The organism is Vibrio sp. CB1-5 (genome assembly GCF_059412285.1).
In genome coordinates this window covers 57,672-113,659 of record NZ_JBJHPB010000014.1, presented here as the reverse complement: position 1 = coordinate 113,659, position 55,988 = coordinate 57,672, and the positions used below count along the sequence as shown (strand labels likewise).

57 protein-coding genes (1 of these 57 only partly in view) are annotated in these 55,988 nt (G+C 44.8%); 22 read left to right on the top strand and 35 right to left on the bottom strand.

Going from position 1 to position 55,988, the window contains the following annotated elements:
• Positions 1-166: 166 nt before the first annotated feature.
• The 3 genes from ACJB0T_RS12085 to ACJB0T_RS12075 all read right to left on the bottom strand — a co-directional run bounded on the left by ACJB0T_RS12085 (position 167) and on the right by ACJB0T_RS12075 (position 1,418).
• The gene (locus ACJB0T_RS12085) at positions 167-610 is read right to left on the bottom strand and encodes a DUF6691 family protein (protein ID WP_479293448.1); all 444 of its coding nucleotides are present in this window, start codon (positions 608-610) and stop codon (positions 167-169) included.
• A gap of 9 nt (positions 611-619) precedes the next feature.
• Positions 620-1,036, bottom strand: a complete 417-nt coding sequence (locus ACJB0T_RS12080) for a YeeE/YedE family protein (RefSeq protein ID WP_479293450.1) — start codon at positions 1,034-1,036, stop codon at positions 620-622.
• 103 nt (positions 1,037-1,139) lie between these two features.
• Positions 1,140-1,418, bottom strand: a complete 279-nt coding sequence (locus tag ACJB0T_RS12075) for an ArsR/SmtB family transcription factor (RefSeq protein ID WP_042496094.1) — start codon at positions 1,416-1,418, stop codon at positions 1,140-1,142.
• 207 nt (positions 1,419-1,625) lie between these two features.
• On the opposite strand from ACJB0T_RS12075, the gene ACJB0T_RS12070 reads away from it, so the two are divergent.
• Positions 1,626-3,287: an FAD-dependent oxidoreductase gene (locus ACJB0T_RS12070; RefSeq protein WP_479293452.1), complete on the top strand. Its 1,662-nt coding sequence runs from the start codon at positions 1,626-1,628 to the stop codon at positions 3,285-3,287.
• A gap of 81 nt (positions 3,288-3,368) precedes the next feature.
• Here ACJB0T_RS12070 and ACJB0T_RS12065 read toward each other — a convergent pair whose 3' ends face one another.
• From ACJB0T_RS12065 to ACJB0T_RS12045, 5 genes are all read right to left on the bottom strand, one after another.
• A complete protein-coding gene (locus ACJB0T_RS12065) occupies positions 3,369-3,740 on the bottom strand; it encodes a cytochrome b562 (protein WP_479294534.1) in 372 nt (123 codons plus the stop codon).
• Between the two features lie 189 nt (positions 3,741-3,929).
• The gene (locus ACJB0T_RS12060; RefSeq protein ID WP_479293454.1) at positions 3,930-4,673 is read right to left on the bottom strand and encodes a phosphatase; all 744 of its coding nucleotides are present in this window, start codon (positions 4,671-4,673) and stop codon (positions 3,930-3,932) included.
• Between the two features lie 109 nt (positions 4,674-4,782).
• On the bottom strand, positions 4,783-5,298 hold the full coding sequence (locus ACJB0T_RS12055; RefSeq protein WP_479294536.1) for an RNA-binding S4 domain-containing protein: 516 nt from the start codon (positions 5,296-5,298) through the stop codon (positions 4,783-4,785).
• 123 nt (positions 5,299-5,421) lie between these two features.
• Positions 5,422-5,916 carry a hypothetical protein gene (locus tag ACJB0T_RS12050; RefSeq protein ID WP_479293456.1) on the bottom strand — a complete coding sequence of 165 codons (495 nt, stop codon included), beginning with the start codon at positions 5,914-5,916 and terminating at the stop codon, positions 5,422-5,424.
• 10 nt (positions 5,917-5,926) lie between these two features.
• Complete coding sequence (locus ACJB0T_RS12045) at positions 5,927-8,071, bottom strand: LruC domain-containing protein (RefSeq protein WP_479293458.1); 2,145 nt, start codon at positions 8,069-8,071, stop codon at positions 5,927-5,929.
• A 108-nt stretch (positions 8,072-8,179) separates the two neighbouring features.
• Here ACJB0T_RS12045 and ACJB0T_RS12040 point away from each other — a divergent pair, with 108 nt between their 5' ends.
• On the top strand, positions 8,180-8,350 hold the full coding sequence (locus tag ACJB0T_RS12040; protein ID WP_479293459.1) for a hypothetical protein: 171 nt from the start codon (positions 8,180-8,182) through the stop codon (positions 8,348-8,350).
• Positions 8,351-8,455: 105 nt separating this feature from the next.
• On the opposite strand, the gene ACJB0T_RS12035 is transcribed toward ACJB0T_RS12040, so the two are convergent.
• The 3 genes from ACJB0T_RS12035 to ACJB0T_RS12025 are packed head-to-tail and all read right to left on the bottom strand — an operon-like array spanning position 8,456 to position 13,040.
• A complete protein-coding gene (locus ACJB0T_RS12035) occupies positions 8,456-10,363 on the bottom strand; it encodes a diguanylate cyclase domain-containing protein (protein WP_479293460.1) in 1,908 nt (635 codons plus the stop codon).
• Between the two features lie 2 nt (positions 10,364-10,365).
• Positions 10,366-10,893, bottom strand: coding sequence for a YfiR family protein (locus ACJB0T_RS12030; RefSeq protein ID WP_479293462.1), 528 nt, complete (start codon positions 10,891-10,893; stop codon positions 10,366-10,368).
• Complete coding sequence (locus tag ACJB0T_RS12025; protein WP_479293463.1) at positions 10,893-13,040, bottom strand: TonB-dependent receptor plug domain-containing protein; 2,148 nt, start codon at positions 13,038-13,040, stop codon at positions 10,893-10,895. The genes ACJB0T_RS12030 and ACJB0T_RS12025 overlap by 1 nt, the downstream gene beginning before the upstream one ends.
• Positions 13,041-13,313: 273 nt before the next feature.
• Between ACJB0T_RS12025 and ylqF the strand changes: the two genes are divergently transcribed.
• On the top strand, positions 13,314-14,252 hold the full coding sequence (gene ylqF, locus ACJB0T_RS12020; protein ID WP_479293464.1) for a ribosome biogenesis GTPase YlqF: 939 nt from the start codon (positions 13,314-13,316) through the stop codon (positions 14,250-14,252).
• A 136-nt stretch (positions 14,253-14,388) separates the two neighbouring features.
• On the opposite strand, the gene ACJB0T_RS12015 is transcribed toward ylqF, so the two are convergent.
• On the bottom strand, positions 14,389-15,300 hold the full coding sequence (locus ACJB0T_RS12015) for a sensor domain-containing diguanylate cyclase (protein ID WP_479293466.1): 912 nt from the start codon (positions 15,298-15,300) through the stop codon (positions 14,389-14,391).
• Positions 15,301-15,631: 331 nt separating this feature from the next.
• On the opposite strand from ACJB0T_RS12015, the gene yccS reads away from it, so the two are divergent.
• The 3 genes from yccS to ACJB0T_RS12000 all read left to right on the top strand — a co-directional run bounded on the left by yccS (position 15,632) and on the right by ACJB0T_RS12000 (position 19,636).
• Positions 15,632-17,806, top strand: a complete 2,175-nt coding sequence (yccS, locus tag ACJB0T_RS12010) for a YccS family putative transporter (protein ID WP_479293468.1) — start codon at positions 15,632-15,634, stop codon at positions 17,804-17,806.
• Between the two features lie 217 nt (positions 17,807-18,023).
• A complete protein-coding gene (locus ACJB0T_RS12005) occupies positions 18,024-18,185 on the top strand; it encodes a hypothetical protein (protein WP_479293470.1) in 162 nt (53 codons plus the stop codon).
• A 191-nt stretch (positions 18,186-18,376) separates the two neighbouring features.
• The gene (locus ACJB0T_RS12000) at positions 18,377-19,636 is read left to right on the top strand and encodes a hydroxymethylglutaryl-CoA reductase (RefSeq protein WP_479293472.1); all 1,260 of its coding nucleotides are present in this window, start codon (positions 18,377-18,379) and stop codon (positions 19,634-19,636) included.
• Positions 19,637-19,700: 64 nt separating this feature from the next.
• Here the strand turns inward: ACJB0T_RS12000 and luxQ are convergent, their stop codons facing one another.
• From luxQ to ACJB0T_RS11975, 5 genes are all read right to left on the bottom strand, one after another.
• On the bottom strand, positions 19,701-22,274 hold the full coding sequence (gene luxQ, locus ACJB0T_RS11995; protein WP_479293475.1) for a quorum-sensing autoinducer 2 sensor kinase/phosphatase LuxQ: 2,574 nt from the start codon (positions 22,272-22,274) through the stop codon (positions 19,701-19,703).
• A 17-nt stretch (positions 22,275-22,291) separates the two neighbouring features.
• Positions 22,292-23,395: a substrate-binding domain-containing protein gene (locus ACJB0T_RS11990; protein ID WP_479293476.1), complete on the bottom strand. Its 1,104-nt coding sequence runs from the start codon at positions 23,393-23,395 to the stop codon at positions 22,292-22,294.
• A gap of 69 nt (positions 23,396-23,464) precedes the next feature.
• The gene (locus ACJB0T_RS11985) at positions 23,465-23,758 is read right to left on the bottom strand and encodes a GIY-YIG nuclease family protein (RefSeq protein WP_479293478.1); all 294 of its coding nucleotides are present in this window, start codon (positions 23,756-23,758) and stop codon (positions 23,465-23,467) included.
• Positions 23,759-23,804: 46 nt separating this feature from the next.
• Positions 23,805-24,470, bottom strand: coding sequence for a YceH family protein (locus ACJB0T_RS11980; protein ID WP_479293480.1), 666 nt, complete (start codon positions 24,468-24,470; stop codon positions 23,805-23,807).
• A 43-nt stretch (positions 24,471-24,513) separates the two neighbouring features.
• Entirely contained in the window at positions 24,514-24,723 is a 210-nt protein-coding gene (locus ACJB0T_RS11975; protein ID WP_479293481.1) for a hypothetical protein, read from the bottom strand.
• Positions 24,724-24,913: 190 nt separating this feature from the next.
• Between ACJB0T_RS11975 and ACJB0T_RS11970 the strand changes: the two genes are divergently transcribed.
• Positions 24,914-25,231: a DUF496 family protein gene (locus ACJB0T_RS11970; protein ID WP_479293483.1), complete on the top strand. Its 318-nt coding sequence runs from the start codon at positions 24,914-24,916 to the stop codon at positions 25,229-25,231.
• Positions 25,232-25,522: 291 nt separating this feature from the next.
• Positions 25,523-25,771 carry a YgjV family protein gene (locus ACJB0T_RS11965; protein WP_479293485.1) on the top strand — a complete coding sequence of 83 codons (249 nt, stop codon included), beginning with the start codon at positions 25,523-25,525 and terminating at the stop codon, positions 25,769-25,771.
• Between the two features lie 189 nt (positions 25,772-25,960).
• On the opposite strand, the gene ACJB0T_RS11960 is transcribed toward ACJB0T_RS11965, so the two are convergent.
• Both ACJB0T_RS11960 and ACJB0T_RS11955 read right to left on the bottom strand, forming a co-directional pair.
• Positions 25,961-26,410, bottom strand: coding sequence for an SOS response-associated peptidase family protein (locus ACJB0T_RS11960; RefSeq protein ID WP_479293487.1), 450 nt, complete (start codon positions 26,408-26,410; stop codon positions 25,961-25,963).
• Positions 26,411-26,758: 348 nt separating this feature from the next.
• The gene (locus ACJB0T_RS11955) at positions 26,759-28,465 is read right to left on the bottom strand and encodes a bifunctional metallophosphatase/5'-nucleotidase (protein WP_479293488.1); all 1,707 of its coding nucleotides are present in this window, start codon (positions 28,463-28,465) and stop codon (positions 26,759-26,761) included.
• A 250-nt stretch (positions 28,466-28,715) separates the two neighbouring features.
• On the opposite strand from ACJB0T_RS11955, the gene ACJB0T_RS11950 reads away from it, so the two are divergent.
• Positions 28,716-30,395, top strand: coding sequence for a DUF2813 domain-containing protein (locus ACJB0T_RS11950; protein WP_479293490.1), 1,680 nt, complete (start codon positions 28,716-28,718; stop codon positions 30,393-30,395).
• Between the two features lie 79 nt (positions 30,396-30,474).
• On the opposite strand, the gene ACJB0T_RS11945 is transcribed toward ACJB0T_RS11950, so the two are convergent.
• On the bottom strand, positions 30,475-30,987 hold the full coding sequence (locus ACJB0T_RS11945; protein WP_479293492.1) for a DUF1097 domain-containing protein: 513 nt from the start codon (positions 30,985-30,987) through the stop codon (positions 30,475-30,477).
• 126 nt (positions 30,988-31,113) lie between these two features.
• Positions 31,114-32,019, bottom strand: coding sequence for a LysR substrate-binding domain-containing protein (locus ACJB0T_RS11940; RefSeq protein ID WP_042495780.1), 906 nt, complete (start codon positions 32,017-32,019; stop codon positions 31,114-31,116).
• A gap of 396 nt (positions 32,020-32,415) precedes the next feature.
• On the opposite strand from ACJB0T_RS11940, the gene focA reads away from it, so the two are divergent.
• A complete protein-coding gene (focA, locus tag ACJB0T_RS11935; RefSeq protein ID WP_479293494.1) occupies positions 32,416-33,864 on the top strand; it encodes a formate transporter FocA in 1,449 nt (482 codons plus the stop codon).
• A 93-nt stretch (positions 33,865-33,957) separates the two neighbouring features.
• On the opposite strand, the gene ACJB0T_RS11930 is transcribed toward focA, so the two are convergent.
• From ACJB0T_RS11930 to ACJB0T_RS11920, 3 genes are all read right to left on the bottom strand, one after another.
• Positions 33,958-34,527, bottom strand: coding sequence for a YceI family protein (locus tag ACJB0T_RS11930; protein WP_479293496.1), 570 nt, complete (start codon positions 34,525-34,527; stop codon positions 33,958-33,960).
• Entirely contained in the window at positions 34,524-35,066 is a 543-nt protein-coding gene (locus ACJB0T_RS11925) for a cytochrome b (RefSeq protein ID WP_479293498.1), read from the bottom strand. The genes ACJB0T_RS11930 and ACJB0T_RS11925 overlap by 4 nt, the downstream gene beginning before the upstream one ends.
• Positions 35,067-35,235: 169 nt before the next feature.
• Positions 35,236-35,445: a DUF2164 domain-containing protein gene (locus tag ACJB0T_RS11920; RefSeq protein WP_479294538.1), complete on the bottom strand. Its 210-nt coding sequence runs from the start codon at positions 35,443-35,445 to the stop codon at positions 35,236-35,238.
• A gap of 224 nt (positions 35,446-35,669) precedes the next feature.
• Here ACJB0T_RS11920 and ACJB0T_RS11915 point away from each other — a divergent pair, with 224 nt between their 5' ends.
• From ACJB0T_RS11915 to ACJB0T_RS11900, 4 genes are all read left to right on the top strand, one after another.
• Positions 35,670-36,314, top strand: a complete 645-nt coding sequence (locus ACJB0T_RS11915) for a helix-turn-helix domain-containing protein (RefSeq protein ID WP_479293500.1) — start codon at positions 35,670-35,672, stop codon at positions 36,312-36,314.
• 58 nt (positions 36,315-36,372) lie between these two features.
• Positions 36,373-37,005: a hypothetical protein gene (locus tag ACJB0T_RS11910; RefSeq protein WP_479293502.1), complete on the top strand. Its 633-nt coding sequence runs from the start codon at positions 36,373-36,375 to the stop codon at positions 37,003-37,005.
• Between the two features lie 103 nt (positions 37,006-37,108).
• Complete coding sequence (locus ACJB0T_RS11905; protein WP_479293503.1) at positions 37,109-37,897, top strand: lipase family protein; 789 nt, start codon at positions 37,109-37,111, stop codon at positions 37,895-37,897.
• A 301-nt stretch (positions 37,898-38,198) separates the two neighbouring features.
• A complete protein-coding gene (locus ACJB0T_RS11900; protein ID WP_479293505.1) occupies positions 38,199-38,990 on the top strand; it encodes an EAL domain-containing protein in 792 nt (263 codons plus the stop codon).
• Here ACJB0T_RS11900 and ACJB0T_RS11895 read toward each other — a convergent pair.
• On the bottom strand, positions 38,987-39,811 hold the full coding sequence (locus ACJB0T_RS11895) for a hypothetical protein (RefSeq protein WP_479293508.1): 825 nt from the start codon (positions 39,809-39,811) through the stop codon (positions 38,987-38,989). The two genes, ACJB0T_RS11900 and ACJB0T_RS11895, sit on opposite strands and share 4 nt — an antisense overlap.
• 136 nt (positions 39,812-39,947) lie before the next feature.
• Between ACJB0T_RS11895 and ACJB0T_RS11890 the strand changes: the two genes are divergently transcribed.
• Genes ACJB0T_RS11890 through ACJB0T_RS11880 form a run of 3 tightly spaced genes read left to right on the top strand, consistent with a single transcriptional unit; the run spans position 39,948 to position 41,321 of the window.
• Positions 39,948-40,640, top strand: coding sequence for an AzlC family ABC transporter permease (locus ACJB0T_RS11890; protein ID WP_479293510.1), 693 nt, complete (start codon positions 39,948-39,950; stop codon positions 40,638-40,640).
• Positions 40,637-40,957 carry an AzlD domain-containing protein gene (locus ACJB0T_RS11885; RefSeq protein ID WP_479293512.1) on the top strand — a complete coding sequence of 107 codons (321 nt, stop codon included), beginning with the start codon at positions 40,637-40,639 and terminating at the stop codon, positions 40,955-40,957. Before ACJB0T_RS11890 ends, ACJB0T_RS11885 begins: the two co-directional genes overlap by 4 nt.
• Positions 40,958-40,997: 40 nt before the next feature.
• Entirely contained in the window at positions 40,998-41,321 is a 324-nt protein-coding gene (locus ACJB0T_RS11880) for a hypothetical protein (protein WP_479293514.1), read from the top strand.
• Positions 41,322-41,349: 28 nt separating this feature from the next.
• Here the strand turns inward: ACJB0T_RS11880 and ACJB0T_RS11875 are convergent, their stop codons facing one another.
• Positions 41,350-41,748, bottom strand: a complete 399-nt coding sequence (locus ACJB0T_RS11875; protein ID WP_479293516.1) for a nitrous oxide-stimulated promoter family protein — start codon at positions 41,746-41,748, stop codon at positions 41,350-41,352.
• A 29-nt stretch (positions 41,749-41,777) separates the two neighbouring features.
• On the bottom strand, positions 41,778-42,260 hold the full coding sequence (locus ACJB0T_RS11870; protein WP_479293518.1) for a LabA-like NYN domain-containing protein: 483 nt from the start codon (positions 42,258-42,260) through the stop codon (positions 41,778-41,780).
• 128 nt (positions 42,261-42,388) lie between these two features.
• Between ACJB0T_RS11870 and ACJB0T_RS11865 the strand changes: the two genes are divergently transcribed.
• The gene (locus ACJB0T_RS11865; RefSeq protein ID WP_479294540.1) at positions 42,389-42,910 is read left to right on the top strand and encodes a DUF4174 domain-containing protein; all 522 of its coding nucleotides are present in this window, start codon (positions 42,389-42,391) and stop codon (positions 42,908-42,910) included.
• A 9-nt stretch (positions 42,911-42,919) separates the two neighbouring features.
• Here ACJB0T_RS11865 and ACJB0T_RS11860 read toward each other — a convergent pair whose 3' ends face one another.
• Together ACJB0T_RS11860 and ACJB0T_RS11855 are read right to left on the bottom strand one after the other, a co-directional pair.
• Positions 42,920-43,576 carry a potassium channel family protein gene (locus tag ACJB0T_RS11860; protein WP_479293520.1) on the bottom strand — a complete coding sequence of 219 codons (657 nt, stop codon included), beginning with the start codon at positions 43,574-43,576 and terminating at the stop codon, positions 42,920-42,922.
• Between the two features lie 20 nt (positions 43,577-43,596).
• A complete protein-coding gene (locus ACJB0T_RS11855) occupies positions 43,597-44,115 on the bottom strand; it encodes an NUDIX hydrolase (protein WP_479293522.1) in 519 nt (172 codons plus the stop codon).
• 184 nt (positions 44,116-44,299) lie between these two features.
• On the opposite strand from ACJB0T_RS11855, the gene ACJB0T_RS11850 reads away from it, so the two are divergent.
• Both ACJB0T_RS11850 and ACJB0T_RS11845 read left to right on the top strand, forming a co-directional pair.
• On the top strand, positions 44,300-45,757 hold the full coding sequence (locus ACJB0T_RS11850; protein WP_479293524.1) for a DUF3943 domain-containing protein: 1,458 nt from the start codon (positions 44,300-44,302) through the stop codon (positions 45,755-45,757).
• Between the two features lie 156 nt (positions 45,758-45,913).
• The gene (locus tag ACJB0T_RS11845) at positions 45,914-46,168 is read left to right on the top strand and encodes a putative hemolysin (protein WP_479293527.1); all 255 of its coding nucleotides are present in this window, start codon (positions 45,914-45,916) and stop codon (positions 46,166-46,168) included.
• Between the two features lie 116 nt (positions 46,169-46,284).
• Here ACJB0T_RS11845 and ACJB0T_RS11840 read toward each other — a convergent pair whose 3' ends face one another.
• Positions 46,285-47,373 carry a ketoacyl-ACP synthase III gene (locus ACJB0T_RS11840; protein ID WP_479293529.1) on the bottom strand — a complete coding sequence of 363 codons (1,089 nt, stop codon included), beginning with the start codon at positions 47,371-47,373 and terminating at the stop codon, positions 46,285-46,287.
• A 214-nt stretch (positions 47,374-47,587) separates the two neighbouring features.
• On the opposite strand from ACJB0T_RS11840, the gene trxC reads away from it, so the two are divergent.
• Positions 47,588-48,025, top strand: coding sequence for a thioredoxin TrxC (trxC, locus tag ACJB0T_RS11835; protein ID WP_112478008.1), 438 nt, complete (start codon positions 47,588-47,590; stop codon positions 48,023-48,025).
• 44 nt (positions 48,026-48,069) lie between these two features.
• Here trxC and ACJB0T_RS11830 read toward each other — a convergent pair whose 3' ends face one another.
• Entirely contained in the window at positions 48,070-48,975 is a 906-nt protein-coding gene (locus ACJB0T_RS11830; protein WP_479293531.1) for a helix-turn-helix transcriptional regulator, read from the bottom strand.
• A gap of 96 nt (positions 48,976-49,071) precedes the next feature.
• On the opposite strand from ACJB0T_RS11830, the gene ACJB0T_RS11825 reads away from it, so the two are divergent.
• Positions 49,072-50,454, top strand: coding sequence for an MATE family efflux transporter (locus ACJB0T_RS11825; RefSeq protein ID WP_479293533.1), 1,383 nt, complete (start codon positions 49,072-49,074; stop codon positions 50,452-50,454).
• 60 nt (positions 50,455-50,514) lie between these two features.
• Here ACJB0T_RS11825 and ACJB0T_RS11820 read toward each other — a convergent pair whose 3' ends face one another.
• The 4 genes from ACJB0T_RS11820 to ACJB0T_RS11805 form a co-directional block, all read right to left on the bottom strand.
• Entirely contained in the window at positions 50,515-51,432 is a 918-nt protein-coding gene (locus ACJB0T_RS11820; protein ID WP_479293535.1) for an alpha/beta fold hydrolase, read from the bottom strand.
• A gap of 178 nt (positions 51,433-51,610) precedes the next feature.
• Positions 51,611-54,838, bottom strand: coding sequence for a response regulator (locus ACJB0T_RS11815; protein ID WP_479293537.1), 3,228 nt, complete (start codon positions 54,836-54,838; stop codon positions 51,611-51,613).
• 141 nt (positions 54,839-54,979) lie between these two features.
• A complete protein-coding gene (locus ACJB0T_RS11810) occupies positions 54,980-55,840 on the bottom strand; it encodes a YdcF family protein (RefSeq protein ID WP_479293539.1) in 861 nt (286 codons plus the stop codon).
• A gap of 6 nt (positions 55,841-55,846) precedes the next feature.
• Positions 55,847-55,988, bottom strand: the end of a protein-coding gene (locus ACJB0T_RS11805; RefSeq protein WP_479293541.1) for an OsmC family protein. Its footprint extends 257 nt past the window's final position; the window shows 142 of its 399 coding nt (coding positions 258-399); the start codon falls outside the window, past its right edge; it ends in the stop codon at positions 55,847-55,849.

The following is a 55,988-nucleotide window of genomic DNA, read 5'->3' as shown; positions in this document are numbered from 1 at the left end:
GCCCTTGCGATTCGGATTATCTTCCCCTCAGTCGGGGCGATTCAGGTTTCTTTCAGCCTGACGGGTTTGCCAGCTTCGCTGGGCAAACAAAAAAGCCCGGTTTTTTAACCGGGCTTTCAAATTCTAATTTTAATATCAGAAAGTTAACGGGACGCTCTATGAAAGGCTATGACTGTTTAGCTATACTGACTTGTTTGTTTTTACCTAGCAAAACATCGCCAATGAACATTCCTACCAACATGGCAAACACAAAGCCAACAATCCCTATGTTGCCATTGGCAATAGAAGAAATAGCAGGTCCTGGGCAAATACCCGCAATCCCCCAACCCAATCCAAATAGTGCTGCGCCACTTAGCAGTTGAACATCGACTTTTTTGTTCTCAGTCAGACAAAACTGATCGGTACAAACTGGTTCTGCTTTACGACGAATGACAAGCCAGTAGCTAGGTGCAAACACCAATAGTGCACCACCCATAACAAAAGCGAGATCAGGCGACCATTGACCAAAAATATCTAGAAATGCCATCACATTGGCAGGGTCGCTCATACCAGAAACGACCATACCCGCGCCAAACAAAAAACCACTAATCAGTGCAATTAATCGAAACATGGTCATCTCCTACAATACGTGCAGCATAATGGTGGTGGTTGCCATCGCGACCGCCATGAAAGTCACAGTTGCAGCGATTGAGCGCTTAGACACACGTCCCATACCACATATGCCATGTCCACTTGTACAACCATTACCTAGCTTCGTGCCAATACCGACAAGCAAGCCTGCTATAAGTACTAGTGGCGTAGACACTACCATAGCAGAAGGGACAATGTTTAAAGCTTTAGCTGAAACTACGCCACCTAAGATCATGCCGAGTACAAATAATATGCGCCAGCTTGTATCACCCTTACGCCCTTTATAGATACGACCAACAATACCGCTGATACCCGCAATCTTACCATTGAACAACAGCAATAACGTGGCTGACACGCCTAAAAGCATGCCACCGAGCAAGGATGCCCAAGGAAATGTAAACTCCATACTTACCTCTTGAATTTCAAACTTAAAATTGATTTAAGTTGCAAAATTCATCCGAAAATTTTGCAAGTTAAACCAGCTACAGGTAGAAAATTAAGTACGAGGCTTAATGACAGTACAGGTTGTGAAGCTGCTGAATCAGTCCCACCACGCGCTCATCTTTTAGCGCATAATAGACGTGTTGCGATTCTTTGCGAGATGACACCAAATCGGCCTTCTTTAACACCGATAAATGCTGCGAGAATGCAGATTGGCTTAAATTGGAATTAGCTTGTAGTTGCCCAGCTCCCTGTTCACCTTCAACTAGTTGGCACAACACAAACAAGCGATCTGGATGAGCGAGCGTCTTCAGCACTTCCGCTACGTCCACTGCGCGTTCTTTCATTTGCAGTAAGTCCACTTTGTTACCTCTGTGTGTTGATTTGATACCGCCATTATCCACACACCCATTGATTTAGTCAATGCTTAATTAGTAATTCTATATTTAGATTAAAATACATTAGACATGACTAATTAAAGTGGTTATAGTGGCTGTCATTCATGATTAACATGCATTTTGGATGAGCATCCAAGACAAGTAATGAGGTAAGGTATGACTAAGATCGTAATTGTAGGTGGTGTTGCGGGTGGTGCTTCTGCCGCTGCTCGAGCTCGACGTTTGAGTGAAGACGCTGAAATTATCATGTTAGAACGCGGACCTTTTGTGTCGTTCGCGAACTGTGGTCTTCCTTACCACATTGGCGGTGATATTAAAGACCGCTCTAAGCTACTTTTGCAAACTCCTGAAAGCTTTTTAGCGCGTTTTAATGTTGATGTGCGCGTGATGAATGAAGTCGTATCAATCAACCGTGCCGACAAGACAGTCACCATTAAAAACCTAATTGATGGTAGTGAATACACGGAATCTTATGACTTTTTGCTGTTAAGCCCAGGCGCAGCGCCGTTCATTCCAGCTATTGCCGGTATTAATAACCCTCTCACCCATTCGCTGCGTAATATCCCAGATATGGATCGCATCATTCAAACCATTCAAACCAACAAACCAAAGCACGCAACGGTTGTGGGCGGTGGATTTATCGGTTTAGAAATGATGGAGGCGTTCCACCAGCTTGGTATAGAAACCACGCTTATTGAAATGGCCGATCAAGTGATGACGCCTGTAGACAAAGAAATGGCGGGATTTGCACACGCAGAGATCAAACAGCGCGGTATCGACCTCCGTTTGGGTGTTGCTTTGGAATCTGTCGAGTTTACTCAGGATGGCGATAATACAGGCAAGCTTTCGCTTGCCCTCAATAATGGCGATATGCTGAATACTGAACTACTCATCATGTCAATCGGTGTTCGTCCAGAAACGACGCTAGCACAAGAAGCTGGCCTACAATTAGGCGAACTTGGCGGTATCTACACTAACAGCAGCATGCAAACCAGCGACCCTTCTATCTTTGCCGTTGGTGATGCTATCGAAGATACCGACTTTGTCACAGGTAAATCTGGCTTTGTTCCACTAGCAGGGCCTGCCAACCGCCAAGGCCGCATGGCTGCGGATAACATGCTTGGACGCTCTGAAACTTATCAAGGTACTCAAGGTACGTCGATCGTTAAGATCTTCGATCTTGCAGTGGCTTCTGTAGGTAAAAATGAGAAAGTTCTGAAACGTGAAGGGATTGCCTACGAAAAAGTCTACGTGCACACAGCCAGTCACGCCGGTTACTATCCAGGCGCGGAGATTGTGTCTTTAAAAATGTTGTTTAGCCCTGAAACAGGTAAAATCCTAGGGGCGCAAGCAGCGGGTAAAGATGGTGTCGATAAGCGCATTGACGTTCTGGCAGTCGCGCAGCGTGCTGGCATGACGGTTGAACAGCTTCAACACCTAGAACTTACTTATGCGCCACCTTACGGAAGTGCGAAAGATGTGATTAACCAGGCGGCATTTGTAGCTAATAACATTCTTAAGAGTGATGCAACGCCAATCCACTTCGACGAGATTGATAACCTAACGGAAGATCAGCTCCTCCTAGACGTTCGTAACCCAGGCGAACTTGAAAACGTGGGCTTTATTGAAGGCGCTATTAACATCCCTGTTGACCAACTACGTGGTCGCATGAATGAACTACCGAAAGACAAAGAGATTGTGATCTACTGTCAAGTAGGCTTACGCGGTAACGTAGCGTATCGCCAACTTGTCAATAATGGTTTCAAGGCTCGTAACTTGATTGGTGGCTACCGCACCTACAAGTTTGCACAAGCTTAATCGTCAATCGAACATTATTTAACTAGATGTAAAAAAGGAGCACCTGGGTGCTCCTTTTTAATTTGTGTAAGTCCGACTCAATTAACCAAACAGCTTCTTCCAAATACTCGGATTGCGCTTGTCATGATATTCAAGACGAAGGCTATCGACTTCACGCAAAGACTCCTTCGCCGCTTCTAGATCGCCCTTTTTAAGATCCGCATCGACATTGTCAATTGCTAACGAAAGCTTTTTGAAGCCTTCTAAGTAAAGATCCGCTTTTTCGGGTGGGTAGTCGCCTTGTTTTGAATCGGCAATCAATTGATCAAGCTCGGCAATCGGTGTTTGCATCGCTTCTACAGTTTGTGCTTCTGCTGCCTGCTTGAAGGCGAGCTTCATCGCTTGCATGTTCTTCTTAAGATCAACACCACCTGACGCCATTACTGATGTAGAGATAGCAAAGCAAAGAGTCATTAGACTAAGAAGTTGAACTGGTTTGGCGAGCGTTTTGGTTTTTATAAGCGCTGTCGTTGTCATTCTATATCCTTTTGAGAGCAAAAGACCCCAGCTTCCTGAGGTCTTGGCTATTGTACTCGAAGTTCCTGCAACAACGGGACAAAAAATTGCATCAAAACATGTAACGTTTACGCTACACCGCTTTAATTATAAATCGCTGAACTCAGCGATAGGCTCACGACCTCTAAGAGCTAAGAAATCGAGAAATTGGCATGCAGACGCGGTAATGATTTTCTCAACTGGCATTTCTACTTCAGCGAGGAGTTTGTGCGTCAGTTCGAACTCACCGATTGTGTCATAGAAGTGAGAGTCACTCCCGGTCGTAATATAACCGCCTGCTGCTTTTACTGCTCTGGCAATCCCATAACAACGGTCAACACTCCCGACTCGACTATGTCCCTTAAGTGTTGAATTATTAATTTCAATGGCAACATGATGCTCCGCAGCGCACTTTGCTACTGCCTCAAAATCAAAGTCAAAGTTTGGGTTACCTAAGTGACCTAACGCATCGATATTGCCGCTTTGAATCACATTGATAAGTGCTTCGGTATGTTCTTCTTTATTAGCTGGTTTAAACACGGGTTCATGAAAACTGCCAATGATCCAGTCGAGCGCTTTGTATGACGTAGGATTGACGTCAATCTCGCCGCGAGTATTCAAAATGTTGGCTTCAATCCCACGAATGATAGCCACGCCAGAAAGAAACCTAGGAATCACTCGTTGGTTTGAGAAAAACCAAAAGTGGGGAGCACCTGGCATGGTCTCTGCGTGATCCGTGGTACATAGAATTTCCAACCCATTGGCCTTTGCTGCCTGAGCATTCTCGGTAATGGTGCTGTAAGCATGACCGCTGGCGTAGGTATGCGTGTGTGTATCAACCACAAACTTCATTCTTCTCTCCTCGATAAACCGATACTCTCATTGAGTATCGGTCATTGATATTGCAGTTTTGTTCTAGATCCTTTTTAAACTCAGCGCTACGAGTAATGACAATGCGTAACTAGAAGAAATCGATGGAACCGCGTCCGCTATTCGGGTCTTTGCTGCCCTTTTGCTTCGATTTGCTTGAGTTTGTTTTGTTTGACTTATTGGTTTTTTCAGACGATTGACCAGGCTTGTTGGTCTTCGTCTTTTTGTTCTTTTGTTTGTCTTTTTGCAGCTTACTATTTTTCGATTGCGCAGCTTTTGGCTCAGGCTTGTCGGATACCTTTGCCTCTTCTGGCTCAGTAGGTGGCTGGTCGCAAACTACAACGTAGTATTCTTGGTTAAACTCAAAAAAGTCACCATCGTACATTTTGCGGCGCTTGCGTGTTTCCAGCTCACCATTTACCGCAACATAACCCTCAGCAATAAAGTGTTTCGCTTCACCGCCACCGCCGACTAAGTTAGCAACTTTAAACAGTTTATATAACTCAATAGGATGACTTGAGACTTCGATTCCGATGGCTTCAATTTCGATTTCTTCGCCTTCTTGATCGTCAAATTCTTCGGGCTCGTTTAGGTATTCTTGATTCATTGTCTTTATCGCTTGTGGCTTTTTTTGCATTGTACTGCCTTGGCTATCGACAAGCTATTAAAAAGCCTCGCAATAGCGAGGCTTTTTGTCTTTTACTGATACGTTACGTATCTAGTGCGCTTTTTACCAAGTTAAGTTCTCACTTGAGGCGTTCACCAGCTTTTTCACTGGATCATTGCCATCATAGGTCCATATCTCGACTAAAAATGCCCCTACGTGTTCTGCCGCATTAAAGTTAAGCTCCGCTTTACCGTTTCGTAGTGCTTGCGACGCTACTTTACTCTCGTAGTTAGGTTCTAACTCGCCCGATGACTTTTCAACAAACTCTGTATAGATCGAAACAAACGCTCTGCCATTTACATCGTTGGTGGCGTCGACTATCAATGAATACGCTTCTATGGGTTGGTAGTCAAAATCATCAGGGATCGACAAATCTTCCATCGTTCTTTCTGTGACCGTAACCGGTGTCGGTGCTGGCGCTGGTGCAGGAGCTGGGTCTGGTGTCGCTGCCGGTGGTGGAGCTGAAACACTGCCGCCTGAGTCGCTACCGCCACCGCCGCCTCCACAGCCTACTAACAGTCCAAGAGAAATTATTGAGGTTACAGTAAGTGCTTTCATGATATTTCTCCTATGGAATATAGCATTTGTCAGGGGTTGCGAATTGCGATTCAAACCAGTTTTGCGCTTGCTCACCGCTCGATTCCGCGTACGTTGCATACTGTGGATACGCCGCTAATAGATCCGTGGTTTCCGTTGGCCATAGCCACTCATCGTTAACCATAATTGCCCAAGGGAGGTTTTCGGCTGTTTTGAAATAGGTGTTGGTAGAAGCATTACTGACATCTCGTCCAAGACCTGCGAATAAATCAGCGTCGAATTGCTCCGTTGGTTCGTAGTTTGGCAAGTGGACTTCCCATTTTCTTCCTGGCTGGAAGTACCCTGCACCGTGGTAATAATCAGGTGTCGCAAAGATAAATGGGTCATACGGCATAGACATCAATGATGAGGTATTTGTACCATCTTTAATGTTGACGTGAAGCGTGAAGTTAAGCTGCACATCTTGTGCGCCACATGACATCAACGTACGGTGGAAGTCACAGCCATCAAGTTTATAGACTGACGTATCCTCACTAATCACAAAAATCGCTTCGTTAGATATCTGTTCTAGACCGCTGGTGTCAGACTGGACATCATTTTTTATCAAGCGAGTTATATCAGTATCAATGTCGCTACGGTTAAGCCCTTTGAGGCGAATTGCAAACCCATTGTGGTAAGAAGCACCCACCGCTCCCAAATAGCCATCAATTTTGGATTTAACGACATTGCCATCACGAAGGATTTCTGTGATTCGGTAACTGACAACCACATCATTCATGTCGTAGTCCGCGGTATAAGGCCAGTTATCCTCAAAAGCAACGGTCGTATAATCTGTTGCGTTTGGATAGTAGCGTACTGACAAGCCTTCACCTGTTACGGTTAATGGATGGTCTTCCACCTCGCCCGATAGCGCGCCTCCAGCGTAGCCCAATCCTTCCTGTTGACTAAAACGAAAGCGACTCCACGTTGTACCAATATAAGCCGCTGCATCGACGGTAAACACTAAGTTGTTGTTTCCCGCTTGTAGCTGCCTATCTGCAAATACCTGCTCTCCCTCATCCGCAAAGTCACCATCTTGGTTCCAATCAAACCATGCTGATAGGTAGCCTGTAGTGGAGGCATTGACCGCGATAATGCTGTCGAGACCGGGTTCAATAGCGGTGACAAAACCCACACCATCTTCATCATCCAAACCCGTATCATCATCCGCTAAATTATTTACGCGACCATCTTGCTCTCCATCCGGCTCTGAATCACCAAGCCAAGTTACCCCATCACGTCCGTGCCTTGGTCCATTGTCTGCCAATTTGGTTTGGTAGGTCGTTGGCGCATCACCAAAATCAACCTGTGAGTCTTCATCAATGATTGGTGCGTTGGCACAGCGAGCACCATCGTTTTGGTTTGAATTCGGTCCAAAAGCAAACAATTGTGCCGTCACGTTGCCGTTTCCAATGCCAGACGCGTTATCTGGCGACAAGTCGATTCGAAAAATGTGGCCATCGGAATTACGTGATACATAGTAGTAGCCATTGACGTCAAAATAGCCAGCGCCAAAAGTCCCAGTCACTCCAGTATCACCAATGTACGTCTCCTGTCCGGTTTCAACGTTAAAAGAGTAAAGCCCGCCTGAACCGTTATCGATACCATAAAGCTTGCCATCACTTGGATGAAAAGCGAAATCCGTTAGATTGACAACGGCTCGTGTTGTGACTCGCTCGACGTTCAGTACTGCGCTCGGATCACTGTTTAACGGTGTAAGATCCACCTTAAACAATCCTTTGTTCTTACGATATAGGTAGTAAACACTTTCATAAACATCGCCGACAAAAAAGGTATGATCCGTAGGTAGACCAGAGGTGTTCAGTATTTCAGCCTGAAAATCGCCGCCAAGTCGCACCAATTGTTTGTTAGTAGTGTCATAGCCATAAATGTAGCGCCCATCGAAATCAAAACCGACACCATTAATATTTGCGTTTAAACCCGTATCGCTTTGCAACAAACTTGTTTGTCCGGTAAGTAGGTTAACGCCGTAAACCTGCACCGGAGTAGATTGAAATAAGTAAGCTTTGCTCGGACAGGTGTCGAACGGCGCGGCTTGGACGCTCGCTGCGAGCAGAGATACAACTAAGCTGCCTCCGATCCCTGTTAGTTTTTTTGCGTTGTTTGTGAGTACCATGAGATTGTCCCTTTGCTGATGGCTTAACTCTATGGATACAAAACACATGCCAAAATAATAATTGATAATTATCAGTAACTTAAATTAGCGTAGATGCAAATTTCTAATATGAGAATCAATTTGAACTGCTTGATGAAGATGTCGGTTCAAGCGATCCACGCCGCCATTCTCAGCTTAGGTCTATTGGTGACGCATCGACTGTTTATCAAAGATGAAGTGGAGAACCAATTATTAGTCGAAGTGGGTAAAGCAGAGTTAAACCCGAACCGAGAAACTTAAGCTAGTGAGTACATTGGCACTGAGAGGTTGGCTTAAAACAGAGTTCGCCAACAGCAAGCTATAAGGCGTAGCGTTTAGACGCCTTATTGCCGCACTACGCTATCTTTATTCTTCTTGAGCTAGGTAGTATTGATTTTTCCCTGCTCTTTTGGCCTGATACATGGCTTGATCTGCTGTCGTAACGACGAGCGTCAGTGGTGTCTTAGACTCTTTCTTCCATGCCACTACACCAATGCTTGCCGATACATGGCAATGATGGCCATCAATAACAATCGGAGTTTTCAACAGATAGAGCAGTCGATCAAGGTGCACATCCAGTTTTCCGTCTTCTTCAAGGCCAATTAAAAACTCGTCACCAGATAAGCGAGACACTAAGGAGCACGCAGGCACGCCTTCTTTGAGTCTGTTGGCGACAACACGCAACAATTCATCACCTGTCGCATGTCCATATTTGTCGTTGATTGCTTTAAATCCATCTAGGTCGATAAACAGTACCCATTGATCACAGCGAGCCATATGCTTATCTTTTAGTATTTTGATAGCGGCTATGCGGTTGCTCAATCCCGTTAACACATCATGACTCACTTGGTAGTTTAATCGCTGAAGCTCCCGTTCATGCGTTAGGTCTCGCAGTGTCACTAATATTGCTTCAACCCTACCTTTTTGGGATTTGAGTGTCCGCACTTGTACATGACAAGGTATTCGTCTTCCAGTAAGTAGATCAATATCGATATGGTTTTCAACTCGTTCTTTGATTAACAACCGTTTCATATCTTTACGGGAAAAACGATCTTTGCTCTGTAGTTTAATCTCTGTAAAAGATTGGATCGAGCCAAACCAATTTCCAGCGGCAGAGTTCATCATTGACACCATTCCATGACGATCCAACACCAGCATCGCATCCATGTTTTGTTCAAACACCAATTCAATCAGCGATCTGCGCTGCTCACTAACATAGCGATCAGTAAAGTCTTCAAACTGCACAAGTGCATGGGCTTCAGACTCTAATGGATGGCAACTTACCATGTAACGACGATCAGAATGATGTTGGTGAAGTTCTACCGATTCAACGACATTCTGATTAGTAATCGCACTCACGATGTTGTCGATACCAGCTCTTGGGTTAAATCGACTTTCTAATAGTGTTCTCGCATCTCTGCTCATTTTCAGATCTTGAATCTGATTGTCAGCGAATGGATTGCTATAAATAACATCAAGGCTTGGCGAAACCACCAAGATACCCTTTTCCATCACGTCCAATGCACGAATAATGTATCGGTTTTTACCTTCGAGTTGCTGCAAGGCTTTGCTTAATTCTCGCTCTCGCTCAACAAGGCTTGCCACCATCACATTAAAACAACTGGTCAGTTTTCCAAGTTCATCATTTTGACTTACTGGTAACTCACGTTGACGTATCCCATCCTCAATCACTTGCTGCATGGACTGGTGCAATGAGTTCAGAGGCATAACAATCAAAGAGTGCATCACTTTTGCGAAACGCCACGCGAATAGTGAAAGAAGCAAAGAGGTTGAGAGCAGCACCATCCACATTTGGCGTTGCTCTAGTATCAACCTTTCATGAGAAACCCAAACACGCAGCTCCCCTAGTTTTTCCTCTCCAAGATGTATCGCCTGAGTGTATTTTTCAATAACGATATCGTCACAAAGTACAGTCTCAAACTGCCAACGACAACTCGCTGGTAAACGCAAAATCTTTGCGAGTTCTGACACTTCTGCATCATCAACGACCGCAGCTAAAATGTCTGGGTCAAACGAAAGGTTCGACAATTGCTGTTCAGCGGTTAGGCTGTCATCAAACATCATTGCCGCCTGCAAGGTGCTTGCAACGCCCTGAGTCAGTATGGTCACACGGGTATCTAGTGCTTTCTGTTGGTAATGGGTCAAAATCAAGATCGTACCGACACCGACTATAAACACTAAAATGGTCGAAATAAGCCATGTGGGCAATATCATTTTATATCGCAAAGGCAGTGAAGCTATCCGAGTTAACATTATTATTTTTCCTCTGCCAGTACCGAAATAGCTAATAGTTGTGCGCGAAGACGAACACCCGATTTTTCTACGTTGTGCTGCGATATCAATGGTTTGATTCGGTTATTTACTTTAATAAATGCCAACATGCCTCCTAGTGACACAAACTGAACTCCCGTACCTATCGTCAAGGCGTACGGGTAGCGCTTTGTTAACTCAACAACGTGTTCGCGGTCTTGTCCATCTACATACAAAATATGGCAAATTGCATTCTGTGACTTATCACTTTGCGACAGGTCGATAAAACGAGCAGATGATGTTTTACTTGCGATAATTTCTGACAAGTAATCTCCAATTGAAGATTCTCGAGTAATGCAGTAATGCGTGATTTTGTTTGTCACCCCGCTTGGCCAAACTGCCAGCATAGGAAAGCGGTATAGATACACCGCTTTAAGCTGATCATCGCTCACCGTCGCCGATGCACGGCTTGGCTCCCAAGCAAGCCATACAACGACGATCAAAAATAGACGCCAATAAAACCCGAACCTCATTATCGATGCCCGCTTTGAGGATCCCAATAGCGCCATTCAAGCTGCAACCAGTATTGGGTATCGTTTTGGAAAGGACCATAGGCTTGAGGGTATTCATAGCTTTCATAGGCGCCCAAATTTTCAACCGTGGCGGTGATACGAGGCCATTGACGAGAATGTTGCCAGCTAAGCGCTAGGTCAAGATTCACTACACGCGGCCAACCATCTTGCTCAACCGTCCCCACATTACTCGGCACGTCAGTGGCCGACACGTATTGCACAGTACTGCTCAACCACCACTGAGGTGAGATATCCCAAATAGCCTGAGCGTTGACAAAATGATTAGGCTGATTTTCTAATGCCTTTGCTACCGCAGAGTTGGACTGACAGATGTTTCCGCTACAGTAACCGAGGATCTTTTTGTAGCTATAGTTTGCATTAAGCTGGAGGTTTGCAATAGGTTGCCATTTTGCAGACACCTCGCCCCCATAAGTTCGAGTCCAAAGTGGATCGACGTATTCCGAGGTGTACTGTTCAAAGACAGTTCCCACACTACCTTCAGATGCGCCACCTGGTATCACCCATTGTTGTGCGCCAGTACTTGCGTAGGCGCGAATATTTTCGTGAATGCTATAGAAACCATTAAGGTTCAACTGAAGCTTCTCACCGTGCCAAAAGCGATAACCAGCCTCAACGGTGTCGACTGTCTCCACCTTAAGCTGGTTGTTGCCTTTATAGAGGTAACTATAGTGATAATCGTAACGATTACCGTCACTGAACAGTGCGTTTTCAACATAACCGTTTTGACGGAATTCAGTTGAGCGCTCCAAACGTGACGGCGTCACCACAGCAGAACCCCAACCTGCCCAAAGTGTTTGATTATCTGCTAGTTTATAGTTCAAGCGAATTTGAGGCTGGGCATAGGTATCATCCGTTATGTTGTGATATTGCCAACGATTACCCAACATTAACGAGGCAGATTCCGTCATTGGAATGGTCCAGTTGGCATAAACGCCATAACTCTGATTTAGATAACTGGCTTGGTTAGCAGAGCGCAGGTAAGGCGCGGTAACTTCATCATAGCGAGAGTATTGATGGAAACGTTCTTGAATCAAACGAACATTGCCACCTACCATGAGCTGCGTGCCCCACAGATCATCAAACAAATAACGACTATCCAAATCGAAGCGTACAAAATGGGCATTTCTATCAGGGCCATCGTTGTCGCTGTATGTTAGCCAAACGTCGCTTTCTAAACGGTCATTGTTGGCTCTCTCATATATATGCGAGCCACCAGCAAACCACTCTTGTGCGACCATTTTTTGTTGGTAGTACTCATGTGCTGCACTCTGAGGGAAAAACAAATGAGGATGGTAGTTCGCCCATAAATAGTCTTCTTCTGAGCGAATCCCTCCAGCTTGGAGATTGAGCGTGTGATTTAAGAACTGATAATCAAGACGAGCACCAAATCGACCGGTCACGACATTATAATGCTGCTGCGGTTTCACCTTATCTTCGGTGCTAGCCCATGGTTTATGCTCCAAATATTCAGCATAGCCACTAATATGCGATGAATCACCAACTTGACCACCGTGGTGCAGTTTTACCTCTTTGTAACCAAAATTACCGAGACTGGCAGAAACTTTTCCTTTAGGTGCGTTTTCAGCATCCAGAGTAATAATATTGATAACACCATTCACCGCATTACCGCCCCAGATCGTACCTACGGGACCAAGAACCACTTCGATTTGAGCAATATTGTCCATACTCACTGGAATAAGATCCCAGTCGACACCAGAGAACATCGCATTGAGTACACTTCTTCCGTCTACCATGACGAGCAAACTATTGCTTAGCGCTTGATTCGAGCTACGAGCAGAAATGCCCCAGTCATAATTGGAGAATTTTGCGACATGCAAACCTGGAGCTAAGGCCAGCGCATCGGCAACTGAGCGGGCGCCCGAGCGATTCATCTCTTTAGCTGTAATGACATAAACAGCCGCAGGCGTATCAGCCAGACTTTGAGCGCTTCGCGTACTAGACATCACTTTGGTTTCTGCAAGAGATGCCAATGGCATATCCAATAGTGACATAAGATCTTCCTCTGCCAAGGCTGAAGAAGCAATCAAACTACATAAAAACAAATGGTTATGGAAAGACGAACGCATTTACCAACTCTACTCACGACAACACTAGTCACTAAAGGGAAGAAAAGTTGCCTATAGTGATATGGATTTCAGCCATTATATCGACGCTAAGCCATTGGTTTTTAGGTAATTAATTTTGTCGTCACGACAAATTGCGTTTATTTAAAGGGTAAATGTAACTCGAAAAATAGCGATAATTTCCGTATGGCGAGACGATTAAATGCTTGATAGGCTTTACTATCTGCCCCAAGCTCCTACAATGTGCACAAATTTCAAAGTTAAAGGTTTTCATACATGTCTATCCAATGGTTTCCAGGCCACATGCACAAGGCTCGCAAAGAGATCGAAGAAGTCATCCCACAAGTAGATGTCATCATCGAAGTTCTTGATGCTCGTATCCCATTTAGTAGCGAAAACCCAATGATCTCTGAGCTACGCGGTGATAAACCGGTAGTGAAAGTCCTCAATAAACGCGATCTTGCTGACCCAGAAAAAACAGAATTGTGGATTGCTCATCTCGAAAAAGAGCAAGGTGTTAAAGCTATGGCTATCACTACAGCCAATCCGCAAGAGGTCAATAAAATCCTTGAGTTATGTCGTAAACTCGCCCCTCATCGCGAAGAAATTGGCAAAAACATTCGCACCATGATCATGGGGATCCCGAATGTTGGAAAATCGACCATTATCAACACATTAGCTGGTCGTACCATTGCAGTTACAGGTAACCAACCAGCCGTCACTCGTCGCCAACAGAGAATTAACCTACAAAACGGCATTGTTTTGTCTGACACTCCTGGGATCTTATGGCCAAAAGTAGAAAACCCCCACAGCGGTTTTCGTTTGGCAGCAACAGGCGCAGTAAAAGACACAGCAATTGAATATGACGAAGTGGCGTTTTACACCGTTGAATACCTCGCAGAGGTTTATCCAGAGCGTCTGAAAGAGCGCTACCAAATCGACGAAGAGCTTCCAGATTCTGATCTAGAAATCATGGAGCTTATTGGCCGCAAACGTGGCGCATTGCAATCTGGTGGCCGAGTGAACCTACACAAAGCTTCTGAGATCCTGCTTCATGAACTCCGTAGCGGCACCTTGGGTCAATTGACGCTTGAATTACCCGAAATGATCACTAAAGAGTTGGTGGAAGTGGAACTTGAAGCGACACGTAAAGCCGAAGAGAAAGCGAAGAAAAAAGAAGAACGCCGCAAGCGTTATTTGAAAAACAAGCGCTAAAGGCTTAGCAACAACACAACTCCGAAAATCTAGTGCCAAAGCTTTCAGGCCAAGAAGCTTTGGCAGGGCTTAAGATTAGCCCATGATTTCAGTCTAGCTAAAGTTGGTCTTAGATTTTTGCTAGTATTTTAACCGATTAGTATTCAAGCCGATTTCTACCCCTCCGCTTGGCTCGAAGCAGCATTTCATCCGCATTAGCAATTAAGTCGCACGCTTTGCTCTTTTGATGTGGAATTAACTCAGCAATGCCAATACTAACCGTAAAACTCATTGCAGCAGGTGACAGTATGTGCTCTATGTTGAGTGCAGCGATATCACTCAAAAATTTATTGATTAGCTTAACTCCACTTGCCAAGGGTAAGTTACCCCATGCTATGACAAATTCATCGCCACCATATCGCGCACATAGATCACTTGGTCTTCTAGCATACTTTTTAAGTAGCTCACCTACCTTAATTAAACACTCATCCCCGCATAAATGACCATAAGTATCATTAATCAGCTTGAAGTTATCGATATCGACAATGGCAAGGCAGACAGGGGTGCGCGTACGCGCACTTCTCATCAGCTCGTTCTTAATAAATTCATCAAAGTGATGTCGATTAGGAATAGCGGTAAGGCCATCAGCTAAAGCAAGTTCTGCAACTCGCTCTTCAGCGAGCTTCCTTTCAGTAATATTTTGATGAGAAACGACAAAGTAATCGGTATTATCCAAAAGAAAAGTGGTCACACGCATCATAAACCAGCGTTTTTCTGTAGGGCTATGACACGGGTACTCTAAATAAAACGACTCCTGCTCTTTGGCGATAACTTTTCTTATACCCTTGGCCGCTTTCAATCCAAGCTCTTCGCCTAATAAGGCAGCTTTCTCGCACTCATCGAGGTAGTTTACGTCTTGCCAACCGTCGAGCATATTACATTCATTTTCATCGCCAAATGCATTCCAGCTATGGTTTACGTAAATAATATTACCGTTGGACTCAATAACTACTATCTGCTCTGACAGGGAATCTAGAATTAATCTCAAAAACTGTTTGTAGTTTTCCATGCCTTAAATCAACCTGAATCCGTATATTGTATCGAGTGAAAGTTATTCTGTCCCTCCCGTTGCAAAACGAGGAGATTTCATTCATTGTAGCTCATAGACAGGGCCTTAAAAGCTAACTAGGTTTATTTAGATATAAAAACGCTTCATTTATTATCTGTAATGAATGATTCCCTTTGACCAACTCATTGTTGGTTGTTGATTAGCCTTAGTCAGCAAACCCGAGAGATGGCAGCCAAACTAATTCACATAAATCACCTCAGCCAGCCTCACCATTATCACTAAGTTTCTGTTAAGATAACGCTTCTTTTCACTTACTTACACTGTGTCAATTGTGAGCATTCTTGGTCAACTTCGCCTTCTATGGGCCAACAAAACATTTAATTACAGCGTTCTAATGCTGTTTGCATTGCTCGGCGCGGTCATTCCCGCCTGGTATTTAGAGCAGCAAACTTGGGTTACTCCGTTAATTCTTGGTGTCATCGCGGCTGCACTCGCAGAAAGTGATGATAGTTTTACTGGCAGACTGAAAGCGCTCATCATCACGATGATCTGTTTTGCCATTGCCTCATTTTCAATCGAACTATTATTTAATACACCCTGGCTTTTTGCTGTGGGTCTGTTTGTTTCGACCTTAGGTTTTGTACTTTTGGGTGCAATCGGTCCGAGATATACCAGTATTGCTTTTGGCTCTTTGTTAGTAGCTATCTACACCATGTTAGGGGCAAGCGAAAGTAGTGATTTATGGACACAACCTACCCTGCTGTTAGCCGGCGCCTCTTGGTATTACCTCGTTTCGTTGGTTTGGAACAGTCTATGGCCTTTGCAACCGGTACAGCAGAGCCTCTCGAATGTGTTTAATGAACTAAGCTTGTATCTAGACGCGAAACGAAATCTGTTTCACCCGACACGAAACCTCATCCCTCAACCGCACCGTCTTAAAGAAGCTAGCCTGAATGCTTGTACCGTATATGCGCTTAATGAGTGTAAAACGACGCTGCTTAATCGTTCGAAACGCGGACACGTCGATGGGCCAAGCGATCGTTTTTTACAAGTTTACTTTATCGCTCAAGATATCCATGAGCGAGTGAGCTCCAGTCACTACCGTTATCAAGAACTAGCCAGCTCCTTTTCACACTCAGATGTGCTGTTTCGCTTTAAGCATTTGCTCGAAATGCAATCCATCGCTTGTAAAAACATCGCACACGCTCTGAAACTTGGGAACAAGTATTCTCACAGTAATGATTCACTTAACGCACTGGTTGAGCTTCAAGACTCTATCGAATACTTAGAGACACAAAATCGTCCAGAGTGGAAACCACTGTTGGTACAGATCCACTACCTATTTAATAATCTAGCAACTGTTGAGAAGCTGCTCAGCAATGTCAGCAACCCTGATACCGTGAGCCAAGATGACAATGTGCTTGACGATACTAACGCTCACACACCACTCGCAATGTGGCGCAGAGTGAAGTCCAGCTTAACGTTAGACTCTTTATTGCTTCGCCATGCGATCCGCCTGTCTTGTGCATTGACTTTGGGTTACGGGATCATTCAATTTTTCGAACTCGAACGAGGTTACTGGATCCTGCTAACCACATTGTTTGTCTGTCAGCCAAACTACAGCGCTACACGCCAAAAGCTCACGGCTCGAATTGCTGGTACGGTCGTTGGCCTTCTGATTGGTGTACCTTTGCTTACCCTGTTTCCATCCACAGAGAGTCAACTGGTACTTCTGGTCATTTCTGGCGTCATGTTCTTTGCGTTTCGACTCAACAATTACGGCTATGCAACTGGTTTTATTACCGTCTTGGTTCTGCTTTGTTTCCATCAACTTGGTGAAGGCTACGCGGTAGTGCTACCGCGTTTAATGGATACGCTCATTGGCTGTGCTTTGGCCGTTTGTGCTGTGTACTTCATACTTCCGGATTGGGAATCCAAACGTTTATCGAAAATCATGGTGTCGGCACTCAAAACCAATCGCCTGTATTTGCTGCAAATTATTGGCCAATATCGCGTTGGTAAGAAAGATGACCTTAGCTACAGAATCGCGCGACGGGACGCCCATAATGCGGACGCGAACCTATCCAAGGCCATCTCGAATATGCTGGCTGAACCGGATCGTTATCAACTGGATACCGATGAGTGTTTTCGCTTTTTGACGCTCAACCATGCCCTGTTGAGTTACATCTCAGCATTGGGAGCGCATCGTCAACGACTAAGTGATGAATCAATTCACTTGTTAGTACTCGAGGCGCATCGCAGCATTAATCAACATATTGAACTCATTGAAGCCAACCTGTCGGGTACAGCAAGTGATGCAACCCACACGACTGTCGATCAGTTTGATATCCATAGACGACTATCAGAATGGCGAGACGAAGACGACCGCTCTGCACGAATGGTATTGCAACAATTGCATTTGATCTATCGAATGCTACCAGAGCTACAAACGTTATCGACACACCTCAAACCCGAACAGCTAGCCCCGACAAAACAACAAGGTTAACTTGCCAGTAAACCTCATGTTAATGCAGTCTTTGCATTGACATGACGTTGTTAACCGAGCTATTGACGCCCTCTTACATTTCTCGGACAAAATTCACCAAATGAATTTATAGAATACTCAGTATAGCGACTCGTCATTGATGATCGAACGGAACTCAAGCCGCTTATGTATAAGAGATAGCCATGATCAACTAAACTGCGTCATTACGGGTGATTCCATGCCAACACAGCAATTTGAAAAACTCAAAGAACAACTAAAACAGTTGTCACCACAGCAACTCAAAGCACTGCAAGGTGAAATTAGCTCACAGCTACAGCCAAACTCTGACAACTTACTAAGCGACGAAGAGTTAACCGCTTTGTCACAACTGTTTCGTTAAACCCTGTCATAGCTCTTTCACAAAATTTAGAGCGACTAAACTCATTGCCTCGCAACTATGGCCTACGCTAACAGTTGTCGCTTCAAAATGCGTACGTCTGTAATATGATGTCACAGAACTTTTCCACCATGCCTTGTATCTCTGGTCTATGTGGGTAGAATCCCCGTTCAAATTGACTGACAAACATCGACATGCCAAAAGTAAATCTTCACAAGCGTGACTACCTGAACAAACTCGGTGACGAACTCGCAATGTCTGAGTTCGAACAAAAACTCACGCCCAAGTTTGAGCCACCTGCAAAAAAGGTGAATCGCAGTCCCTACCTAACTCAACGCAACGTCGACTATCGTTGGAAAACCCTCAACAACCCAAGTGCGAAAGCTGAACTTCTTGATGCTCACACAGAGTCGCAAATGCACGCCTACGAAAAAAACATCGAGTTTTTTGTCGGCACGCTAAAGATGCCGATCGGTACGGCTGGCCCATTGCGAGTTAACGGCCTATTTGCACAAGGCGACTACCAAGTGCCTCTCGCGACAACTGAAGCCGCGCTTGTCGCATCGTACAATCGCGGCGCAAATCTTATTACTGCTTGTGGCGGCGCAAGTGCGATGCTCTTAAATGAAGGTGTGACGCGCACACCGGGTTTCGCGTTTAAATCGCTGATCGAGGCAGGACAGTTCGTGGCTTGGTTGGTGACGCAATTTGATCATTTTAAATCGCTTGCGGAATCGACGACTTCTCACGGTAAGCTTAGCGATGTCAGCGTCAATATCGAAGGTAACCATGTTTACTTAGTATTTGAGTACTTGACTGGTGACGCCTCTGGCCAAAACATGGTGACCATCGCCACCAACGTGGTGTTCGACTATATCCTATCGAACACCCCTATCGAGCCAGACTATGCATTCTTAGATGGCAACTTATCGGGTGATAAAAAAGCAAACTCGCAAACATTACGTAGCGTACGCGGTAAAAAAGTCACCGCAGAGGTGACCATACCAGCAGATCTCATTGAGAAGTACCTGCACACAACGCCCAAGAAGATGGCACAGTTTGGACAAATGACCACAGTCGGCGGTGCACTTAGTGGAACCATTGGCATCAATGCACATTACGCGAATGCGTTGGCAGCACTCTATATTGCTTGTGGCCAAGATGCCGCGTGCGTGGCGGAATCCGCGATCGGCATGACGCGCATGGAGGTCACCAATAACGGCGACCTTTACGCTAGTGTTACCCTGCCTAACTTGATGGTGGGAACCGTTGGCGGGGGTACAGGATTACCAAGTCAAAAAGCTTGTCTGGATCTACTTGGATTACACGGTTCAGGCCAATCCCAAGCACTGGCCGAAGTAGCGGCTACACTCTGTTTAGCCGGAGAGCTTTCCATCGTTGGTGCCTTTTGCGCCGGCCATTTCTCCAAAGCGCATCACAAGTTAGCAAGATAGTACAAACGGTAAAAAGGATGCGAAGGCATTCTTTTTTTCTTAAAATTCTGTTTGGCTAGAGACTCTAAACGGCTAGATAATGAAACTGCTTAAAGTGCCGCAGCGCATCATTGAGCGATTTTTCTTTGATTGGCTTGACGATAACAAAGTCAGCCCCCGCTGCGAAAAACGCTTGGCGTGTCGAACTTTGATTATCAGCGGTACATGCATATATCGGTAACGTCTTATTGAACTCCTGACGTATTTGCTTGGTGATTTCTACACCTGACACACTTGGCAACTGGTTATCCATAAGCACCAAGTCAAACGTTCTAGTGTCGAGGAAATTCAGCGCCTCTTGCCCGTCTTTCGCCCACACAACCTCCATACCATATTTTTCACAGAACGCTTTCGCAATAAACGCGTTGGTATGATTGTCTTCTACAAGCAGTACGGATAATTCGCGATCAAATAACTCAAAGTCAATCTCTGTCTCTTCTACCGCGAGAGAGGAAGCACCTTCGACAACTTCCACCGGCAAAGAGAGTTTAAATAGAGTCCCTTCCCCTACTTCACTCCTCAGTGAGATATCGCCATCAAGAATCGTGACAAGGTTCCGAACAATCGCTAATCCTAAACCGCTGCCCCCATATTCTCTTGTTGTCGTCGATTCAGACTGTACGAACGGGTCAAAAATCTGCGCAAGCTGATTTTGTCGAATGCCAATGCCAGTATCTTCGACATCAATATTCAACGTTGCAGTCTGCTCAGTGTGAGAGCGAGAAAGACTAAGTGATACTTTTACATGACCTTGGTGTGTAAACTTAATGGCGTTACTAAGTAGATTGAACAATATTTGATTGAGTCGCACCTGATCGGTAAACAATACGGTATCAGTGGGAAGCTGATTATCAATCTTAAGTTTGATCGCTTTTTCATCACACAATGGACGATAAATCCCCTCCACAGCGGTTACGATTTCCTTAAAACTAAAGCTGTGCTTCTCAAGCTTAAAGCTGCCATTTTCAATTTTGGAAAAATCGAGAATATCGTTAAGAACAGCCAACAAATGTTCACCGCTGTTACACAGCACATCGATTTGCTCTTGATAGCGAGTCTGCTTGGCTTCTTTTTTCAATAGCTGTGAAATACCCAATATGCCGTTCAGTGGCGTACGTATTTCATGACTCATTTTGGCAAGAAATTCTGTACGAGCAACTGCGGCGCGCTCCGCCTCTTCTCTTGCTTTGGCACTTTGCTTTTCTGCTTCAACGAGTTTGGTGATATCCAAGCCTTGCGATAACACTAACTTCTTGTCTTTTCGTGTTTGAATAGACGAAAGGTTCCAACGATAAACCATGTCATTAATGGGCACATCGATACCCGTGATAGTTACTCCATGATTCGCTTTATCAACTTGAACCTTCATTTCATCAACAAATTGGCGGAATGGTAATGCATTGCTGCTGTCCGCATTGCGCTCCAAACCCAGCGCTTTTCGAGCCGCCGGATTGATCTGTAAAATTGTGGAGTTTTCGGTCCAGACAATAATCGGTGATAACGAAAAGTTAAACAGATCTTGAAATAGCTTTTCTTGTTCAGAGAGTCGCTCAAAGGTGTTGCTTAGCGTCTTACCGATATGGTTAAACTCGTGGATAGTGGATCCAGAAAAGTGCTCAAATTTCTGTGTATTCCCGGCTATTCGAGTGTACACCATCAATTTCGCTAATTCTTTAGTGACTCTGCTATTTAACCAGCGTCTGGTTATCATCGAAGTAATGGTTATGACGACAAATGATAGGAAAATCCAAAACAAGTAACTGTTTCTAAGTGCAAGTACACCCGGATTTCGCTGAATAGAATACACCGTTAACTTTGAGATCTCGCTACCAACTGAAAGTGGCGTCTCGGTAACCAGTATCTTGTTTAAATCGACTTCTCCACTGTCAATCACGTTTAACACCGAGGCTTGTGTGTAGTTGTCATCCGAAGAAATGGAAGAGGCGATCACTTCGCCACCATACTTTAGAATGACATCATCACTGTTGCTTCCGCGCAGAAGGCTTGTCAATAACCCAGCGTTATCATCGAGTATCACACCGACATACAACTGCCCAAGAACCTCACCAGAAGAACGATCGACGATAGGCGTGCGACGCAGCAATATGTGCCGCTCACCCAGTTGTGACTCAGTCGAAACGGTTTTCCAATTATTGGTCTTTCCGGCAGCTACATTGAGTGTCGCTAGGCTATTTTGCTCAAGACCATAAAACAGCGCGTTTCCGTCATCCCAAACAATGTCATTGCTTCGAGTGATAAAACGAAAATCAGGGGCGTGTGAGGGCTGCAGGTTATCCTCTCGCAAAAAGAAATAATCGAGCAGTCGAGAATCGAAACTTTGAAAAAAACTCTCAACGGCATCACTCTTAGCATTACTATCTTGAAGTATTTGCAAAGATGCTAGGCGATAATTAAAAAAGTTCACCACCAAAGCACTGGTTTGTCTGGCACTTTTTTGAACTTCATCTCGAACAATATCACGACTCAGTTGCCAACTTTGAATCAGCATGGCAAACGTGAACGCGCCCACAACGGTAATCACTGTTCTAGTGATCAGAGTGGCCAGTGTTTTGCGACTATTAAAATCCGTTAATGGCATACAATCTTCACAGGCTACTATTGGTCAGAATAGCGAAATGCTCTAGATTTGAGCTCGTCAATGTGTTGCGCACTGTCATCACTGGTGACCAATTCAAAACTCCCAGAGTAGACCTGAGGTACTGATTTCTTCTCCAAGTCCCATTTGATCGCTTCGGCCATGGCGACGCCAGTGTCATCGTTCATTCTCATCACAGTCACATCTAAGTCACCGCGCTGAATCGCTTCCAGCTCTGCTGAACCACCTCCCCAGCCATTGACCACCACATCTGATTTTCCAAGCTCACGAAGCGCGTCTGTTGCGCCCAAAGCAACATCGGTTGCACATGCGTAAATAAAATCCATATCAGGGTGCTGCTGCATTGCATTAAGTGTGGCTTCTCGGCCACTCTCGCGACTTGCCTTTGTGTAAAATGAAGTCGCTAAATTAAAACGGTTCACTGCGTCCATCTCTTCAATAAAGGTGGCCCCTCTTGCATCGCTCACGTATCCCTCGGAGAAGTACAATACAGAGTAGTTGTTTTTTTCGCCGCTGAAACGTTGTTTAAAGTAGTCAGCAAGTAGCAAGCTGCCTTTTACGTGATCAAAGCCAACGTACATAAACGGTGGATTATTAGACCAACTTTTTACCGGAGTCGTGATGTTCTGCAGAATCAATTTGGTATCGGTGGCATGCAGTACATGCTCGATGAACTTGCGATGCCTTGTTGTATCTAGGGTAAAGATGAGATAATCAGACCTATTTTTCACTGCTTCCATCAAAGAAACGCTTTGCTGTCGAAAGTCTTCATTTGGTCGTGTAAACACTTGATTAAGTTCGTAGGTCACACCAAGTTCTTCTAGTCGTCGTTCAAACGCTTCAATATTTCTTACCCAGTAATCGGACACCTGCTGACCGGGATACACAACGGATATCGTCACAGGTTCAGTCTGTTGTACTGACAACGGCACCGCATTACCCAATACTGTTTGCTGCATTTTGTCGACAAGCTGTTTTTGTTCCGGATGCGTTGCAAGGAACTGGTGATAACCCCAATAATCAGACAAGATAGTATTTGCAGAGATTGTGAAAGAAGGCGCTGCAAGTAATATTATGGTGAAGAATGTATGTAATTTGCGCATCTGTACTGTATATTTTTGTGTTTAAGAACAAGTGTATACAATGAGGTGGAATTCAGCCAGTTTTCAAAATCAATCGCTTGCATCGATGGTGAATTTTTGCTCTAGAGCGACTAAAGACTCTTTTCGTTTTTTACTCAGTTTTTTAATTGCAATTTCAGTTTTTAGCGCCTCACTCTTGTTCATCTGAGCTTGGCTCCATACCAATTTTAACGGCCCTCGACCACGTAGCGCTTTTGCGCCCTTACCCGCTACATGCTGTTTAAATCGGCGCTCTAGATTATTGGTAATACCGCAATAAAGTTTATCTTCTGAGGTACGAATTAAGTAAACAAACCATTCCGGTTGTTGGTCGATTTCAGACATACTGCTTCGCTCCAAGGGCTAAAGGCGGACAATGCCGCCTTGCGGATTACAGAAGCGAGTTGACTAGTGTTTTTAGCTCACTGAGTTCTTGCTTTAACGTTTCGACTTCTACTTCCAGAGCTTCGATACGCGCTTGCCCCCCAGATGCTGCCAAAGAGTTGCTGCTAGCCGTCGATTCCTGAGCTAGAAGTTCAATATCCACCTCGCCACTGAATAAATGCATATAGCGAGATTCTCGTTTGCCAGCCTCACGTGGCAATTTTACGACCAAGGCGCCACTTTCACGGGACGCCATTGCCTCTAGCACTGCCTCAACCTCTTTCACATCTGTAAATGAACAGAGTCTATTGGTTCGAGTACGAATTTCACCGGGAGTCTGAGCGCCACGGAGCAGCATGCAACCCACGATCCCTTTCTCCTGCTCGTTTAGCTTCAAATCCCCAAACTCTGTGTTGCAAAAGCGATGTCGAAACTTAGATACGCGACTGTTGAAACCACTCTCGTCGCTAAGAAGTCGACGACTGATCAGTGCTGTCGCCGCATCTTGAACCTCGGCATCGCTTAAGCTCATCACAGGATCGCGATTGCTTTTTTGGTTACACGCTGTCGTCAAGCTATTTAGCGTTAGCGGGTATTGATCCGGTGTTGTGATCTCTTTTTCGATAAGGCAGCCAATGACGCGCGCCTCAACTGGGGACAGTTCGATGTTCATTATTGTATTCCTTTATAGTCCGCTACAGTGTCACAAAGTAAGCTCAATGCTCCGACAGAAACGGTACTTTTATGAATTTACCATCTTGATCGATCATGACGACTTTACTTCGATTGAGTTCGACTTCAACCACCTCAAGCTTACTTCGCTCACTGATGTAAGCCTCTTTAAGCCTTTGCGTTGGTGAACGATTGTCGGTAGGAATGACAATGTTGTTGTCTGATTCTATTGAAGTTTGAGATAACAGTGACATGAATTACTTTGTGTTAAAAACCTTGCTGTATTGAAATCATAGCGCTATTTCTTACTACAACTCAATTGTTTCTTCGACTGAGTGGCGACAAACTAAGCAATAGCCAATGAGTATTGATCTAAGGTCTGTTATAGATGGGTTTGTTGTGTTTTAATCAAGACAGATACCCACACGAATTAGGAAAGGAAACATGAGTAGCGTATTTGAAATCGTTGCGCAAGCACGTCGCAAAAACAAACTAAAGCGCGAGCTGCTAGACAACGAAAAAAAGGTTCGTGACAACCGTAAGCGTGTCGACCTACTAGAAAATCTGATGGATTACATCAAACCAGACATGACGCACGATGAAATCGTCACTATCGTCAAGAACATGAAAGCAGACTACGAAGATCGTGTTGATGACCACATCATCAAGAGCGCTGAGATTTCAAAAGCTCGTCGTGACATCAGCCGTCGTATCCGTGAGCTGACTGAAGAAGACAAGCAAATGGTTCAAGGTAAGAAATAATTTCTTGTTCCAAATGCTAAAGAGCCTGTTCTCAGGCTCTTTTTGATCGCTCAAAACATCTATTGACAGTTTCAACAGTTTTTACTCTCAACTATCGCCTCTCCCGCACTAAAACGTTTGCGTAATCGCTAACCTTCTCCGTATCCAAAATTGACGGTTTCATCACAGAATTTAGGCTGTTATAGTGTCGGAAAATCACGGTAACACCATTCGAGGCAAGGAGCTTCCTCGACATTCTCAAGATGAGAAGAATAGGTACCAGCACCCCTGGCAATATTTGAGGAGGAAATTATGGACTTCAGTATGGTTGAATTACTTGGTTACGCAGCATCGATCATGGTCGCAATCTCACTAACAATGAAAGACATTGTTAAACTACGTGTACTTAACTTTGTAGGTTGCGCCCTATTTACCGCTTACGGTTTGGCAATCGACTCTATGCCAGTCGTCATTACTAATGGTTTCATTGCATGCGTAAACGTCTACTTCTTGCTGCAAATGCAAAAAAAAGGTGGGACGAGCGCTGAGTCTAACGCTTAGTCGTCAGATTACTAATAATGCCCCTATTTAAGAAGCCTCGACAATGTCGAGGCTTCTTTTCATCAACCCAAACACTAGCCAAAGAAACGGCTAAACCAAGTGATTTCACCGAACGCGATTAGGTCATAAATGGTGAAAAATACCGCTGAAATAACAGCAAGCTTTAATAGCCGAATTAAAATGAACATCTTATATCTCTAAAACAATATTTGATGGACTAGTGTATCTCCCCACCCATTCAATTAAAACCATCAATAACTTACATGCTCCACCAAACTCATGATCTTGGTTCTGGGACTGGAAAAGGTATTTCAACTTGGTGCCGTATTCGTCGTTTTTCCATTCAAACCAACCAGAACATGGGACAATAGCACGATGTGAAGCGTAAGCTTGTGCAAACGTAGGTTTTGTTTGAACTGTTTCGGCTTGAGCATTGATTATCAGTTTTTTGCTCCAAGAGGGTTTAACCCCCCAAGATAGAGGAAGCTGAAACAAGCTGGTATCGTAACCGGCTACCACGCAATCAATACTCTCAGACGGATACAATTCGGCTTTAGGTTTAGCTGAAAACGCGATACCCAGTTGCTCTGAAACGTATTGACTAAAAGGATCATCGATAATGTTAAGTCGGCCGCACATTCGTTAAATAAACTCCTCGTTCGGCTATATTATAACGTATTGCGTGTGTTTACTCTTGACGCTTCAACCATTCCTCAATAGCTTGAGGACGGAACGCCTTTGCTTGCGCGTCTGGATAGGCCGAGAGGATGTTGTACTCGGCCAAACCCCAGGTGTCTACTTTTTTAGAGCATGGCGCTGGGTATTAAATAGACCAGCAGTGACCAGCACCAATCCAACCAATAACTACAAATGTATCAACCCAATCTTTGTTCCACATATTCCCTCCGATGAAATGTGGCGGTCACCCATTAGTAACAGACGACCTTTACGTAGATTGGTTCAAATAAAGCAAAAACTGTTCCTTATTTATGGAAGCAAGCCCGCGTTTTTCTGGGAAAAGAGGCGCACGCTATCCGGCTGTTCCGATAACATCCTGATAAAACAGTCAGCCATCGACCATGTGGTGACAATTCCACTATCAAGCATATTTTTTATCGCATCATAGCCTTCTTTGCCTTTCATGGTATAAGCGCTTGATGTGCCGGTATAAACGCGATTTTCATCCAATGCCTCTCCCGCAACCATTACATTAAAGACACGTTCTCCTTTTGGTAAAGTTGCGTCATATTGAAACTCAAGTTGCGAAGTGTAGGGATAACTACCAGAGCCCGTGCCCTGTACACCGTTGCTATATGCATTATCGAGCGCGCCTTCCAGTATTTTTGGAATGTCGATACCTTTAATTCGATACAAACCAATCGGCACAGCGAACGGCAACAATTTTCCTGCGACATCGGCAACCGACACCGCACCAACACCTAGTGAATTGCGAACGCCTCCCGCGTTGTGCATAGCAAAATCTACCTTATGCCCCAGACTCTGCATCGTGTACAAAAATGAATGAGCGACTAAGGGAGCAAGTTGGCTTGGACCAAGTTCATCTGGCAGTCGAACATGACGTAACTCGGAATCTACATGGGCTATCGTCTGATTTTGTAATGCTCTTACTTGAGGCTGGTATTTTTCAGCCAGTATTGCTTTTACCTCAGGATCTTTTCTTACCACAACCACATGGTCATGAGCATGGATCTGTTGCTTGATTTGCTCAATATCGCTTGCAGAATGCTCGCCGTGAACATCCATAAATACGCGACGTCCAACCAACAGCTCATTTCGCCCTTCAAAACCCTTAACTTGACCGTTCGCTGCAAAGTCGATTCGACAATGTCCAAGTGTCATCGAGTGATTCCCAGCTTGAACCACGTAAGTCCCTTTGATTCGAACACCATAATTTTCTTGAGACTTGACTCCTAACGAAGAAAAGTCACCCTGTAATACATGACTATGCCCACCAATGATGAGTCCGATGCCACTCACTTTTTCAGCAAGCGCTAGATCAGCTTCGTACCCCATATGACTTAACAGAATGATTTTATTGATACCTTTTTTTTGAATCGCGTCTACCGTTGCTTTTGCGGTAGCGATACAAGGCTCAAATGTGGTATCACAATCTGGGTTTGCAATATCTGCCATCTTATCGAGCGACAAACCAAAGATTGCGACTTGCTCTTCATCGACTTTCTTTTCAATCCATTTCGCTGTATGTGTTAGATGGTCAAAATCCATCAAATTCGGATGACATTTTAAAGGGTATTGTTTGCGTAGCTCACCGGATACATTCCAATTACCAGCGAGAAGAGGAAAATCTATCTCACGCAAAAATTTGCCAACCGGTTCGTTACCCATATCCAGTTCGTGATTGCCAAGTGCCATGGCATCTATACCCAATGCGTTCAACATGACAGCGTTAGCTTCACCTTTGAACAGTGAAAAGTACAAGGTCCCTTGAAAGCAGTCTCCGGCATGCAAAAACAAAAAGTCATCATTGGTATGAGAGTTCTTTAGCTGCTTCACGCGAGCGGCTATACGTGCAAAGCCACCAGAGCTAACGTATGGCTGACATTGCTGCCCATTGTGGGCAATGCTTAACGCAAGTGACGTGGGGTCAAAATAAGAGTGTGTATCGTTGATGTGCGCTACTGTGAGCGAAAGAGGCTTATTGTTTATTGTCATCGCATCTTCTCTTTTATCATACTAGTGATGGTAGCGTGCTTTATGTGACATTCCAATGAATTTCATGAAATCACATACTGATATCACAGGTCTATTTATGATGTTAATCACATTAATATTGAAGTTGGCTAGAGGCAGAAATCCGCTAACCGGCTGTAATTACTTAGCCATTTATGAATTTGATTACAGTTGCTTTGTAAAAAGAGGCTTATAATTGAAGTAGATAGTATGACTTTGTTGGGAGAAATGGATGAAGCTAGAACGTATCGATGTATCCGGCTTTCGCGGAATCAAACGCCTCTCCATTGCGCTGGATGATCTCACTACGCTCATTGGAGAGAACACCTGGGGTAAGTCTTCCTTGCTCGACGCATTGAATGTCGCGCTCCCTGCCGACGGTCGCATTTATTCATTCGAAATGAAAGACTTTCATGTTGATCACGCAGCAGCACATCCTCAAACGCGACATCTGCAAATTGTACTTTCTTTTGTTTCTACTGAACGTAATGAAACCTTGTCCGGGCGCTACCGAAAACTCAAGCCAATTTGGTTTCAAGACGAAGATGGCGCTAATCGTTTCTATTACCGAATCAGTGCAACGCTTGATGGCTACGACATTACACAGAAGTACAATTTCTTAGATCCCGAAGGGGCTCCCCTAATGCTCCATCATTCGGAAAAAATTGCCCAAGAGCTGATGACGCTGCACCCGGTCATACGATTACGCGACTCCCGTCGATTGTACCAACAGGAGGGCGTAAACAATGGTAATCCTGTTTCTGTAGGAAGCAGTAACGGCAGTGGCAACGGAAATGGCTTGAACGCTCGTTCTGAAAAACGAATCAATAATACAGTTAGACGCTTAATGGCAATTCCTGGTCATGTCAATAAAGGGGAAATTAAGAGCAGTCTTACATCGATGAAAGCGCTAGTGGAGCATTACTTCTCATTCAAGAGTCACTCACGTAAGACGACCAAAGGACAGCGCGACGGAGTATTTTTCTCTCGCCCTAACAGCGAACAAAATCTTGCCCAGGTCATAGACGAAACCAAAAACCACCAAACACGACTGCTGCTACTTGGTTTACTCAACGCCTACCTGCAAGCCAAAGGACCGAATGAACTACGCCGCTGTGCACGGCCGATACTCATCATAGAAGATCCAGAAGGCCGCTTGCACCCTACTCATTTGGCTCGCGCTTGGAGCCTGTTGCAAATGTTGCCCATGCAAAAAATACTCACCACCAACAGTAGCGACTTACTGGGTGCTGTTCCTTTGCAATCAATAAGGCGCTTAGTAAGGCAATCTGACAAAACCATTACTAAATCCTTAGCCACCAATGGACTTACCAAGGATGAGCTTCGAAGAGTCGGATTTCATATTCGATTTCATCGTTCCCGAGCTCTGTTTGCGCGTTGTTGGCTGCTGGTTGAAGGTGAAACCGAAGTATGGCTGTTTAATGAGCTTGCCAACCAATGTGGATATAACTTAGCCGCCGAAGGGGTACAAATCATAGAATTTGCTCAATCAGGGCTGAGATCGCTCATCAAGGTAGCAAAAGCGTTCGGTATTGACTGGCATGTCGTTACCGATGGTGACGCGGCAGGTAAGAAATACGCAGCAACCGTACTTCACCAACTGGACGGTGAGCATCCACGTCATCATCTAACCGAACTACCAGATAGAGATATAGAGCACTATCTCTACATTCACGGGTTTGAAATTTTCTTTAGGGATCTTATCAAAATCCCTCATGACCACCCTATCCCTCCTAAAAAAGTGGTAGCGCGAGTGCTCAAGAAGTTTGCCAAGCCTGATTTGGCGCTGGCTATCGTCGCAGAGTGTGAAGAGAAAGGTGTCGATAGTATTCCTGTCTTGATACGGTGGATCCTAAGAAGAGTTATCACAATGGCTAACGGCAACACCTAATCCACTAAGAGTTCAAAGGAAAGAAAAAGACCCTATCAGAAATTCTGATAGGGTCTTTTTAATAGAGAACAGGCGTCAATCAATCATTCGCTAATGCCGTCTTAGCATTATTCGCCTTGGAGTTACTGGTGTCAGAATCACGATTGCTAAGCTGTTTGTGCAACCAAAGACCGCTCGCTTTCATTGCATAACCAAATAAGCCCCCCAATATCAAAGACGGAATCACGAGTTGCCAGGCGCCGTCTGCTGCAAATGTGGCGCATGCACCTATGAACGTGCCAGGGATATACTGAAGCCACGCTCGTTTCGCTTGAATACACATGAAAAATGACACTAAAGCGGTCATTACGTACCCAGCGATTTCCATATTGATCAGTGACGAGCCATGAATGATGACCATTGCCCAAACGACGCCCGACATGTTAGTCAGTAAGCTTTGGGCTAGTCCCGTTACACCATCTTTTGGTGACGCAAAGTAACTGGTACATCCTAAGAAGCCAGCCCAGGACAGCAGCCCCAATGACAAGGCTGCCCACCCCCAAATACCGGAAAGAACACCCGTTGTAACAGAAATAGCGATTAATGGACTCATATCGTCGACCAATGATTGATTCAATTTCAATCTAAGGTAACGAATATAGACTCATATTTAAGCGATCGAAATCACAACAAAAGATATTATATACATTTCATTACATTAAAATAGTGATTTATATCACTAAAAAACCGACGGTTTGCCTTTCATCATTCTTAAGCCCTCTCGTTTAACACACTCCACAAGCGGGTTTTCCGTCATGTCAGCGCGCCAAATAAAGGACAGCGTTCGCTCCATTTCCAGCTCAGGCACATTTAACGCGACCAGTTGACCGGATTCTACAAATCGCTCGACATCCAAATAAGGCAAACACGTTAAATACTGACCATTGGCTACCATACTTCTCAGGACTGGCACGTGTTCGTACTCTCGCCATACATCCAAGTCGGCAATAAGGTGGTGAATTGAGCTATCAAAAATCTTTCGAGTACCTGAACCATGCTCTCTAAGCACCCAGCGCGCTTGCTCTAATTGAGCTAAGCTTACTCTCTCTCGGCGAGCAAACGGGTGATGCGCTGCGGCGACTACCGTTAAGTGGTCACGACACCAGACTTCTTGGTGGATTCGGTTGTCATCACAACGGCCTTCGATAATGCCGAGGTCATACTTATAGTCCAAAACGCCTTCAATCACCGAGTCGGTACTCTTAACCCCAAGCGAGATACGCATCTCAGGGAAATCGTTATCAATGACACTGATAAGATCCGGCACCAAATGTTCTGCCGGCGTTTGGCTGGCACCCAACTTTAATTCACCACTTAGCAAGTGCTGCTCGTAAAAACCCATTTCAATTTGTTGGGCATCTTGCAACAAACGCTTGGCTTTGGGTCTTAACCATACCCCCCAATGAGTCAATGCCATTTGTTTGCCTTGCCTTTCAAACAACGGCCTACCAAGCATTTTTTCTAGCTGTGCCAATGACATACTCGTCGCGGACTGTGTCAATGCCAACTTGTCTGCAGCTTGACTCACGCTCCCCGTATCCGCTACGGCATCAAAAACGGCAAGTTGTTTTAATGAATATCGCATCCGTTTTCCTTTCACCACTTAAATCTTAAAACACTGTGTTTCATAGCAAATCCTGAACTGTTTCTATCAGTTTCTCTTATATCGAGATTTCAACGAAAAATTGCTGTTGTTTTTTTCATCGCTTGAGAATCTCGACACTCGCTAATCTCTCACTAAAAAAACAGTACGTTATGGACTTCAGCCCTTATTCTACCTTGTGCAGTTAAGTTATCAATATTTCTGATTTCGATTTTAAAAATTATCAATTTTACCACTACCACCAGTTGCCCTTAATCTGGATTCGAACACAGCACGGGGCTCTGTTCTCGCACTTACATCTCAATCACTTTTATTTCAATCAAGTAAGGGGGTCATGAAATGGGCGATTCACACACAAACGAGGTTAAGGAGTAAGGAATGGCATCGGCTAGCTCCGAAAACAATCTGCTCTTCTCACCATTAGAAATGATGGCAGAAGCTGAAAAATTCGCATTAAGTAAAGCTAAAAAGACCAGTGGAATGACAATGAGCCTAGCCATTATGGCGGGCGCCTTTATCGGCTTGGCATTTCTTTTCTACATCACGGTAACGACGGGAAGCGCAGATGCGGGATGGGGCTTAAGCAGGCTAGCTGGCGGTCTTGCATTCAGTATGGGGTTGATCCTCATCGTGATATGTGGTGGCGAACTGTTTACTAGCTCGGTGCTCTCGAGCATCTCTTGGGCAAATAAACAAATTAGCTTTAGCAAAATGCTTTCAATTTGGGGAAAGGTTTACGTTGGAAACTTCATTGGCGCGATGTTCTTGCTTTTGATTGTTTCTGCCGCGGGGCTTTACCAAATGGACAATGGCCAATGGGGACTCAACGCTCTGCATATTGCACAGCATAAACTGCATCACACATGGGTTCAGGCGTTCGCTTTAGGTGTTCTATGTAACCTTCTCGTGTGCTTAGCAATCTGGCTGACATTTAGCAGCGCCAATGCGATGACCAAAGCAGCAATGACAGTTCTACCCGTCGCAATGTTTGTCAGTAGCGGTTTTGAACACTGCGTCGCAAACATGTTTATGGTTCCACTTGGCATTGTGATTCAAAACTTTGCAGGCGCTGAATTCTGGGCAGCAACGGGCACAACCCAAGCACAATTTAGCGACTTAACACCGATTCACTTTTTAACCAACAACCTTATACCAGTCACGCTAGGAAACATTATAGGTGGTTCGGTTTTGGTAGGACTTGCCAACTGGAGTATCTACCGCAGACCACAACTAAAAGCAGCAAACGTAACTGCAATTACACAAACCACTGAACTTACGTCAGTAAAGGAGACGCAAATGAACAACAACATCATCGTAAAAGACATCATGAACACTCAACCAGTAACACTAAGCGTTGAAATGCCAACATCTGTTGCCCTAGATACACTTTTGGATCACAACCTTACAAGTGCTCCAGTCACTGACATTGAAAATCGTTTAGTGGGTTTCTTCTCTGTACACGATGTCATGGTTGATTTGTGGTGCCAGGATTACATCCCTGAGCAAGGTCAAAAAGTGGTCGACCTGATGAGCCGTGATGTTGTCGCTATCAATGCGTCTGAAAAGTTGGTCGACGTGGCTGAATTTCTTTGCATCGATAAAGAGCAGCTGTATCCAGTAAGTTCAATGGGCATCGCAACAAGCTTCTCGACGCTTTCACTAGAAGAGCGTGCTAAAGCGATGAAAGTGAACAAACCACATGTGTTGCCTGTATTAGAAAATGGCGTCTTGGTTGGTGTTTTATCAAGAGCTGAAGTAATGAAAGCTGTCCGCCCTATCTACGGCGAGCGCTTGAATGTTGTTGAACGCGAACTTGAATCTGCGTAATACAACACCCCCCATTTTTGGCTAGGAAATAAGTCGTTTGGCCGAAAAAGCCCCGGTGTAAAAACCGGGGCTACCTAATTAAAACAGAAAGAACTACTTCTGGATACCTTCGACATGAAGCTCCATATCTACATAACTTGATGCGCCCATGACAGGGATTTCAAAGTCAGCCAATTCTAGGCGAGTTGTACCGTTAAAGCCTGCACGTTTGCCGCCCCAAGGGTCTTGACCTGCACCAATGAACTCTGCTTCAATGGTGATTGGCTGAGTAACACCGTGTAGAGTAAGCTCACCCATTACGTCTAGCTTGCCATCGCCCTTATCTTTTACGCTGGTGCTCTTGAATGTTGCTTCTTTGAACTTACCAGCATCGATAAAGTCTGCGCTACGAATGTGCTTGTCACGCTCTGCGTGGTTTGAATCAAGACTTGTTGTATCAACGACAACGTTGACTGTCGACGCTTCAATGTTTGCTGGATCGTAGCTAAAATCACCAGAAAATGTGTTAAAACGACCTTTGATAAAGCTATAACCCAAGTGACTCACTTTGAAGTTGATTGAAGCGTGAGCGCCTTTAGTGTCGATTGCGTAATCAGCAGCGTTTGCACCTAGAGGCAATAGCATTGCCGCGGCCATTCCAGTAGCGATTAGTGTCTTTTTCATTTCGAAACTCCTAACATTTTCCGAAGAGTGTTGTCTTTGTTTATAAAGTGATGTTTCAACGCAGCTAGCGCATGACCAGCAGCGGCAAGTATGACGAACCAAGCAGCATAGAAATGCACTTCGCCTGCAATGTCTGATTGATTTGGGAACAGCTCTCCCATGCCGGGAACAGTAAACCAGTTAAAAACATCGATACCGCGCCCATCCGAGGTAGAGATGAGGTAGCCACTGGCAAATATGACAAACAAGGCAATGTACATCGCAAGGTGGCCGACTTTAGCACCAACCTTTTCAAACTGATTGCCTTCTACTTTGGGGGCTGTCGTAAGGTGTTTCCACACCAATCTGAATACCGTCACCAGCGCTAATAAAATACCCACAGAGCGATGCCAATCTGGGGCTGTTTTGTACCATTGACTGTAGTAGGTCAGATCGACCATCCAAAGACCTACCGCAAACATACCGATCACCACGATAGCCGAGAGCCAATGTAACGCTCTTGCTACAGGGTTGTAGTTTTTTACTTCATTTGCCGCCATCGTTAATTCCATGATTCCGTGTGCATTACCCGTTATGTTAACAACTCATCAACCTATGGGACACAGTATTTACTTAAATTGACACTTTAACGACAACCCTCCATTGATGAAGTCATTCAATATTTTTGAACATGTTGAAGGTACCCTATTCGATACACAATTTGTGAAGCTATAAGTCATCCGGCATCTCTATTTCGTAAAGCTCGTCAGCAATATCGGCAACTCGACGATCCAACACCCCTTTGGCATCTTCTAGCCCTTGGTTGTAAAAGGCTGGCCCAAGCTTTTTTATCAAAAAGTCCAACAAAAACTCAGCGTCGAATTGGCCTAGTTCAGCGTCCAACTCGCGTTCGAAGTAGTCTTGTAGCTCCGATACAATTGCCGCTCTTTTTTAGTCTCAAACATACTTAGCCTCATTTTTTGTTACAGATTTGATTACCAGTTTGGTGGATAACGTAATGATTTCAAAAATGAATGGTGAATTTACACACTGGATCACACACAAAAGCTTTAGCATGCATCTCATTTTCAAACATTATTAAAACCCCTAGTTTCATTTCTGATACCCATAAACTACACTATCTGCGAACATATGGAGGAATCATGGATTACGGCTATCAAGAGCGCATAGTGGCGCTGCTCAAGGCAAACAAAATCACCAATCACGAACTTGCGGAAGCCATCGGCAAAGGAAAAGCCACCATTGGGCGATATCTAACAAAAGGTCCGACACGCACCTATCCATCCATAGAAGACTTATCGCTGATTGCCTCTTATTTTAACGTGCAACCTCATTGGCTATGTTTCGGCGTTGGTAATCAACACACTGAACCAAGCGATCTCACAAAAGCTGCAAGCAATAGTGCAACAATGTTGTCGGTGTACAGTCGCTCAGAGGTCAGTCAATTTCTAGAAACAGGCCACGCCACGAGCAAGGGCTCTATTCCAGTGCCGCCTGAATACAAAAATTGCTTTGCTGTCCTGTACCCAGTCGGTGGTAATGTTTCCTATAAATGGGACTGTGTGGCATTAGTGAATCGAGAGCTTGAGTGGATCAATGACGACATTGTACTGGCACGCCTGCCAGGGAATCCTCACCCTGACTTTTTTACATTAGTTAAGGTCGGCTCGACGATTCATGTTTGGTATGGGGATGACACGTCGAAAAATGCAATTCATCAAGTCCAAGACGATGAAATCGAAGTTTTGGGTGTTGTTCGCTGGGGCACATGGGAAAAGCGTATTTAGGAAGCTAGCGCGCCTTTGGGTTAATTGAAGTCGCTCACACAAAGACAAGGATCAAGTCATGCTTCTAGACATTGTGATACATAGTTTTCGGCGGTTCCAAACCGATTGTCAGGCACTGTGTATCCAACACTACCCTGCGGTTCATAATGGTGGCTTAACCAGTCGTCATCTCTCTTCTGCTTTCACTAGAAGACTCAAAGTCGACCTTGAGCATCATACTCTTGATGTAAATATTGCTTCACTTGATTGTGAAGAGCATAGTCAACTTCAAGGTGCGTATCGCGTTACCACACCGTATGGCACTGTCTGGGTATTGGCTTATCATTTTGTGAATGGCAACCAAACAAGTCGTGAACATGTCTTTTCTTTAGTACAAGAATGGCTAGGGGAATATCAGTATGCAGTGCAAAAAAGGGATCTTTTGGTGGTCTTGGCTGATCACTGGTTAAGCCGCTGTCACCAAAGCCGGTCGCTGATCAACTGGTGGAGTGACGAACTACCAGAAGATGATAGCCAATATCTAAAACAGGGCGTCAAACTACTGGGCTCAGGGTCGTCGATGAGCCAAGAGTTATCACAACGCTGTCAGTTGTATCCAAGCTACGTGACTTATTCCCACCCGTTAACCAAACCCTGTTCTGGCGAGCGCGTTATGAAATACGTTCAGCTCTACGCAGTTACAACACTCTAGCCCTTCCTATTACATATTGGCACCTTGTCACCGGAAATTCTGTCATTAAACCTTCATCAATATTTTTCATAGTAGTGAACTCCAGCTAAACACTGTAATTACCGTGAAGAGTTTAAAACGCTATCAATATGAAAAGTACGCCGTACTTTGCAACCTCGCCTATCCTAGAGTGTTCAAGCAAACTCGCTATGGTTTTGATCCCAATGGTCAGCGGATTGTCGCTAACCGCTACGGCAAAACAGTAGTACGGATATTGTGGAGTAAAGATAAAGAAGAAGCAGTCATAGTAATCAAAGGCTCGCACAGCCTTACCGATTGGTTACTCACATTTGCAATGTGGCAACGGCACTGCAAAGTGTTCAATTTGAACTATCGAATTCACGCCGGTTTTCACTATATATTGAACCAAGAGAGCCAACCTACCCACAAGAAAGATCGGCTCGGCATCAGTCTATTTGAACGAACCATTGAGATAGCCTCCGAGCTAATTGAAAGTGGTAAGAGGGTTAGCATTACCGGGCACTCGTCTGGCGGTGCTATAGGGTGTGTCATTGCCGATGCATTGGAACAAAAGTACCCAAAGTCCGTTAAGCGAATCGTCACATTTGGTCAACCAGCGATAGGCGGTCATAATTTCAAACGACGTTTTCAACTGGGTCATAAAACCTATCGCGTCTGTTGTGACTTGGACGTCGTCACCTTCTTGCCGCCACTCCCTTTGCTGTATTGGCACGTGGGTAAAATATTGTGGCTATATAATGGCCGTATTTATGAGAATACTCCAACGCCCGTTCGCCTTGGTCGCTCTTTAGTGTCATGGGTTATTCGCCCTTTTTCCTACCACTTGATGAGTAAATATATCCGCAATAAAGACTTCTTCGATGAAAGGTAAAATGAGAGGCAGATCAAAATTTTAGTATAAAGTGACCAATTACTTAGTGAACCCTCAATTACTTACATTTATCAAACTAATATGATCCAACTCACTCATCTCAAGGTTAAAATCTATAACCGTCTAATTTATCAATACTTATGTTCTAATTTCGAACAGCAAACTGTGCAGATAATCGCCAGTCACTTTCTGCTACAGAAGTTTTAGTGATACGTATCGCGAATTTTATTCACAAGACAAATTTGACTTGTTTGTCTGCCGTGACAAGATGTTGAGACTCTATAAAACATTTTGTTATTCCATGCTTTTAACCGAAAAACACCAGTTCACGCAATGCATCCGCTCCGATGATACCGGCTGCTGCATCGCTCAGTACAAAGACCTGACGCTGAAAAGTGTGTTTCAACCTATCTTTAATTCTGATAGCGCGATTATTGGTATGGAAGCTCTAGTGAGATTAACTGACCTCAACGGCGACCCTATCCCGCCAAATCACTATTTTCAGAACGACCAAATAACACTCGCTGATCAGCTCAACGTTGACCGATTGAGCCGGGCAATTCACCTAAGAAACTTCAGTATGTCGCAATATCGGGAGCGTCTTATTTTCCTGAATTTTTTACCGATTTCTAGTGAGCGCCTTGCAGCAGAAGGGATACGTTCATCTTTGTTAATGTCGCGCCTTAAGGCGTTGCAGATTGATAGCCGTCGTGTGGTGGTTGAATTAGTCGAGCTGACCGCTTTTAGCCCGAAAACTTTGGCATCAGCCGCAAAACACTTAACAGAAGAAGATTTTTTGATTGCCATTGATGACTTTGGTTGTAAAGAATCCAGCCCTGAGCGTGTTGCTCAAGTCAAACCCAACATCCTGAAGCTAGATAGGCAGCTACTCGTCGATTACATGGATGGTTCCACTCAGTCGCTGCTTAACGGCATTAAGCTCGCAAAAGCATGCAATGCGAAAACGGTTATCGAGGGTGTAGAGACAGAAACGCAGTTTGTGGCCATGAAAGAGTTAGACATCGATTTTTACCAAGGGTATCACCTTGCTATGCCGCAAACGCTCCACCCTCGCCTTAAATTGGTTAGCTAGAAACGTTTACCTAACATGAAGGTGAAACCTTCACGAGTCTTGCCACTCTGTGCCATTAGAGACGCCTCCCAGTTTTCAGCAAACTCTTTCTGCATGCCGACCATGGTTGACCATCGACTTGACGTTTGCTTTGCCGAAAAGCGAATATCTTCTAGCTGACCTTTAAGCTGACGTTGGTAGTCTTGATATTGACCTCCAACGACAATACGCCAACCACTGTCGCCAATATTGAGTCCAATCAATGGCGTCACCACCAGCGCATCCAAACTGACACCTACGCCAGACACTGAGGTGGATACATACTGAGCATCAATTGTAGTAAAGAACTGTTTGTGGCCATAAGCCAGAGTAGTTCCTACCGCTGTAATGGTCGAAGACGTCGCCATGCCATTGACCTCAAGCCGAGCTAGATTACCGTTCGAAAAATCGCTAACACCAATAGAAATATCTGATGAGGTTACCGCTTTACCGATCATTGCGTTAAAACCCCAAAATGGTAACAACCAGACATCACCTCTTAAGGCCACTATACTCGTCGTGTTGGTTGTTTGACTGCCTCCATCAGGAAGGATGTCATCAACAGGTTCACCGTCGATCTTAAAATCCCCCAGTCGCATCAAGTCTTCTTGTTGATGGGTAAACAGTGATAGCCCAACCGGTTTAGGCAGCTTCACTCCCATATCGCGAACTCTATCGCCAAAAAATGGCAAAGTACGACCGTAGTCTTCGTCTTTAAGACCCGTGTCATCATTCGATAGGACTTGAGCTGCGTAACTTGCAAAGAACAAAAAAATACTTAAGGGAAGCAGTGTTCGTTTCATGGGATAGAATTCAGTTTGGAACAGGGAGCGCGATAGTATCAGGGAGCAGGCGACAAAAATAATTCTGATTTTGTATGAGCCAAGCCTTGAAAATCACTGATTTAAATACAACTTAACCTGTTCAAGGAGAGTATTAATGGAAGCAGAAACAAGTTATTTCTCGCGAGCGATGAAAGGATGTATCGCAATGTTGCCACTCAGCCTAGCGGTTGTACCTTGGGGCTTTTTGGCGGGTTCCTTCGCCATTGACTCAGGTCTAACCCCAATGGAGGGGCAAGCGATGAGCGCAATTTTATTCGCTGGCGCCGCTCAGTTGGTCGCAATGGGAATGATCAAGTCTGGTGCAACCCTACTTACTATGGTTATTACCATCTTCTTTATTACCTCTCGTCATTTTCTCTACAGTCTATCAATGCGTAACCACATTGTCGGTTTACCGCTTCGCTGGCGTTTGACTTTAGGTTTTCTGCTAACCGATGAATTGTTTGCTCTGTGTGGTCATCATAAGCCCGAAAAATTTGAACGCTGGTATGCACTCGGCGCGGGACTCTCCTTCTACCTTATTTGGAATATAGCCACCTTGGTTGGTATCGTTATTGGCGCTCAAATACCCAACCTGCAACAGTACGGGCTTGAGTTTGCTGTCGCAGCTACCTTTATCGCGATTGTGGTACCCAATATCACCTCACTGCCGATTCTCCTCGCGGCGGCTTCAGCGCTCATTTGTTCCGTTGTCTTAGCGGCCATGGATGTAGAACTCGGACTCGTGATATCAAGTGTCGTTGGTATGACCGTTGGTTATGTGAGTGAGGAGAAGCTTAAGCGATGACTTACCTGATTATTTTAGTGCTAACCGCTATCGTATTTCTAAGCCGCTACCTGTTTTTGGAACCTCGAATCCCTCTTCGCATTAGTAGTGGTGCACAGCGATTTTTAGCCTATGCCAGCCCAGCGGTTTTAACCGCGATTTGGGGACCGATCGTATTCTTGCCTCATGGTCAGCTTACGCTTGATGACAACCTCCCCTATCTACTGGCGGCAACCTTTGCCATCGTACTAGCACGTATCATTAAAGATGTTTTAGTCACTACCATAGTTAGCATCTTAGTGTTTCTCATCTTAAACTTGTGGGTATTCAACCATTAATCGCTGAGACGTTACGGAAAACTCCCCATCAAATCTATCATTGGGTCAGTCAACGAAGACCATCACTTTGGTGACATGGCTCGGCTATCTTGGTCTTATCCCGTTTGGCCTATGTATCGCCACATTTACGCCGGACGCTACTCTTATTTGCTTAATGGCGTGGCTGGTGATCGTCATCACCCCAGAGCAGTTTCGGCTAGGCATTGTCGTCGCTCTAGCCGGTTACATTTGTGTTTGGTTAATTGAGAGAATAAAGCTTAACGCGCTAGGGAATGAGTTCCCCAGAGCGTACCAACGCCTGCGCAGTCACCTGACTATTGGCGTTGGAGTGGCACACATCGTCGCTTTTGCGGGGGTTATTTAGAATAAAATCTTTTTAGTAGAGGCGTTATTTAGTTAGCCTCGTCAGCTTGGTTAGCTTTTCGACGTGCCCGGTTCGAACTGCCCGCCTTTGGTTTAGATGGTACTTCTCGACGTTCATGGATGAGGTGGCGTATCGACAAAATCGGATGCGGCAACAACATTCTCGATCCTGAGTAACGCATCACCGCTTTCATTTGCTGTTTCGGCTCTGGTTTGTAACAGTGGATTGGGCATTTGTTGCAAGTCGGTTTGCTCTCTCCATACGGGCAACGGTCAAGCTTTGTTTCTGCATAGGAAAGTAAGGCTTCACAACTCTCACAAAGAGTATTGGAGCTGTGTTGCTGCTTACAATAAATCTCCATCATCGCTTTAACGGTTTTAAACTCCGTCTCAAGCACACCGACCAAGATATCACTGGCTTTTTTCATGACCGATAAGTCCCGTACACGAGCTAGCGCTAACGTGCGCCAATTAAAAATGGTTGTTCTATCGCCACAAACTCATTTGCAGCCTGAATCAGATTGTTGGCGGTCAAACTCTCCACTCCAATCACAGTGACGCGAGAGCCAAATCGCTTTTGGATACGCTCCACCAGTACTTCAAAATCGCCATCTCCTGATAGCAAAATTACGTTTTCAACATCTCTCGCCGTCTCAAAGACATCAAGGGCAATACCAACATCCCAATCGCCTTTGGCACTGCCGTCTGAACGTTGAATGTAAGGTTTCAACTGAACATCAAACCCGATCCCGCGTAAAATATGGTGAAACTGCCTCTGCTTTGGATCGTGTGACGCTATGGCATACGCCCTAGCACTCTCAATGTTAAATCGAGAACTTGCCCATGCCCAAAATGCGTTGTAGTCGAAGCGAGCGCCAAACGCCTGTCTCGTTGTGTAGTAGACATTCTGTACGTCTACAAAAATAGCTGCTGAGTTCATACTGTTGCTAGTGATTAAGTTATGAAGGCAGTGTAACAAAAATATTGTCCGCAAGTGGAACTTAGTGAGACCAATCTCAGTAGCTAAACTTAACGTATAACTTTCTGGTTGTTTGCTTGGAGTCAATTATGAAAGGCATCAGTATCGCCGCCCTTGCGGCACTGTTTAGCGCCACGGCTTGTGGCTATCCCGAATACACCAAAAAGGAACATCAAAACCTAGATCCTCACAGTGATTATCACAGTGGACAAAGGGATTCAGCCCACCATGGTAGCGGGTTCTATCAGGGTCTCTCACACCGTAGCGTGATGTATTTTGCGCCTAGTAAAGACGTGCTGGTTGACGAGTTTCTTCTGGGAACGCTCATTAATGAGTGTGCACTCGATGAAAGAGACGTCGTCACCATGGTCATTACCAAAGACGGATTTTCATCCCCGAGTTGGGTAAAGGAAGCCTTTGACTACAACATGCTCGTCAAGATGTACAACATAAGCGAAGCCGACCACACAGCAATTTTGATTGGGATGGACGGAACGGAGAAGTTGCGTTGGGGGCCGACCACCAACTGGATACAAGTCAAGAAAACAATCGATGCTATGCCTATGCGACGCGCAGAGATGGCTCGAGCAGCGAGTCGCTGCTCGATATAGATGTGTCTATTATGCGTCTTTTTGCGCTAGGTGGCTGCTTACCAAGCTCGCAACCATAATGGCTAGATAAAAACTTCCAGTAATTGACTCTAAGAAAACGAAAAAGCGAGGTATAGCAAGTGCAGGCGAGATATCTCCGTAGCCAACCGTGGTAAGCGTAACGAAACTGAAATAGATGACGTCAAACAAATTACCCAACCAATGTTTCGCTTCAAGTCCGTTAAAAGGCGCCTCAAAAATTTCTATCTGAATCAAATAGATGAACGAGAAAGACAGACCAAAAAGCATGTAGACGCAAATCGAACCAACGATTTGATTGAGAGTAACTTGCTTGGGCATAATGACTTGCTTTAGCGCAGAATACGTTTGGGCCAACACAAAAAACAGCAGCGAAAACAGAGTGACGAGTGATAAATCGTACTCTTCAAATAACGAGAATACTCCCGACGTTACCGCTACCGTGATCATCACAGCATACCAAGACCGATAAAAGGTCTGCTTTCTGTGCACACCCACAATCGAAGAACTCATGCATAGTATAATTAGGGCTAACACATAGTCTTGCGCGTCATCTTTGAACTGATGAACCACGGCACTTAAGAAAAACAAGACCAACAATGAACCAAGTAAATAGAAAAAATTGTCGTCTTTACTCATCAATTTCATCAAAAAATCACCTCCTGAGTCTAGAGCATTTCTTTAGCGATCAAATGGAGCAAATATGTTTCTCGCTCAATACTCATGCCTTTCTTGTCGCTTTCTGCAATCGTTTTTTCGTTAAAAGCAATCGCTTCATGGATGTTTACCCACACCGGCTTCATGCCATTTTTAACTTCGTAGTCTTCATAGGCCGTCTCCCCGAGTTCTCGGTCGACCTTACAAGAGTAACAAAACGAAATCATATGCATTACGTCAGCTTCGTCTTTATACCAAGGTCGAAACTCCTCATAAATGCCAAATGGCTTAATACCGTGAATGTTTTGCGCACCGGTTTCTTCTTCTAACTCACGAACCAAACCCGCGATCACGTCTTCATCTTCGTCAAGACCGCCGCCCGGAAGTGAATAGTCGTGGTAGCGCTCTGTATAAAGCAGCAAAATATCTTCACCATCGACTACGATTGCGCGGGTCGCGTTTCTTTTTATAATGCTTTTGTCATCAAGATGAGTAATATCGGGATGAATGGCCGTTGTGAGTTGTCTCATGGTCATGCTCTGAGTTGGTCTAATTTTCGTGAAGTTTACCACAAAAATATCAAGTTACATTTCTGTCACCGTGTCTAATCAAACGAGATAAGACAATCATTTACCAAAATGTTAACCTCCTCACCTCGTCTAAAGGGACGTTAGACAATACTAGTCATAACACGTAAAAAATATCCCATTGAATATGAAACCAACCACTTTTTTCTTTGCTGCTGCTTTAGCAACCTCGGATGCGGCTTTCGCCGACTCATCTAACACCACGGTCACTGAAGAGGATTTCCTCCAGCAAGCGGTGCGTCACGACCAGACTCTCACAGAACAAGAGCTCAATGCAGCGCACCAAGACTCCATGAACGAGCTTGGCTATCGCTCTATATCAACCAACAGTAGTTTTGAAGAGTTGCGGCAAGATGAGACTCTCACTCAAATTGATTTCAACGAATCACCGTACCGAGTTTCCCTTTTCAATCCTCAAAATGGCGAAGATAGTGAAAGGCTTTGGTCTCAAACTAAATCCATTTTTGGTTACGGCGTAGGTGTTGCTGGCGTATTGGCTTTGATGCCTGAGTCAATCACCAACTGGGAAAAACAAGACATCAAACTGATGAACAAGTGGTGGGATAACGTGCGATCTGGACCTGTTTGGGATCGTGATGACCACTTGATCAACTATGTTGGGCACCCTTACTTTGGTGGCGTTTACTATCAGGCGGCTCGTAAATCGGGTTATCGTCAGTGGGACGCATTTATGTACTCAACGTTGATGTCTACCTTCTACTGGGAATACGGTATAGAAGCATTCGCTGAGGTACCATCGATTCAGGATTTGGTTGTAACGCCAACCCTTGGCTGGGTTTATGGTGAATGGGCCTTCAATAAAGAAAAAGAGATCCGCTTAAGGGGTGGCACGGTCATGGGGTCAGATGCCCTCGGCTCAACTGCCCTGTTCTTTCTGGATCCCGTTGATAGTTTAGGACGTGGTGTGAACAACGTAGCCGGTAAAGAAATCATTAAAGCGGGTACAGGCTTTGTTGGGGTTCATTCCAATGTGCTGCGTAATGGCGAAGTCGAAACCAAATATCAGATGCAGTTACAATATGCATTCGGTGCCGGAGAAACCGCTGATGGACTCAAACGTCGTCAAAGAAAAAGCTACCAGCAGCACACCGACGATCCCGTTACCTACGGCATTGTTGGGGTAAGTGCAGGTTTCGCTTATCCTCAGCTTGATAAAGAACGTAACCTGAAGAACGATTTCGCGCCTGCGTTTACTTTAGGCTTGTACTTTACCAACCAGTTGTCAGCTCGTCTCGGCTATATGCAAGGAAATTATGAGTCTACCACCGACAACCAGAAGCACATTTATGAAAACTACAGCTTCGATGTTCAGTACTACTTGTTAGCAGACAACGCATTGAAGCCATACATTAATGCTGGTGTCGGTGAAGCGATGCTCAACAAAGACCGCGATACTAAGAAACTACAATGGAACATCGGTACCGGTGTTCATTATACGCTTAACGCTAATTGGGCACTTCAAGCCGATTGGAAGTACAACTATCACCGCAATTCGGGTGCTCGCGATAGCCTTTGGGGCACGCGACTCATTTATCGTTTTGGCGAAGGCAACAAGTACATTTAACAGCTTTAAATCAAGCGTTTGTAGGAATTCTGGGAACAAGTGAGCATTGACAACGATTATTTGGTGAATTTATCGATAATTTGACCAAATCAAAACACTTTTTGTTAGATATCTCCTACACTTAACGGAAAGCCTAACTTCCAACTAGGAGATATAATGAAAAAAGTACAATGGATGATTGGCGCTGTCGCAGTGGGCATTCTCGCAGGCTGTGCCAGTGAACCGGATAAGTATGATGTGGATGAAATTACTGTAGAGAGTGATCCTGCTTATGTCTATTGTGTTGAACAAGGTCACAAGCTAGAGCGTGTAACAGAAAACGGCAAGCGCGTTCCTTACTGTGTAATATCGGAAGACGAACGTTACACCGTTTGGGATTTCTACGAAAAGCGTAACCAGCAAGAAAACTGATATACGTAACAACAGAAAGCACACCTAATAAAAGAAAGTACTAGTGAAAAAAGGAAGGCCAACTCATCAACGAGCTGGCCTTTTTACTATTTACTTATGTGCGGTTTACTTATGTGCTATTTACTTGGCTTATTTTTGCAATGCTCAATCGCAGTTGCCATAAGCTCTAGTGCAGACATTTCACATGCAGGCAATGCCGCGTCGCTCGACTCAACTGGCGTTACGCGGTCACCCCATTTGATGTGACCAGCACCCCATGTTAAACCTGCACCAAACGCTGCCAATAGCAGATCGTCATTTGGCTTAATCTTACCCTGCTCTAATGCTTCACAAAGTGCAATTGGCACGGTCGCCGCAGAGGTATTACCGTAGTTTTGAATATTTACGAATGCTTTTTCTTGGTCAATGCCAGACAAATCACACAATGTTTGAATGATGCGAATGTTCGCTTGGTGCGGAATCACAACGTCGATGTCGTCTTTTGTCAAGTTAGAGCGAGATAGAACAGTGTTCGCTGCTGCTCCCATGCCTTTTACTGCACGCTTAAAGATTTCTTTACCAATGAAGTCAAATTCAAAGTAACCGTTATCTGCTGCAAAGCGTTCCATAGACGTACCGAACTTCGGCACAGCTAGAATATCACGGCCTTTCGCATCACAGCCGATTTGCGCATCTTGCAAGCCAACTTGTTGTTCCGTTCTCGTTAGTACTGCTGCACCTGCACCATCACCAAACAATACGGCAGTATCACGTTCAGTCCAATCAATGAAGAAAGAAAGACGCTCTGCACCGATAACAATAGCATTACGATAGTTGCCAGACTGAATCAGTTTGGTTGCGGTTTCTAGGCCATAAACAAAGCCTGTACATGCAGCATTAAGGTCAAAAGCCGCTGCTGCTGGAACACCTAAGTTCTGTTGAACGCGCGATGCAGTATTTGGAATCAACGAGTCAGGAGAACACGTTGCAACAATAATCAGATCAACCTCATCAGCCGTGATACCTGCACACGCCATCGCGTGTTTCGCTGCTACTGTCGCCATATCAGATGTGTTGACGTGGCTAATGCGGCGATTTTCAATACCGGTACGAGTGCGAATCCACTCGTCTGACGTTTCCATTACTGTGCTGAGGTCATGGTTTGAGAGAATTGCTGGTGGAAGGCACTTACCCCACCCAGTAATTTCGGCGTAAAAAGTTGTCATTGTGTACCTATTTTCTTATAGTTTTCGCCAATCAAGATAAACAAGCCATATCAATCACTAACTTATAATAATGAGAGATAATTTCTTGCCTATCTTGACTATAGACGACTGAGTATACTCACATTCACTGGTTCAAAGAAGTCTGATTAGTCAATTTTAGCCTCCTAACCTCAGTACTCGCTCGTCTGTCAATAAAACAACAGGAGAAAACGTCATGTCTACTATCACCACCCGCTGCCCACACTGCCAAGGTATGAATCGACTACCTGTCGATAGAATCGCCGAATCACCAAACTGTGGTCGTTGCAAGTCACCTCTTCTTGACGGTGCGCCGATTGAAGGCACTTCAGATAACTTCTCAACGTTGTTAAATAGCGAGCAGCCAATTGTGGTCGACTTCTGGGCAACATGGTGCAACCCTTGCGTGGGTTTTGCGCCAGTATTTCAACAAGTTGCGGAAGAACGCCAAGGCGACGTCCGTTTTATCAAAATTGATACCGAAGCACAGCAACAACTCGCCGCGCAGTTTCAAATCCGTAGTATCCCAACCATCATGGTATTTAAAGGCGGTCAAAGAATCGATACCATTAATGGGGCACTACCGAAATCTCAGTTTGATCAATGGCTCAATCAGGCGCTTTTAAAAGGCTAGTTAGACTTCAAAGCTCTCGTCGCCAAAACACCCGTCGCCAAATGCTATTTATCAAAGGTCGGTCTGGTTAATTTTTGCTTACGATAAGCAGAAGGTGAACAGCCGACCTGTTTTGTAAAACGATGGGTAAAATTAAATGGGTCTCGGTAACCTAATCGCTCAGCAATCATTGATACCGACCAATCGTTGTTTTCTAGAAGGTCACAGGCTTTTTCCATCCGCAAGTTGATAAGCCTCGCTCTTGGAGAGACACCATACAGTTGCTTGCAGATCCTCGCCAGTTGCTCCTCGCTTAAATAGGCTTTAGTCGCCATATCTTTTACTGTCCAAGGCAAATGAAGCTGCCCCTCTATCTGTGAAAACAAGGCCTGCACCCTAACGGTCGAGTCATTAGTCTGGGATTCAAATCCTGTGATCAACCGGCACAGTTCACTCACCAGCAGTTTACGGTAACTTGCACGTTCCCCAATCTCTACATACAACAAGGTAATCAGCGCCCAAATTCGCTCGCAACCATGAAAAGGCAGCACCTTTTGACCAATTTTGGCAAATAGAGTCCAGCGATGTGTCGGTTTAGGTAAAAACCAGATCATTCGCCAGTGACGGTACTGAGGGTTTATTTCAAAGCGAAATGACGTGTTGGCAGGCAACACAACGATTGAATAAGGTTCTATCGCTAACACCTCTGTTTCGGTTGTTAGTACCCCTCCCCCCTCAATAGTAAAAAGGATGGTGTGGACGTCCACGCCTTTGCGCTCTACGTGATACCCATCGATTAGGTTAGCCATACCAGCCATAAAAATATCTTCACTCGCAAACTCTGGGACATCACTTGCCGATAAGAATCGCTCATCACAGTGTTCAGACAAATACACTTCGTCCACCCACTCTGCTTTGCTGTTAAATTGCTCAATGACTGATTTGCACAGGTTTTGTCTATTTTTGAACATGGTTTCACAATACCGTTTTTTTTATATTAGCCACGTTTCTACCCAGTCACAGTTCGTGATGTTCTTTTCTCTTTTTCACTTTACTTGGAGGCAGCTATGACAACTCAACACCATCATAAGTCATCTAACTGTGTGGCTTCAAATCAACTCTTGTCCGCCGTTGTAAAACTCGGTTTCCCAGTTGCTATTCAGAGTGCGCTAGTGGCTATTTTGGCACTCGCCGATGTGCTTATGGTGAGTGATATTGGTAAAGAAGCGACCGCAGCAGTGGGAATCGCCTCAAAGTGGCATTTTGTAGCCATTATGATCATGGCAGGCATGGCATCAGCCAATGGTGTGCTTGTTGCTCAGTATTGGGGGCGTGGCGACAAAATTAGCGCAAATACCATTACTCGACTGTCAATGGTCTTCGGTGCCAAATTACTTGTTCCCGTTACATTAGTGATTACGCTGTTCTCTAGCTACATCATGATGCTGCAGACCACGGATGGCCGTGTTATCGAACTGGGAGCCACTTACCTTTGGTATGCATTCCCGGTGCTTATCCTGACACATATTGTGATCGTTGCGGAATCCGCTATGCGTTCCTCAGGCGATGCGGTAACACCACTGGCATTTGGAGCTCTAACCATTGCGATAAACATTGGACTTAACTTTTGGCTAATCAAAGGTGGTTGGGGAGTACCTGCGATGGGCGTAGCCGGGGCGGCTTTGGCAACCACCATTTCTCGGCTGCTACAGGTTATGTTTATCTGGTGCTACTTACATGTGCGCCGTCATTGGTTGATCACCGAACAAGTTCTAGACAACACTACGCGTCTTTGGAACTCCTATAAATCACTCGCCGTTCCAACCACGTTAAACGCAGTGTTGTGGGCAATGGGTACACTCATGTATCAAGTGATTTTTGGCCACATGGGAACGACGGAACTCGCGGTATTTAGCATGATGGGGCCGTTTGAATCGCTATGCTATTCCTTATTCTTCGGGATCTCTGTCGCTTGTTCGATATTACTTGGGCAATCTTTGGGTCGAGACGAGTTTGAACAGGCGTTTAGCATGTCGCAAACCTTCATTAAAGCCGTGTTGGTGTTTGGTCTGATGATTGGCTGTGGGCTCCTGTTGGGGCGTGAAAGCATTCTGTCGTGGCTAAACCTAGATACCGCCGAGCTTTACCCAATCGCCTCTCCAGCAATGGCCATCTTGTGCGGGGCAATTTGGCTGCGAATGCTCAATATGATCATCATTAACGGTATTCTGCGCGCCGGTGGTGACAATAAGTTCTGCTTGCGCATGGACTTCATTGCGATGTGGATGGTGGGTTTACCATTGACAGCAAGCGCCGCTTTTATTCTCGGACTAGATTTCAAATGGGTCTATGCGTGTATGCTATTTGAAGAGGTAGTGAAGTTTTCACTTTGCTTCCATCGTTACCTCAAGCGCTACTGGATGAACAACCTCACCCTTGCTAGCGCTTAGTCAAAGGCTAAAAAAGAGCAAAGCTCTCAACTGCTTTGCTCTCTTAGCCACCTGCCGACACTAGGCCCTCTCGAAGTGCGACAGAAGTTTAGGGTTGATCCTGTCATAACACTCATATTGCATCGCGTGACCTGCGTTTTCAAAGACTTCGAGCTCGGAGTTGCTACCCAATAACGCTTTTACTCGCTCAGCATCTGATAGTGGAATCACTTTATCTTCCTTACCCCATAACAGTAACTTGGGTATCGCAAGTTTCCCTACTTCAACGAAGTCATCCGTTGGATCTCTCGCAATCAAATGACGTCCAGTGCTAATTATCGCTCTTCGAAATCCCTTATACATCATCTGTTCACTGAACTTATCTGCCCAACAAGGAAAGCGCTCGGGCTCCACTAAATCATTCGCCTGATTACTTGGAAGTTTAGGAATGAACAACAGATAACCAAGCCATTTGCCAATGACGGGCAAAGTGAGAGGGCCAATATCCACCGGTTGATTGAAAGGCGCTACATAGCCGACGCTAAGAATTTTACCCGGGTTTTGAGCCACAAAAGCCGAAGTAATTGCCCCACCCATCGACAAACCAACAATATGGAATGACTTATTCGGAGCCAATTGCTGTGTAAGCTGTTCAATTTGATCGACAAACAACTGCTTGTCATATTTAACATTGGGACGTGATGAATAACCGCGACCATACAAATCAAATGTTAAAACCCGATAACCCGCATTAGCGACCACTTTGCGATTATTGTCCCACATATACGAAGGCGCAGAAAAACCATGCACGAACACCACCAAAGGCGCATCTGGCGAGCCTTCTAGTTGATAGTGGATGTGGCCAAACTGAGTTTCGATAAACTGACCGGGTGCTTCCGCACGATGCACCTCATTTAGCGAGTATGTCTCTTTGTTGACCATTAAAGGGAGTAGCGCTAGGAAGCAGAGAATGGCAATCAATGCCACAATTAAAGTCATTGCAAATCTCGGTTTTTAATACGGAACGGTATTGTAGGAAGCCGAGCTTAATTTACTAGATGCAAGGATTTCAAAACCATGAAACAAGGGCATAGTTAATCAAGGCTACTATAAATAATGCCGCCACATTCTGTTGGCGGCATTAGCAAATAAGCAACCAAGCACTTATTACATTAGCCTACGACAGGTAATTGCTCATTTCATGAAGTAGTTTTTCTCGTCTAACAGGCTTTGGTACATAGGCATCCATCCCCGCATCAAAACATTTTTGGATATCGTCATCGACAACACTAGCGGTCAGCGCAATGATGGGCGTTGGCGTCATTCCTTGCTGCTTTTCATAATCTCGGATGTCTTGTGTTGCTTCAAAGCCATCTTTCACTGGCATCATACAATCCATGAGAATGACGTCATAGCGACCGTTACGCTGAAACAGCTCTACCGCTTCCGCTCCATTGTCTGCGATGTCATACTGGTACCCTGCCTTCTCCAAGTGCAAAGAAGCGACTTTCTGGTTAACCAAATTGTCTTCCACTAGCAGAACTTTAGTACTCGATTCAGTGGCAGTTGCATTCGTTAAGGTGCGACTGTCATTCGCAGGTTGAGGCTTTCGCTGACTAAGTTCAGTTTCCACATCAGCCACATTAGCAGTCGCAACATTGAAAGATGTCTCCACATTTTGAGTAGGCACTTGTTGCTCACCTAGTTCCTCTTGTTTCAACTCAATTGCAGTCACAATTTTCTCTTTGAGAATCTCGGCCTTGAATGGCTTAGGGACATAATCGTCCATACCCGAATCGAAGCATTTCTGAATATCATCATCGACCACACTCGCAGTCAAAGCAATAATTGGCGTTCGAGCCAAACCAAGTCGCTGCTCCGTCGCGCGAATGTTTTCTGTCGCTTCAAAGCCATCCATCACTGGCATCATGCAATCCATGAGGATAAAGGTGTAGTTCTGGTTTTGCTCAAACAGCGTTACCGCTTCTTGACCATCATTTGCAATATCATATTCACAACCAATTTTCTTAAGATGCAAGGTCGCCACTTTTTGGTTCACTAGATTGTCTTCGACCAGTAACACGCGAATACGGTTATCAATGCCCGCGTTTTGAGTACTCGTGTATACGCTACCCTGTGCCAATGCTTTACAACAGGCTTCGATGGATTTCAGTAGACGATTTCCAAGCAATGGATAAGTAATCAACGCACAAATATTGCGACCAAAGTCCTTATTAGCACTATCAAATTGTCTGATAAGGCAAATTGCTGTGCCTTGACCGTTGATGTCCGCGAAACGCTTACTGTCTTCCTCAGAAGATGTACCTCCACCATCAACATAGATAAGGATGGTTTTTGAATCCATTTTATCGAGATTTAGCTCAGCTAACGTCTGTGCGACGCTATCTACCGTGATACCATAAAATCCCAAGTCGCGTTTGATTCGCTCCTCGTGGGTGCTTGAGTTACATACTATCACCAGCTCGTCGAAATTAAGCGGGCTGCGATGTTGGTACTCTCTTTCATCAATGGCTAATGGCAACGTGAAGTAAAAACGGCTCCCAACGCCTTTCACTGAGTCCAGTTGAATTTTGCCACCCATAAGCTCGATTAGCTGGGTACTGATCGCAAGCCCGAGTCCCGTCCCGCCAAACTGCCTAGTGGTTGAGTCATCTTCTTGTGCGAACGCTTCAAAGATCTTGGACTGCCTGGCTTTATCAATACCAATCCCGGAGTCTTTCACTTCAAATAGCAAATTGGCCAAATTGTCCGATTCACCATGATACTGCACGCCTATGGTTACGCTGCCTTCCTCGGTAAACTTGACCGCATTGGACATAAAGTTCATCAATACTTGACGCATACGATGGTCATCGGCAAGCACACGGAAAGGTACTTTGGCATCAATATCGACGTTGAGCTCAATCCCTTTTTCTTTCACCTTCGGCGCCACGATCGAGGCAATGTCGTAAATGGTTTCACGGATTGATGTAGAGTGAGGATTGATTTGCAGCATGCCCGACTCAATCTTAGAGAAGTCGAGTATATCGTTGATAAGGCTCAACAATAGATGTGACGATGTCTCGATGGTATCCACATAATCTTTTTGAGTTGCCGTTAAATCAGTATCGGAAAGGACTTCAGAAATACCAATAACACCATTCAATGGGGTTCGAATTTCATGCGACATATTCGCTAAGAAACTGCTTTTCGCTTTACTAGCCTGAATAGCATCTTCTTTGGCTTGCTCCGCATCATCTTTGGCTTCCAGTAATCGTCTTTCACCTTCTCGCCTCTCATGGGTAAGGCGCTCTACCTCTTTTGCAAAACGGCTGAGTTCATCTTTGCCCCCAATTTCTCGGCTCAACGACACCGGCTGCGCTTGATCTTCATCTTTTTGCTCTAGAAACGTGAGAACTAAACCAAGATTTCGTGTCACCCTAAGGGCTAAGCTAATACCAAGAACAATCAACATGATGGTAAGCAATGTCACTGCTGATAGAAATGCAATCCGTTGTTGTTCAAACCCAGTAACCAAGGTTCGAATCTCCTGCCTCAATTGCTCTTCAATCGCTAGGGAGACACCTTGAATTAGATTGGAACGTAGATTCAGAGCATCCAAACCTGCTTTGATTTCAGCACTACTCAAAGTAGCAATACCGTCATTACTTAACAGAATATTTCTAAACAGGCTGCTCTCTTCAAATGCGGGGTTAGAGAATGAATCGAGAAGTAAATTAACTTGCATAGGATCAGCGTTAATCGCGACAAAGCGTTCTACAAACAACTGCTGATTTTGAACTAAGTTGGCTATCTCTTGCTTGCTGTACTGATCCCCTCTTTCACCATCTTGATAGGCTTGAACTAACGCTTCGGTTTGCCAAATTTCTTCATTAGCCCAAAACACTAACCACTCAAGCTGGGACAAAGCGACCATATGCCCATTGACCACCGGCAAAACGCCCTTCGCAGGTGATTGTTCAATAATCATTATAATCTGTTTATAGGTATCAACCTGCCACTCCACCAGCTCTTGCTTTTCTATTAAGTCGACAGCTTCCGCAATGGAAACGACAGTTTCTTGATAGTCATCGAGTAAACTAGATAAACGAACAGCGACGTCTGAAGGAAAGATCTCTGGCCCTAGAGATTTGAGCGTTTGCAACGAGTCATCAATATCGACAAGACCCGATGTTGGTCGAGCGTCATGAGTTTTAGCTTGAATATCGGACAACACTTCCGAATACCTAACCAAGCGCTCTACTTTCTCTAGATCACTAAGCTGGACATTTAGTACGCTTATCTGCCGCGTCGCTAAGTAGACAATAAGTGCCATGGGTAATAGCACCAACAACAGCATCTTTTTCTTTACCGACAGGTTATTCCAAAACTCAAGTTTGTTCATTCCGTTGCCCAACACTTGTTAACACAATAGTTTAGATACAGTAAGTCTAGGAAAACTATTGGTTTAGTCGAGTTAAATGACAAACTAATTTATAAATTGATAGAACTATATGGGTTAGCTCTCATCTTCATCTGCGCCCAATCACGCTTGCTCAGGGTCAAGAGACCGATTTAGCTGTGTTAATAGCTCGTCTAACTTGGCAAGAGGGAGTGCTAGGGAGTTAGGGTCTGTTAGCTGTGCTGTCGTTTCTACAAGTTCACGTATCGTAGCGAGTTGCTCGCACAGTGCGTTGAAGAGACCGCAGCTCTTATCAACTTGGTTCTCTAGGGCTTCAAGCGATGCTTGGGCAATTCGATACGGTTCTTTTACCAGTTCACTCAGTGGTTCAGAAAAGACACCAGCCACCGCTCCCTGAAGGTAGACTCGATAAATCGTCAATCTATCAAACAGAACAAAGAGTTCTCCTTGGGCTTCCTTGTGAGGATACGGCACAAACACATGCTGATGTGGATCATACGATAGTTTAATAGCAAGTCCTGCTTGTTGGCAGCACTGTATTAAGTACTTTAGCAATCCTTGCTGATCAAGCAGTCGCTGCACGGTGAAAACTCGATAGAGATGGTAGTCGTTAGAGAGAAGCGTGACGTCAATAGGACGACTGCCTGGAGGCACTATCCCGCTTTCTGTCAGTTCTTTTGCCAGTAGTTGAATATTTTCGACGGTATTCGTCGACGCATCTTCAACTAAAATAGCGCCAATACCTTGAATGTCGATTTCAGTCACAAGACCTTGAAAGTGTTCAAGCATTGCCGCAGCTTCAGAGCGCGACTGTCCTTCGGTTATGCCACCGCAAAAAGCAACAATGGTAGTTGACATATCTTGGTGTTTAACAATGTCGGCAAGGGCTTCAATACGAGATACGCCCTCTAGAGTTAACGTGTCCTGATTGAGGCGCTTGCCGAGCACGATAAGTAAGTTATCGAATTCCTTTTCACTTACCATTTCAATTTAAACGATTTCCCATGAGTGGGTCATGGTGACGCCTTCAGCGAGCATAAGACACACTGAGCAATATTTTTCTAGCGAGTCCTTTGTGACTTTCTCGACCAATGCTTCATCGAGCTGATTGCCTGACACGACAAAATGGATA

Coding starts and splice junctions, on each gene's coding strand:
- ACJB0T_RS11945 (WP_479293492.1), bottom strand. CDS start 30,987: ATGAGTCCATTAATCGCTATTTCTGTTACAACGGGTGTTCTTTCCGGT.
- ACJB0T_RS11885 (WP_479293512.1), top strand. CDS start 40,637: ATGACTTACCTGATTATTTTAGTGCTAACCGCTATCGTATTTCTAAGC.
- ACJB0T_RS11970 (WP_479293483.1), top strand. CDS start 24,914: ATGAGTAGCGTATTTGAAATCGTTGCGCAAGCACGTCGCAAAAACAAA.
- ACJB0T_RS11870 (WP_479293518.1), bottom strand. CDS start 42,260: ATGAACTCAGCAGCTATTTTTGTAGACGTACAGAATGTCTACTACACA.
- ACJB0T_RS12060 (WP_479293454.1), bottom strand. CDS start 4,673: ATGAAGTTTGTGGTTGATACACACACGCATACCTACGCCAGCGGTCAT.
- luxQ (WP_479293475.1), bottom strand. CDS start 22,274: ATGCCATTAACGGATTTTAATAGTCGCAAAACACTGGCCACTCTGATC.
- ACJB0T_RS11815 (WP_479293537.1), bottom strand. CDS start 54,838: ATGAACAAACTTGAGTTTTGGAATAACCTGTCGGTAAAGAAAAAGATG.
- ACJB0T_RS12015 (WP_479293466.1), bottom strand. CDS start 15,300: ATGGAAAACTACAAACAGTTTTTGAGATTAATTCTAGATTCCCTGTCA.
- ACJB0T_RS11820 (WP_479293535.1), bottom strand. CDS start 51,432: ATGACTTTAATTGTGGCATTGATTGCCATTCTCTGCTTCCTAGCGCTA.
- ACJB0T_RS12000 (WP_479293472.1), top strand. CDS start 18,377: ATGCCAAAAGTAAATCTTCACAAGCGTGACTACCTGAACAAACTCGGT.
- ACJB0T_RS11990 (WP_479293476.1), bottom strand. CDS start 23,395: ATGCGCAAATTACATACATTCTTCACCATAATATTACTTGCAGCGCCT.
- ACJB0T_RS11830 (WP_479293531.1), bottom strand. CDS start 48,975: ATGTTCAAAAATAGACAAAACCTGTGCAAATCAGTCATTGAGCAATTT.
- ACJB0T_RS11860 (WP_479293520.1), bottom strand. CDS start 43,576: ATGAAATTGATGAGTAAAGACGACAATTTTTTCTATTTACTTGGTTCA.
- ACJB0T_RS11865 (WP_479294540.1), top strand. CDS start 42,389: ATGAAAGGCATCAGTATCGCCGCCCTTGCGGCACTGTTTAGCGCCACG.
- ACJB0T_RS11840 (WP_479293529.1), bottom strand. CDS start 47,373: ATGACAACTTTTTACGCCGAAATTACTGGGTGGGGTAAGTGCCTTCCA.
- ACJB0T_RS12065 (WP_479294534.1), bottom strand. CDS start 3,740: ATGACTCTTTGCTTTGCTATCTCTACATCAGTAATGGCGTCAGGTGGT.
- ACJB0T_RS12005 (WP_479293470.1), top strand. CDS start 18,024: ATGCCAACACAGCAATTTGAAAAACTCAAAGAACAACTAAAACAGTTG.
- ACJB0T_RS12040 (WP_479293459.1), top strand. CDS start 8,180: ATGAGAATCAATTTGAACTGCTTGATGAAGATGTCGGTTCAAGCGATC.
- ACJB0T_RS12045 (WP_479293458.1), bottom strand. CDS start 8,071: ATGGTACTCACAAACAACGCAAAAAAACTAACAGGGATCGGAGGCAGC.
- ACJB0T_RS12075 (WP_042496094.1), bottom strand. CDS start 1,418: ATGAAAGAACGCGCAGTGGACGTAGCGGAAGTGCTGAAGACGCTCGCT.
- focA (WP_479293494.1), top strand. CDS start 32,416: ATGGCATCGGCTAGCTCCGAAAACAATCTGCTCTTCTCACCATTAGAA.
- ACJB0T_RS12050 (WP_479293456.1), bottom strand. CDS start 5,916: ATGAAAGCACTTACTGTAACCTCAATAATTTCTCTTGGACTGTTAGTA.
- ACJB0T_RS11910 (WP_479293502.1), top strand. CDS start 36,373: ATGCTTCTAGACATTGTGATACATAGTTTTCGGCGGTTCCAAACCGAT.
- ACJB0T_RS11955 (WP_479293488.1), bottom strand. CDS start 28,465: ATGACAATAAACAATAAGCCTCTTTCGCTCACAGTAGCGCACATCAAC.
- ACJB0T_RS11875 (WP_479293516.1), bottom strand. CDS start 41,748: ATGAAAAAAGCCAGTGATATCTTGGTCGGTGTGCTTGAGACGGAGTTT.
- ACJB0T_RS11915 (WP_479293500.1), top strand. CDS start 35,670: ATGGATTACGGCTATCAAGAGCGCATAGTGGCGCTGCTCAAGGCAAAC.
- ACJB0T_RS11940 (WP_042495780.1), bottom strand. CDS start 32,019: ATGCGATATTCATTAAAACAACTTGCCGTTTTTGATGCCGTAGCGGAT.
- ACJB0T_RS11965 (WP_479293485.1), top strand. CDS start 25,523: ATGGACTTCAGTATGGTTGAATTACTTGGTTACGCAGCATCGATCATG.
- ACJB0T_RS11925 (WP_479293498.1), bottom strand. CDS start 35,066: ATGGCGGCAAATGAAGTAAAAAACTACAACCCTGTAGCAAGAGCGTTA.
- ACJB0T_RS11985 (WP_479293478.1), bottom strand. CDS start 23,758: ATGTCTGAAATCGACCAACAACCGGAATGGTTTGTTTACTTAATTCGT.
- ACJB0T_RS12025 (WP_479293463.1), bottom strand. CDS start 13,040: ATGCGTTCGTCTTTCCATAACCATTTGTTTTTATGTAGTTTGATTGCT.
- ACJB0T_RS11850 (WP_479293524.1), top strand. CDS start 44,300: ATGAAACCAACCACTTTTTTCTTTGCTGCTGCTTTAGCAACCTCGGAT.
- ACJB0T_RS11845 (WP_479293527.1), top strand. CDS start 45,914: ATGAAAAAAGTACAATGGATGATTGGCGCTGTCGCAGTGGGCATTCTC.
- ACJB0T_RS11895 (WP_479293508.1), bottom strand. CDS start 39,811: ATGAAACGAACACTGCTTCCCTTAAGTATTTTTTTGTTCTTTGCAAGT.
- ACJB0T_RS11980 (WP_479293480.1), bottom strand. CDS start 24,470: ATGAACATCGAACTGTCCCCAGTTGAGGCGCGCGTCATTGGCTGCCTT.
- ACJB0T_RS11855 (WP_479293522.1), bottom strand. CDS start 44,115: ATGAGACAACTCACAACGGCCATTCATCCCGATATTACTCATCTTGAT.
- ACJB0T_RS12070 (WP_479293452.1), top strand. CDS start 1,626: ATGACTAAGATCGTAATTGTAGGTGGTGTTGCGGGTGGTGCTTCTGCC.
- ACJB0T_RS11825 (WP_479293533.1), top strand. CDS start 49,072: ATGACAACTCAACACCATCATAAGTCATCTAACTGTGTGGCTTCAAAT.
- ACJB0T_RS11930 (WP_479293496.1), bottom strand. CDS start 34,527: ATGAAAAAGACACTAATCGCTACTGGAATGGCCGCGGCAATGCTATTG.
- ACJB0T_RS11810 (WP_479293539.1), bottom strand. CDS start 55,840: ATGGTAAGTGAAAAGGAATTCGATAACTTACTTATCGTGCTCGGCAAG.
- ACJB0T_RS12055 (WP_479294536.1), bottom strand. CDS start 5,298: ATGAATCAAGAATACCTAAACGAGCCCGAAGAATTTGACGATCAAGAA.
- ACJB0T_RS12085 (WP_479293448.1), bottom strand. CDS start 610: ATGTTTCGATTAATTGCACTGATTAGTGGTTTTTTGTTTGGCGCGGGT.
- ACJB0T_RS11960 (WP_479293487.1), bottom strand. CDS start 26,410: ATGTGCGGCCGACTTAACATTATCGATGATCCTTTTAGTCAATACGTT.
- ACJB0T_RS11900 (WP_479293505.1), top strand. CDS start 38,199: ATGCTTTTAACCGAAAAACACCAGTTCACGCAATGCATCCGCTCCGAT.
- ACJB0T_RS11950 (WP_479293490.1), top strand. CDS start 28,716: ATGAAGCTAGAACGTATCGATGTATCCGGCTTTCGCGGAATCAAACGC.
- ACJB0T_RS12030 (WP_479293462.1), bottom strand. CDS start 10,893: ATGAGGTTCGGGTTTTATTGGCGTCTATTTTTGATCGTCGTTGTATGG.
- ACJB0T_RS11890 (WP_479293510.1), top strand. CDS start 39,948: ATGGAAGCAGAAACAAGTTATTTCTCGCGAGCGATGAAAGGATGTATC.
- ylqF (WP_479293464.1), top strand. CDS start 13,314: ATGTCTATCCAATGGTTTCCAGGCCACATGCACAAGGCTCGCAAAGAG.
- trxC (WP_112478008.1), top strand. CDS start 47,588: ATGTCTACTATCACCACCCGCTGCCCACACTGCCAAGGTATGAATCGA.
- ACJB0T_RS11975 (WP_479293481.1), bottom strand. CDS start 24,723: ATGTCACTGTTATCTCAAACTTCAATAGAATCAGACAACAACATTGTC.
- ACJB0T_RS12080 (WP_479293450.1), bottom strand. CDS start 1,036: ATGGAGTTTACATTTCCTTGGGCATCCTTGCTCGGTGGCATGCTTTTA.
- ACJB0T_RS12035 (WP_479293460.1), bottom strand. CDS start 10,363: ATGTTAACTCGGATAGCTTCACTGCCTTTGCGATATAAAATGATATTG.